Raw genomic sequence first — 53,118 nt, forward strand, 5'->3', positions numbered from 1 at the left:
GCGGAGGGCCCCCGTCGCCGTACACGGTGATGTTCTGGCGGGCATGGCCCCCGTAGGGGAAGAGCCGCCCGGACGGGGGCTCGGGGGCCGCCTCGGCGGCGGTACTGGACGACAGCAGCGCCCCGCAGAGGGCCAGCGTGAGCAACGTACGGCGCATGGGCCAGATGCTCCACCGCAGGCGCGTCCCGGACCCGCAGAAACGCCAAGGGCCACCGCACCGGGTGGTGCGGCGGCCCTCAGTTCGGGTCAGTCAGTGACGGCGCGGGACGTCAGTGGACGTCGCCCATCAGCTCCTTGACGCGCTTGCGGTACATGTACACCGAGACACCGGCGAGCACCGCGAGCGCGGCCTCCGCGGCCACGACGCCCGTCTTGTTCAGGTCGACGCCGTACGTGGAGAGCAGACCCGCGATCGCGTCACCCGCGGTAACGGCGAGGAACCAGACACCCATCATCTGGGAGCTGTACTTGGCCGGGGCCATCTTCGTCGTGACCGACAGGCCGACCGGGGAGATGCAGAGCTCACCGACGGTCTGGCAGAAGTAGATCAGGACGAGCCACCAGGGGCTGACCTTGCCGTCGCCCGCCGACGTCAGCGGCAGCAGGAAGACGAAGAAGGAGATGCCGGTCAGGACCAGACCGATGCCGAACTTGACGACGGTGTTCGGCTCGCTGCCCTTGCGGTTGAGGTACAGCCACAGCCAGGCGGCGACCGGAGCCAGCGCCATGACGAGGACCGGGTTGATCGACTGGAACCAGGAGACCGGGAACTCCCAGCCGAAGACGCTGGTGTCGGCGTGGTCCTTGGCGAAGAGCGCCACGGTCGACGCGCCCTGGTCGTAGATCATCCAGAAGACGGCGGCGGCGACGAAGAACCAGATGTACCCGGACATCTTGGACTGCTCGGTGGGCGTGAGCTCCTTGTCGCGCTTGATGCGGCCGAGCACGACGATCGGCACGATCAGGCCGATGAGCAGCAGCGGGACGGTGGCCCAGGTCAGCGTGTACTGGCCGGTGCCCACGACGATCGCGTAGAAGACCACCGCGATGAGCAGCCAGATCATGGCCTTCTTGAGCGTGGCGGCGCGCTCGGCGGCGGACAGCGGCTTCGGCACGATGTCGGACTTCTCCGACAGGTGGCGGCTGCCCAGCAGGAACTGGATCAGACCGAACGCCATGCCCAGCGCGGCGAGGCCGAAGCCCAGGTGCCAGTTGACGTTCTGGCCGACGGTGCCGATGGCCAGCGGTGCGAAGAAGGCGCCGAGGTTCACGCCGATGTAGAAGACGGTGAAACCGCCGTCACGGCGCGGGTCGGTCGGGCCGTCGTAGAGGTGGCCGACCATCGTGGAGATGTTGGCCTTCAGGAGGCCGGACCCGAGGGCGACGAAGAGCAGACCGAGGTAGAAGGTCGCATCCGCGGGCAGAGCCAGGATCACGTGGCCGAGCACGATGACGGAGGCCGCGATGGCCGTCGTCTTGCGCGGGCCCCAGACACGGTCGCCGAACCAGCCGCCGGGCAGGCAGAGCAGGTACACCGTCGACATGTAGACGGAGTAGATGGCGATCGCCGTGCCCGCGTCGAGGTTCAGCCCGCCGGGGGCGACCAGGTACAGCGGGAGGAGGGCGCGCATGCCGTAGTAGGAGAAACGCTCCCACATCTCGGTCATGAACAGAGTGGCCAGTCCGCGGGGGTGGCCGAAGAAGGTCTTCTCGGAGCCAGGGGTACTGGCGGAGTCCTTCGTCAGGCTGGACGCCATGGGTCGATCCTCGTGGGTTCGGGACGCGCGACAGGAGCGTGAGCGCGCCCGGTGGGGGGCGGTCGGCACCGTTGTCTACGCCCAACCCCACGCCCAGGGGAGGTTCACCCCCGCAGTAAGGGGGTGAGGGACGGCGACTCCGGGATCCACACCCTGGGCGCATCCTCGCGCGCAGGGCCCGACCACAGGTCATTCCTTTCAAGGCTGGCCGAAGCCGGCCCGCACATAAAAGAGACCTAAGGCGCGCACAGCGGGCCATAGGTCCTTGAGTAGTGCATCAGGCGTTGGGTCACCATACGACACGTCAGGGACACATATGGAAGGACTTGAGAGATGGATCACAGGTGTCGCTGCAACCAACAGCGCACAATCAAAGGTGTTTCTCAGAATCGCTTCCCATAGCCGCAGGCTCTGACCTCCACTGTGCGATCACCGCACGACCGTTGTCCACTGCGGACTACCATCACCTCATGACCCGTGTACTGCTCGCCGAGGACGACGCGTCCATCTCGGAGCCGCTGGCCCGCGCCCTGCGCAGGGAGGGTTACGAGGTCGAGGTGCGTGAGGACGGCCCCACCGCTCTCGACGCCGGACTGCAGGGCAGCGTCGACCTGGTCGTGCTCGACCTGGGGCTGCCCGGCATGGACGGCCTGGAGGTGGCCCGACGCCTGCGCGCCGACGGGCTCACGGTGCCGATCCTCATCCTGACCGCGCGTGCCGACGAGGTGGACACCGTCGTCGGCCTGGACGCGGGCGCCGACGACTACGTGACCAAGCCCTTCCGCCTGGCCGAACTGCTCGCCCGGGTCCGGGCCCTGCTGCGGCGCGGGGCCACGGAGCCGAAGGAGGCGCCGGCCACGCACGGCGTCCGGATCGACGTCGAGTCGCACCGCGCCTGGATGGGCGACGAGGAACTGCAGCTCACGGCCAAGGAGTTCGACCTCCTCAGGGTCCTGGTGCGCGACGCGGGCCGCGTCGTCACCCGCGACCAGCTGATGCGGGAGGTCTGGGACACGACGTGGTGGTCGTCGACCAAGACGCTCGACATGCACATCTCCTGGCTCCGCAAGAAGCTGGGCGACGACGCGGCGAACCCGCGGTACATCGCGACGGTGCGGGGCGTGGGGTTCAGGTTCGAGAAGAGCTGAGCGCCCCCCCAGGGGCGCGGGGAACCGCGCGACCAGCCACGACGAACCCGCACTCGCCGCCGAACCGCGGAGGGCGGACGCCAAGGCGCGAGACACTGGGTGAATGCGCCGTCGCCTGATCAACTCCACCCTCGCCGTCGTCCTCGTGGTCATCGCGGTCTTCGGCGTAAGCCTCGTGATCGTCGAGACGAGAACCATCAGCAGCAGCGCCCAGGAGCGCGTCGACTCCGAGGCGCTGCGGCTCGCCAGCATCGTGGACAGCCGGCTGATCAGCAAGGAGAAGATCAGCGGCGACATCCTGCGCGACCAGGTCGCCACCGACCGCTACGCCCGCATCGAGATCCCCGGCCGCAGGCCCATCGAGATCGGCACCCGGCCCACCGGCGACGTCATCAGCGCCACCCGCCCCGGCGAGCAGGGCGAGAAGGTCACCGTGGAGGAGCCGAGGGCCGCCGTCACCCGGGAGGTCGGCCGCACCCTCCTGATCATCGCGGCCGTGGCGCTGCTCGCCATCGTCGCGGCGGTGCTCCTCGCGGTGCGCCAGGCCAACCGCCTCGCGTCGCCGCTGACCGACCTCGCCGAGACCGCGGAGCGCCTCGGCTCGGGCGACCCCCGGCCCCGCCACAAGCGGTACGGAGTGCCGGAGCTGGACCGCGTGGCCGACGTACTGGACTCCTCGGCCGAGCGCATCGGACGCATGCTGACCGCCGAGCGGCGCCTGGCGGCCGACGCCTCGCACCAGCTGCGCACGCCGCTGACCGCGCTCTCCATGCGCCTGGAGGAGATCACCGTCACCGACGAGCTGGACACGGTGAAGGAGGAGGCGACGATCGCGCTGGCCCAGGTCGAGCGGCTCACCGACGTGGTGGAGCGGCTCCTGACCAACTCCCGCGACCCGCGCACGGGGTCCGCGGTCACCTTCGACCTGGACGAGGTCATCAAGCAGCAGCTGGAGGAGTGGCGCCCGGCCTACCGCAGCGCGGGCCGCGCCGTCGTCAGCTCCGGCAAGCGGCATCTGGAGGCGGTGGGCACGCCGGGCGCGGTGGCGCAGGTCCTCGCCGCGCTGATCGAGAACTCCCTGATGCACGGTGGCGGGACGGTCGCGCTGCGCACCCGCGTCGTCGGCAACCAGGCGGTCATCGAGGTCACGGACGAGGGCCCGGGGGTCCCGCCCGACCTCGGCGCGCGGATCTTCGAGCGGACGATCAGCGGCCGCAACTCGACGGGAATCGGCCTCGCGGTGGCCCGTGATCTGGCCGAGGCGGACGGCGGCCGCCTGGAGATGCTGCAGACGAAGCCGCCGGTCTTCGGGCTCTTCCTGTCGCGTACGCCCCCTTCGAAGGGCGAGGACGAGGCCGAGACCGTCAGATGAGGGCCGGGCGGTGAAATTCCGGGGGCGTCAGCCGGCCCGTCGCGCCACGGGCCGCTCGTCCGACTCCTCCAGGAACGATTCGGCATGGGCGACGGCCTCGCGGGCGGGCAGCGCCTTGAAGACCCAGGTGCGGTACGACCAGAAGCGGAAGAGCGTGGCGATGCCCATGCCGAGGAACTTGAAGAAGTTGGCCTGCAGCCTGCCGTCCCAGCCGAACCAGTACGTCGCGGCGTAGAGCACGCCGTTCTCGATCACCAGGCCGACCGCGCTGAACAGCAGGAAGAGCGTGAGCTCCTTGGTACGGCCGCTCTTGTCCCGGTCCCGGTACGTGAAGTAGCGGAACCCCACGTAATTGAAGACGATGGCGACGACCGTGGCGATCACGCTCGCGCGCACCACGTGCAGATCCGTGACGTGCCGCACGAGGTTGAAGACCCCGAAGTTCACCAGGGTTCCGACCGCCCCCACGGCCCCGAACTTGGCAACTTCGCGTGCGAGCCGATCCAGCCGCACCCGAAGTGCGCCCCGTTCCGTCATGGTGGTCGCCCCAGCCCCCGTCGATTCGTACCGGTCGTTTTGGTACCTGTCGTGTACGTGCCGACGGATTGGTGTTTCGGTCGTGTCGACCCAGCCATGCTAACCAGCGGGCTTCTCCGGCGCGCGTGGGCGCTCGGACACTGTGGCGCCGCTGTGACAGGAGGGGCCGGGAGCCGTTCGTTCCGGCCGTTCCCGGGTGGCCGATACCGGCCGATACCCTGGGGGCGTGACGTTCCCGGTAGTCGGCATGGTCGGCGGCGGTCAGCTCGCCCGCATGACCCACGAGGCGGGCATCCCCCTCGGCCTGAAATTCAAGCTCCTCAGTGACACCCCTCAGGATTCCGCGGCGCAGGTCGTCGGCGATGTCGTCATCGGCGACTATCGCGACCTGGACACGCTGCGCGACTTCGCGAGGGGCTGCGACGTGATCACTTTCGATCACGAACACGTACCCACCGAGCACCTCAGGGCCCTGGAGGCGGACGGCATTCCCGTCCGTCCGGGGCCCGACGCGTTGGTGCACGCCCAGGACAAGGGCGTGATGCGCGCGAAGCTCATGGAGATCGGTGTGCCGTGCCCGCGCCACCGGATCGTGAGGGACCCGGCCGACGTGGCCGCCTTCGCGGCCGAGGGGGATGGGTTCCCGGTCATTCTGAAGACGGTGCGCGGCGGCTATGACGGGAAGGGGGTGTGGTTCGTCCGTTCCGTCGAGGACGCCGAAGACCCCTTCCGGGCCGGCGTCCCGGTGCTCGCCGAGGAGAAGGTCGACTTCGTACGCGAACTGGCGGCGAACGTCGTCCGCTCGCCGCACGGCCAGGCCGTCTCGTATCCCGTCGTCGAGTCCCGTCAGGTCGACGGCGTCTGCGACACGGTGATCGCCCCCGCGCCCGACCTGGCCGAGGCCCTGGCGGGCGAGGCGCAGGAGCTGGCGCTGCGCGTCGCCAAGGAGCTCGGCGTGGTCGGCCACCTGGCGGTCGAGCTCTTCGAGACCCGCGACGGCCGCATCCTCGTCAACGAACTCGCGATGCGCCCGCACAACTCCGGCCACTGGACGCAGGACGGCGCGATCACCTCGCAGTTCGCCAACCACGTCCGCGCCGTGCTCGACCTGCCGCTCGGCGACCCGCGCCCGCGCGCCGAGTGGACCGTGATGGTCAACGTCCTCGGCGGCGACTACCCGGACATGTACAGCGCCTATCTGCACTGCATGGCCCGTGACCCGCAGCTCAAGATCCACATGTACGGAAAGGACGTGAAGCCCGGCCGCAAGGTCGGTCACGTCAACACCTACGGCGACGACCTGGACGACGTGCTCGAGCGCGCCCGTCACGCAGCCGGCTACCTCAGAGGAACGATCACCGAATGAGCAGCACCTCTCCCGTCGTCGGCATCGTCATGGGCTCCGACTCCGACTGGCCCGTCATGGAGGCCGCGGCGAAGGCCCTCGACGAGTTCGAGATCCGCTTCGAGGTCGACGTCGTCTCCGCGCACCGCATGCCGCACGAGATGATCGCGTACGGCGAGCAGGCGGCGGACCGCGGCCTCAAGGCGATCATCGCGGGCGCGGGCGGCGCGGCCCACCTGCCCGGCATGCTGGCGTCGGTGACCCCGCTCCCGGTGATCGGCGTGCCGGTCCCGCTGAAGTACCTCGACGGCATGGACAGCCTGCTCTCCATCGTGCAGATGCCGGCGGGCGTCCCGGTGGCGACGGTCTCGGTCGGCGGCGCGCGCAACGCGGGCCTGCTCGCGGCCCGCATCCTCGCGGCGCACGACGCCGAACTCCAGTCCCGTATGCGGGAGTTCCAGCAGGAGCTGAACGACCAGGCGACGGAGAAGGGCAAGCGGCTGCGCGCCAAGGTCGAGGGAGCGGGTTCCGGATTCGGCTTCGGCCCGGGGAAGTGACCGGCACAGTGACGGGTATGACGCATCCCGAGAAGCTGGAAGAAGCGCGTTCGCTGCTCGCCGAGTTCCCGGTGGTCGACGGCCACAACGACCTGCCGTGGGCGCTGCGCGAGAAGGCCGGTTACGACATCGACCGCCTCGACATCGCCGCCGACCAGACGGGCAACCTCCACACCGACATCGCCCGCCTGCGCGCGGGCGGCGTCGGCGCCCAGTTCTGGTCGGTGTACGTACGCACGGACCTGACCGGCGACGCCGCGGTCAGCGCCACGCTCGAACAGATCGACTGCGTCGGGCAGTTGCTGACGCGCTACCCCTCGGACCTGGTCCGCGCCCTGACGGCCGCGGACATGGCGAAGGCCCGTGGCGAGGGCCGCGTCGCGTCCCTGATGGGCGCCGAGGGCGGCCACTCCATCAACAACTCCCTGGCCACGCTGCGGGCGTTGCACACGCTCGGCGTCCGCTACATGACGCTCACGCACAACGACAACATCGCGTGGGCGGACTCGGCGACGGACGAGCCGGGCGTCGGCGGCCTCTCGCCGTTCGGCCACGAGGTCGTCCGCGAGATGAACCGCGTCGGCATGCTCGTGGACCTCTCCCACGTGGCGGCGACGACGATGCGGGCGGCCCTGGACACGTCCGTGGCGCCGGTGATCTTCTCCCACTCGTCCTCGCGCGCGGTGTGCGACCACCCGCGCAACATCCCGGACGACGTGCTGGAGCGGCTGCCGGGCAACGGCGGCGTGGCGATGGCGACCTTCGTGCCGAAGTTCGTCCTCCAGGCGGCGGTCGACTGGACCCTGGCCGCGGACGAGAACATGCGCGCCCACGGCTTCCACCACCTGGACACGACGCCTCAGGCCATGAAGGTCCACGCGGCCTTCGAGGAGCGGAACCCCCGCCCGATCGCGACGGCCGCCACGGTCGCCGACCACCTCGACCACATGCGCGAGGTGGCGGGCGTCGACCACATCGGCATCGGCGGCGACTACGACGGCACGGCGTTCACCCCGTCCGGCCTGGACGACGTGGCGGGCTACCCGAACCTGATCGCGGAGCTCCTGACCCGCGGCTGGTCGAAGCCGGACCTCGCCAAGCTGACGTGGCAGAACGCGGTACGGGTCCTCGGCGCGGCGGAGGACGTCTCCCGGGACATCCGCTCCCGTCGCGGTCCGTCGATCGCGACGCTGGCCCAACTGGACGGCTGAGTCAGGGCGCCCCGCAAGGGGCGCGGGGCTGTGTCGATATGCGGCTCCGCCGCGTGGGCGAGCTCAGCCACGACGGACTCGCGGCCGCGTCTGCCCACGGCGGTCGCCACGCGGGTGCGGCTTTGTTCTCGGTTGCTCGCGCAGTTCCCCGCGCCCCTTACGGGGCCACGAGACGGTGCCCTCCCCCTGAAGCCAGGGAGAGGGCACCGTCTCGTACCGCTGAAGCGCCGCAGGCTTACGGCAGGTTCCGCGCCATCACGATCCGCTGAACCTGGTTCGTGCCCTCGTAGATCTGCGTGATCTTCGCGTCGCGCATCATCCGCTCGACGGGGTAGTCACGGGTGTAGCCGTAGCCACCGAGGAGCTGGACGGCGTCCGTCGTGGCCTCCATGGCGACGTCGGAGGCGAAGCACTTCGCCGCCGCGCCCAGGTAGGTCAGGTCGGCGTCGCCGCGCTCGGAGGCCGCGGCGGCCTGGTAGGTCAGCGCGCGGGCGGCCGAGATCTTCATGGCCATGTCCGCGAGCATGAACTGGATGCCCTGGAAGTCGGCGATCGGCTTGCCGAACTGCTTGCGCTCCTTGACGTACCCCTTGGCGTAGTCGAGGGCGCCCTGCGCGATGCCGAGGGCCTGCGCCGCGATGGTGATGCGGGTGTGGTCCAGGGTCTTCATGGCGGTCGCGAAGCCCGTGCCCTCCTCGCCGATCATGCGGTCGGCGGGGATGCGGACGTTGTCGAGGTAGACCTCGCGGGTGGGGGAGCCCTTGATGCCGAGCTTCTTCTCCGGGGCGCCGAAGGAGACGCCCTCGTCGCCCTTCTCGACGACGAAGGCGCTGATGCCCTTGGAGCGCTTCTCGGGGTCGGTCACGGCCATGACCGTGTAGTACTCCGAGACGCCCGCGTTGGTGATCCAGCGCTTGACGCCGTTGAGCACCCAGGAGTCGCCGTCGCGCACGGCCCTGGTCTTCATGCCCGCCGCGTCCGAACCGGCGTCCGGCTCGGAGAGGCAGTACGAGAACATGCCCTCGCCCTTGGCCAGCGGCGTCATGTACTTCTTCTTCAGCTCCTCGGAGCCGGAGAGGATGACGGGCAGCGAGCCGAGCTTGTTCACGGCCGGGATCAGCGAGGAGCTGGCGCAGACGCGGGCCACTTCCTCGATGACGATGACGGTCGCGAGGGCGTCGGCGCCCGCGCCGCCGTAGCTCTCCGGCACGTGGACCGCGTGCAGGTCGTTCGCGACCAGCGCGTCGTGCGCCTCCTGCGGGAAGCGGGCCTCCTCGTCCACCGCGGCGGCGAACGGCGCGATCTTCGCCTCGGAGAGCGAGCGGATGGCGTCGCGGAGCATGTCGTGCTCCTCGGACGGGCGGTACAGGTCGAAATCAGCCGATCCGGCCAAGGTTTCTCACGCTCCCAGGAAGCTAACTACCGTTAAGTAACCCAAATTTTAGTGTCGCCTCCCGCACGAGGGATACGTGAGCTTGGCGACAGCGGAAATCGTGCCCCGTGAGAGGCCCCGCCACGCCGGACTATGCTCGGGCAGCGCACCGAAGACACCCCACCTCTGGAGCACCGCATGGCCCTCAAGATCACCGTGATCGGCACCGGCTATCTCGGCGCCACGCACGCCGCGGCCATGGCCGAGCTCGGCTTCGAGGTGCTCGGCCTGGACGTCGTGCCCGAGAAGGTCGAGATGCTCCAGCGGGGCGAGGTCCCGATGTACGAGCCAGGCCTGGAGGAGCTGCTGCGCAAGCACGTCGCGGGCATCGAGGGCTCCAGCGGACGGCTGCGCTTCACGATGGACCCGGCGGAGGTCGCGGAGTTCGGCGACATCCACTTCGTCTGCGTGAACACCCCGCAGAAGCACGGTGAGTACGCGTGCGACATGTCGTACGTCGACGCCGCGGTCGAGTCGCTCGCCCCGCACCTGACCCGGCCGTGCCTGGTGGTCGGCAAGTCCACCGTGCCGGTCGGCAGCGCGGACCGGCTCGCCGCGCGCCTCCTGGAGCTCGCCCCGGCGGGCGAGGAGGCCGAGCTGGCCTGGAACCCGGAGTTCCTGCGGGAGGGCTTCGCCGTGCAGGACACCCTGCACCCGGACCGGATCGTGGTCGGCGTACGCAGCGAGAGCGCGGAGAAGCTGCTGCGCGAGGTGTACGCGACCCCGATCGAGGAGGGCTCGCCCTTCGTCGTCACGGACTTCCCGACCGCCGAGCTGGTGAAGACCTCCGCGAACTCCTTCCTCGCCACGAAGATCTCCTTCATCAACGCGATGGCGGAGGTGTGCGAGGCGGCGGGCGGCGACGTCGTGAAGCTGGCGGAGGCGCTCGGGCACGACGACCGGATCGGGAAGAAGTTCCTGCGGGCCGGGATCGGCTTCGGCGGCGGCTGCCTGCCGAAGGACATCCGCGCCTTCATGGCGCGCGCGGGCGAACTCGGCGCCGACCAGGCCCTGACCTTCCTCCGCGAGATCGACTCCATCAACATGCGCCGGCGCGGCCAGATGGTCGAGATGGCGCGCGAGGCGCTGGGCGGCGGGTCCTTCCTGGGCAAGCGGGTCGCGGTCCTCGGCGCCACGTTCAAGCCGGACTCGGACGACGTCCGCGACTCCCCGGCGCTCAACGTCGCCGGGCAGATCCACCTCCAGGGCGGCCAGGTCACGGTCTACGACCCCAAGGGCATGGTGAACGCCCGCCGCCTCTTCCCCACCCTCGGGTACGCGGACTCGGCGGTCGAGGCGGTGCGCGGCGCGGACGTCGTCCTGCACCTCACGGAGTGGCGCGAGTTCCGCGACCTGGACCCGGTGGCGCTGGCCGCGGTGACGACGACGCCCGTCATCCTGGACGGCCGCAACGCCCTTGATCCGACGGCGTGGCGTGCCGCCGGGTGGACCTACCGTGCGATGGGCCGTCCGGCGGCTTAGCGGTTCGCTCCTCCGGGCCGCCTCGTTCTGTGGTGCGGAGTCTGCGGGTCGGATGTGGCTTGTCGCGCAGTTCCCCGCGCCCCTGAAGGGGCACGACCCAGGCTGCGAGGGCGCCCCGTCAGGGGCGTGGGGAACTGCGCGAGCAACCCCGACGAACCCGCACACGCCCCGGACCCCACCCCCAACGGCGCCCTACTTTCCAGCCCCGGGCGACGCGGCCTTGCGTGCCCGATAAGCCCGCATCTTCGCCCGCGCCCCGCACACCCCCATGTCGCACCACCGACTCCGCCCCGCCGGGCTGCGGTCGTAGTACGCCCAGTGGCAGTCCGACGCCTCGCAGGCCTTGAGGCGGAGCCACGTGCCCGCGGTGATCGCCTCGGCGATGGCCGAAGCGACCCGCGCGGTGAGCGGCGCCGCGTCCGCGGGAGCCAGTGACGCGGCACCGGATGCCGCGTCCACCGTCACCACCAGCGGCGCCGAGGCCAGGAGCCCGGTCAGGTCGGGGACCGCACGGTGCGGCGGATGCCCGGCGTGCGCGAGGCACGCCGCCCGCAACGACTCCCGCAGTTCGCGCGCCGCGTCCCCCTGGCCCGGCGCGATCCCGAACGCCCTCAGCCCTTCCTCCGTGGCCAGCGAGTCCACGCCCGTCTCCAGGTTCAGCGTGTTCACCAGCTCCTGGACCAGCGCGAGCCCTCCCGGCGCGGGCGCTCTGTCATTCATGGTTGCGACGTTACCCCTTCTGCGGGAGCATGAAGTAACCGTTACTGGTTGATGGACTCAGCCGGTAATCCTTCAGGAGGAGAGTCATGCCCTTCGCCAAGCTCCGCGTCGTCGCCCTGGACTGTCCCGACCCCTTCGCCCTCGCCGAGTTCTACGCCGCCGTCATCGGCGGCACCCCGACCCACGGGGACGTGGGCTGGGTCGACCTCGAAGGTCACGGCGGCACGCCCCTCGCGTTCCAGGAGTCCCCGGGCCACGTACCGCCGACGTGGCCGTCGCCCGACGGCTCGCAGCAGTTCCACCTGGACCTCACCGTGGAGGACATGGACGCCGCGGAGAAGCAGGTCCTCGCGCTCGGCGCCACCGTCCTCGACGCCGCCGACCGCGACCGCGGCTGGCGGGTTTACGCGGATCCCGCGGGGCACCCGTTCTGTCTGTGTGCCGAGTGAGCAGGAGAAAACCATGACTGACGCCGAGGACCCCACCACTTCCGCCACCCCCATCGCCCGCCTGCGCAACGTCGTCCTCGACTGCCCCCGGCCGCGCGAACTCGCCGAGTTCTACGCCGCCGTCATCGGCGGCACCATCGAGGACGACGGCGACTGGATCGACCTGGTGTCGGAAGGCCGCGTCAAGGTCTCCTTCCAGCGCGTGGAGGGCCTGCGTCCGCCCGAGTGGCCCCGCTCCGACGTCAACGCCCAGCAGATCCACCTGGACCTGGACGCGGGCCGCACCGACGAGGAGATCGACGCCGCCCAGGAGAAGGTGCTCGCCCTCGGCGCGCGCCCGCTCGACCTGGACGACGACGGCGGCAAGCGCGACTTCCGCGTGTACGCCGACCCCGCCGGGCACCCCTTCTGCCTCTGCAAGATCCCCTGACCCGAGGGGAGCTGACGCCGGTCGCGCCCGGTCAGCCGTCCAGTCGCTCTATCGTCGCCGTCGACGCGGCCCGCCGCTCCCGCGCCGCCCGTGCCGTGAAGTCCGCGCCACGCAGCGCCCGTTGGACGTTGCCCCAGGTCAGCAGCGCCAACTCGGCCTCGGACCAGTCGCGTTCGAGCAGCTCGGCGACCAGGAGCGGATAGCAGGACGCGTCGCCGAGGCCCTCCGGGTGGGGCTCGGCGGCGTCGTACGTGCCCGACAGGCCGACGCACTCGGGCCCGGCGACGCGGCGTACATGGTCGAGGTGGTCCGCCACGTCACGTACGGAAGGACCTGTCCGCTCGGCGGCGAGTGGCACCAGGCACAGACCCTTGGCGGCGCCGACCGCGGCGAGGAGGTCGTCGCCGAGGTTCGCCGGGTGCTCCCGCAGGGCGCGCGCCCCGGAGCGGGTGAAGATCACCGGGGCCTTGGAGACGGCGAGGACCCGCCGCGCCGTCGCCTCGGACGCGCCGGAGAGGTCCGCGAGGACCCCGAGCCGGTTCATCTCCCGCACGACCTCCTCGCCGAACGTCGTCAGACCGTCCGCGCCCGCCCACGACGTACCGCAGAGGGTGACCGCGCACAGGCCCAGGCTGTGCAGCGCCCGCAGCGTGCCCAGCGAGTCGCCGAGCGCGCCGCCCTGGGCGGGGCCGATCAGCGTGGCGATGCGCCCGCAGTTGCGCGCGTCGGCGGCCTCCGAGGCGTTGCGGGCGAGCCGCAGGCCCTCGGGGTGGGCGTCGACGACGTGCTTGACCAGGTCGATCTGTTCGAGGGTCGCGCCGACGGCCCGGTCCGGGTTCGTCCCCTCGGGCAGGTGCACGGACCAGAACTGCGCCCCGACCCGGCCCTCACGCAGCCGCGGGATGTCGCTCTCCAGGCCGCTGTCGCCCGTCTCGAAGTCGTACCAGGGCAGCTCGCGCAGTTTCCGCGGCAGCCCGCTGTACCCGTCGGCGACGGGGTGCGCGGTGAGCAGGGCGTGGGCCCGCGCGTACCGCGTCTCTGGCTGGGTGTCGGGCTCCCGCTCGGGAAGCGGCTCGGCAACGGGCTCGGGCGGGGCGGGGGGCTGGTCGAGCTCCCCGGCCTCGGCGGTGGTGTTGAGTTCCTCCTGCAGGTCTGCCATGGCAGGGCTCCGGACGTCGGCGGTGGCAGTTCGGACCACCGTGACACGGAGCCGCCGCGGCTACGCGGCGGGCGGACCGTTCGGGGGTACGCGTACCGCCAAAGGGCTCCGCGTACCGCCAAAGGGCTCCGCCGCCGCGCCGCGGGAGCGTCTCAGCTGCCCGAGACCGTCACCTTCTCGTCGTTGTTCAGCTCGTTCACCAGCTGCTTGACCTTGGCCTTGTCCCAGAGCAGGTTGCTGCCCACGGTGCCCGCGACCGGCATGTTCATGGAGGTGCCGTCGCCGCCGCTGATGCCCTTCATCGCCCAGAACATGGAGGCCACGTCGGTCAGGCCCATGTCCTTGTCGACGACCAGCGTGTCCAGGCCCGCGCCCATGGTGGGGTAGAGCTTGAACGGGTTCAGGACCGTGCCGGGCGTCGCCACCTGGTTGGCGAGGGCCGAGAGGAACTTCTGCTGGTTCTTCGTGCGCTCCAGGTCGCTGCCGAAGGCGTGCCGGGTGCGGACGAAGGCGAGCGCCTCCTGGCCGTTCAGGGTCTGTTTGCCCGCCTCGAAGTCGGCGCCCGACCACTTGTCCTTGAAGGCCTTCGGGATGTTCATCTCGACGCCGCCGACCGAGTCCACGATCTTGGCGAAGCCGCCGAAACCGATCTCCGCGTAATGGTCGATGCGCAGGCCGGTGTTGGCCTCGATGGTGCGCACGAGCAGCTCGGGACCGTCCTCCGCGTACGCCGCGTTGAGCTTCGTCTGGCGGCCGGTGTTCGGGTAGAGCTTGCCGGACTCGGCGCCCTTGAAGGACGGGATCGTCACGTTCGAGTCGCGGGGCAGCGAGATCATCGTGTTCCCGCCGTCGTCCGCGACGTGCAGGATCATCATCGAGTCCGTGCGCTTGCCCTCGGCCGAGCCCGTGTGGAGCTTCTTCTTCTCCTCGTCGGACATGCCCTTGCGGCTGTCGGAGCCCACGATCAGGTAGTTCGTGCCGGCGCCGCCCTCGGGCCGCTCGATGACCTTGGAGAGGTCGACCTCGCGCTTGAGCTTGCCGTCGGCCCAGAAGTACGTGGCGACGGACGTCACCAGGAGGACGCTCACCAGGGTGATCGACCCGATCTTGATCCGGCGCCGCCAGTTCGGCGCGGGGCGCGGGCCGCGCGGGGGGCGTCCGTCGCCGCCCCGGCCCGCGCCGTTGCCGCTGTTGGGCTGGCCGTAGACCTGGCCGGTGTTGTAGCCGCTGTCGTAGCCCTGGCTCTGCGCGTAGGGGTCCTGGCGCGGGGTCCGCGGCTCGAAGACGTCGTCGCGGGCGTCGCCGTAGGGCTGTCCGTTCCCGTACCGGTCGCCGTACTCGTCGTACTCCGGCTGCGAGGGGACCTGGCCGGGCGGTGGACCGGCCGGACGGGAGGGCTGGCCGCGCTGGATGTGCCGCATCACGCGGGCGCCCTCGGGCTGGGCGTTCCCGCTGCCGCGGCCGTGTCCTCGGCCGCCCGCCTGATCGTCTGGCCAATCGCTCATGTGGCTTAGTGTGCAGTGCCGGGCCGGGAGGCTTACAGGGCGGTCGGGATTTCGGGCCAGGGCTGTTGCAGAGCTGATGCAAAGCGGCCGAGGAGGGCTCGGACATACGTCCGGCTTAGGGTGGAGGGCATGACAGATCAGGCTCCCCGTCCAGAATCGGAGATTCCGGGCAAGCCGACCTCAGCGTCCCGCACCACCCTCAGCCACATCATGACCCACAACGACACCAACCTCCTCGGGACGGTGCACGGTGGCGTGATCATGAAACTGGTCGACGACGCGGCGGGAGCCGTCGCCGGACGCCACTCGGGCGGCCCCGCGGTCACCGCGTCCATGGACGAGATGGCCTTCCTGGAGCCGGTCCGCGTCGGCGACCTCGTCCATGTGAAGGCCCAGGTCAACTGGACCGGACGCAGCTCCATGGAGGTCGGCGTCCGGGTCCTCGCCGAGCGCTGGAACGAGTCGACGCCCGCGCAGCAGGTCGGCTCCGCGTACCTCGTCTTCGCCGCGGTCGACGCGGACGGCAAGCCGCGCACCGTCCCCCCGGTCATCCCCGAGACGGACCGCGACCGCCGCCGCTACCAGGAGGCCCAGATCCGCCGCACGCACCGCCTCGCGCGGCGCCGGGCCATCAAGGAACTGCGCGAGGCACGGGCCGCGGAGGGCTTCGACGACTGAGCCCGGCGCCCACCCCGGCAGCGCCCGGCGCCCACCCCGGCCCGGCCGCCGTTCAGGGGCAGACGACCTGGTCCCCGGTGACCGCGCCGAACTCGCCCTGATAGGCGTCCTCCGCCCGCACGGGACGCACCGCCTTGAAGTCGGCGCCCGCGATCACCTTCAGCGTCGCGCCCTGCCCCTTGACCTTCCGCATCTCGCAGCCCGGCAACGCCGTGGCCAGGGACTTCGCCGAGCGGTCCCAGCGCGGGTCGTACGCGACGACGGTCCGCTCGGCGGGCTTCCTGCTCGCCCCGGGGACGTTCCCCGGCACCCGCGTGGTCCGGAAGCCGGTCGCCCGCAGCGCCGCGTCGACCCGCTTGCCGAGGCCCGGCGCCCCCGTGCCGTTGTCCACCTGGACCCGGATCTGCTGGGGCGAGACGCCCACGAGGGCCGCCCTGGACCTGGAGCGGTGCGGGGCCAGCGGACGGTCCTCGCGCAACGCCTCGAACAGCCTCTTCGACTTCGTCTTGTGCCACTTCAGCGTCGAGCCGATGCCCGGGATGGACTTGCCCTTGGCGCTCAGCGGCACGGTCGTGAACTCCGACGACGACGGCGAGAAGTTCCGCATCGCACGGCCGAGGTCCAGCATCTCGCCCGTCCCGAAGCCCTTGTCCGCGCGGACCGAGCCCAGCAGGGTGCGCGTCACGTCGCGGAACTTGACCGGATTGAGCAGCACGCCGCTGCTCGTCGCCTTCGCGATGAGCGCCGCGAGGAAGCGCTGCTGGCGCTGCATGCGGCCCAGGTCGGAGGCCCCGTCGACGTACCGCGAGCGCACGTACTGGAGCGCCTCGCCGCCGTTCAGCTCGTGCGTGCCGACCGACAGGTCGAGCCCGGTGTGCGAGTCCTTGAGCGGCCGTGCCGTGCAGATCTCCACGCCGCCGAGCACGTCCACGGTCTTCATGAAGCTGGTGAAGTCGACCTCCAGATAGTGGTCGATCTTGACCTTCGTCATGTGCTCGACGGTGCGCACCGTGAGGTTCGGGCCGCCCTCCGCGTACGCCGCGTTGATCTTGTTGGCGTGCTCGTGGTGCTTCTCGCCGGTGGTCTGGTCGGTGTGCGCGGGCAGATCCGCGTACGAGTCCCTGGGCAGGCTCACGACGCTCGCGCGGTCCCTGTCCTCCGAGATGTGCACGATCATGATCGTGTCCGTGCAGTGGCAGGGCGCGCCGCCGAGGCGGTACTTCGCCTTCTCCTCGGGGCTGATCTTGTCGCGGCCGTCGGTGCCGACGAGCAGCACGTTCATGCCGTTGCCCGGCGCGGGCCTGTTCTTCATGTCCTTGAAGGCGTCGACCCGCTTGATCCCGGTGTCGAGGCTGGTGACGACGGAGTGCCCGATGCCGGCCGCGGCCAGGACCGTCACGGAGAAGGTGGTCGCCACCCGCATGGCCCAGCGGGGCCGCTTCCCCTTCCCGGCGGACTTCCGGGCGGGCTTGCGGGCCTGCGGGTTCGGGCGGCGCGGCGAGGGGGCGGGGGAGCGGGGCGGTGTGGGCACGTGGGGGACACCTCCGCGGAGACGGGTCCGGGCTGGGGGTGGGCGAAGATCCGGGAACCCGAGAAACGTAAGGCCATACGAAATGCGGCCCGGGGTAGCGACCCGGACGGCGCGCGCCCGTGTCCCCCGTTCGCGGTAACGTGACGCGTGATGAACGCGAAGTCTGAGGTGCAGCCTCCCGCCGTATCGGTGATCATGCCCGTCCTCAACGAGGAACGGCACCTGCGCGAGGCGGTGCACGCGATCCTGCAGCAGGAGTACGCGGGCGAGATGGAGGTCGTCGTCGCGCTCGGCCCCTCCACCGACCGCACGGACGAGATCGCCGCCGAGCTGGTCCGAGAAGACCCCCGGGTGCACACGGTCCCCAACCCGACGGGCCGCACGCCCGCGGCGCTGAACGCCGCCATCAAGGCGTCCCGTCACCCGATCGTGGTGCGTGTGGACGGCCACGCCGCGCTCTCGCCCGGGTACATCACCACCGCCGTGCGCCTCCTGGAGGAGACCGGCGCGATGAACGTCGGCGGCATCATGCACGCCCAGGGCACCAACGCCTGGGAGCAGGCCGTGGCCGCCGCCATGACCTCGAAGATCGGCGTGGGCAACGCCGCCTTCCACACCGGCGGCGACGCCCAGCAGGCCGAGACGGTCTACCTGGGCGTCTTCCGCCGCGAGGCCCTGGAGCAACAGGGCGGATACAACGAGGAGTTCATCCGCGCCCAGGACTGGGAGCTGAACTTCCGCATCCGCGAGGCCGGCGGCATGATCTGGTTCTCGCCCGAGCTGAAGGTCTCCTACCGCCCCCGCCCGAGCGTGAAGGCCCTGGCCAAGCAGTACAAGGACTACGGCCGCTGGCGCCACGTCGTCGCCCGCTACCACGAGGGCTCCATCAACCTGCGCTACCTCGCGCCGCCGACCGCGGTGTGCGCCATCGCGGCGGGCGTCGTGGTGGGCGCGGCCCTCACGCCGTGGGGCTTCGTGATCCCCGGTGGCTACCTCGCGGCGATCGTCGCCGGGTCCGTCCCCGCGGGCAAGGGCCTGCCGCTCAAGGCGCGCCTGCAGATCCCGGTGGCGCTCGCGATCATGCACATGTCGTGGGGCTTCGGCTTCCTCACCAGCCCGCGCTCGCTGGCCAAGAAGGTCATCGCCTCGCGCCGCCCGGCCGTGATGGGGGAGACCCAGCAGGTCTGAGCGGCCCAACGGGCGTACGCGGTACGGAACGTCGGGGCAAGTGACGCATCGTCACTTGCCCCGGAGCCGTTCACCAGGTGAAGTTCGGGTCCACCTTCATGCACGCCTTCTTGTCGGAGCCGCTGAGCGCGTCCGCGGAATCCGGCGTGCTGTCGTCCTTCTTCTTCGGCTTGGGCGGCACGTCGCCCTCGCGCCAGTCGGCGCCGACGACCAGCGTGACCCCGGAGACGTCCGTCGACTTCTTCACCGAACTCAGCGGAAGGCCCAGGGACTTGGCGACCCGCTGGGCGTCGCCCTCCAGGTCGACGCTGGGATAGCGGATGACGGTCCGCTCCTCGCTGAGCGCCGTCGCCGTGTCCGGCGCGGCCTTCGTGAAGCCCTTGCCCGCCAGGAGCTGCGCCACCGCGCCCGCCCGTCCGCCGGCCGGGGGCTCGGTCGCGCTGCGCGTGCCGTTCTGCACCTGGACGGCGATCTTGTCGTCCGCGGCCGCCGGGTCGTCCGACAGCTTCTCCTTCGGAGGCTTCTTCCTGCCCTTGCCGTCCAGGGCGACGTCGTCACGGACCAGGCGGAAGAGCTGCTCCGCGTCGCCGGGCTTCGGGATGACGCGCGCGCCGACGTACTCGAACGGCATGGTCGTCATCGTCGTGCGCTCCGGCGAGACCTTCTTGAGCTCGTTGCCCAGGTCGTACAGCTTCTTGGGGGAGCCGAGGCCGTTGTCGACCGTCAGCGCGTTCGTCGCCTCCTCGGCGAGCTTGCGCAGCTGGTTGGGGCTGGTCAGGCCGGTGTTCTCGCGGAGCTTGCGGACCAGCGCGTTCATGTACATGTGCTGGGCCTTGGCGCGGCTGATGTCGGTGCCGCCCTCGAAGCCGTAGCGGGTGCGCAGCCACTGCAGGGCCTGCTCGCCCTTGATCTCCGTGGTGCCCTTCTTCAGCTTGAGGCCCGACCCCTTGCCCTCGCGGGTGCGCGAGTGGATGTTCTTGTCCACGCAGACGGGTACGCCGCCGATGGCGTCCGCCATGGAGACCACACCCGAGAAGTCGACCATCATGAAGTGGTCGATGTGGATGTTGGTGAGCTTCTCCCAGGTGGCGACGGTGCAGCCGGGGCCGCCGCGGCCGAGCGACTCGTTCGTCATGTAGCGCGGGCCGGTCTCCGGATAGACCTTTCCGTCGTCCGGGTCGGTGCACTTGGGGATCTGCAGCAGCGTGTCGCGCGGCATGCTGACGACCGACATGTTGGTGCGGTCCGCCGAGAGGTGCAGCAGCATCTGCACGTCGGCGAGCGGCGGCGAGCCGAAGGTGTCCTTGGCCCCGCCGAGCTTCTGGTTCTCCTTGGAGTCCCGCGCGTCGGAGCCGATGAGCAGGATGTTCAGCGGCGTCTGGCCCGCGGCGTTGGGCGTCGGCTCCGGAGCCCGGTGCTCGCCCAGGTTCAGGTCGTCGGTCTCCAGGTTGCCTTTGAGGTGCTGGTAGTAGAGGTAACCGGCGCCGGCCGTGCCGAGTATCAGTACCGAGAGGACCGTTGCCGACCAGCGAAGGACCCGGCGCCTGCGGCGCGGCGGACGCTCGCCGCCGCCCGGCCGCCTGCGGTGCCGATGCCTTCCGCCACCGTCCGCGGCATCCTCCGGAGGCTCACCGCCCCCGTCCGAAGGCTCCACGGACCGTTTGGTCCTTTCCCTCCGCGCGCTGTCCTGCCTCATCCCCAGCCCCTCCCGCCCCTGTCCTGAACTGCGGCCGCTCCGCGTCGACTTGGCGCCGGTACGACAACCCCCCGGTGTCGTACGCCTTGGCGCATTGTTAGATGCAGAACGACCGCTTCAGGTCACTTGGCACACACAGTCTTGTCCGCTTCGACTTTCTGGATCCCCTCCGGCGCCTTCGACGGAGCGGCGACGGGCACCCCCGCGCCCTTGAAGTCGCCGCCGAGCGTCAGCTTCATGGCCGGGAGGCCCTGTGCGTTCTTCTCGCTCTTGCCCGGCTTCAGGGCGGTGGCGGGCAGGCCCATGATGTCGGCGAGCCGACGGGCCTGGTCAGCCTGGTCCGGTGCGTACTCGAGCGTCGTCTTCTTGATGTCCGAGGGCGCGTTCCCCAGTTGGCTGGACTTGAGCACGCCCTCATTGTTCTGCAGCCATGTGAGAGTTGTCTGAGCGGCGCCGGTCTTCCCGCTGCCGTTGTAGATGTCGACGCGGACCTCGGAGGCGTCGGCCTTGGGGCCCTTGAGGCGGGCGGCCACCGCGGCCTTCTCCTTCTTCTGCTTCTTCTTCACCTCGGTCAGCGACTCGTCGGCGCGCATCATCGCGAACAGCGGGTCGGCCTTGGGCGGGTCGACGACGACCGTGACGGGGACCTTCTCCGCGGGGTTGTCCTTGACCGGCAGCGTGGCGAAGCTCAGGTTCTTCATGTCGAGCTTGCCGAGCTCCATGCCGAGGTCCTTGAGCTTCATTATGTCGGCGATCTTGGAGTCGACCGTGAGGGCCTTGGTGCCGGCCTCCGCGAGGTCGATCATCTTCGTCGGGTCGGTGAGCGTGTCGCTCGACTTCAGCTTGCGCATCAGCGAGCTGAGGAACTGCTGCTGCAGCTCGATCCGGCTCAAGTCGCCCCCGTTGCCCACGGTGTGCCGGGTGCGCACGAAGGCGAGCGCCTCCTCGCCCTCGATCGTGTGCTTGCCCTTGGGCAGCTTCAGATGCGACTTGGGGTCGTCGATGTCCTTGGCGAGACAGACGTCCACGCCGCCGACCGCGCTGGAGAGCGTCTTGACCGCGTTGAAGTCGGCCACCATGAAGTGGTCGAGCTTTATCCCCGTGATCTTCGTGACCGTGCGCATGGTGCAGCTCGGCGTGCGGTCGTACTGCCCGAGGCTCTCGTTGAAGCGGACGTTCTGCGAGCCCGGGATGGTCTTCTTGGTCCCGTCCTCCATCGTCGTCGGACAGTCCGGGATGTCGGTGATCATGTCGCGCGGGATGCTCAACGCGGTCGCGTTCGTCCGGTCCTTGGAGACGTGCAGGAGGATCGTCGTGTCCGCGTGACCGACGCTGCCCTCGTCGCCGTATCCCTTGTTGCCGCTGCCGCTGCGCTTGTCGGTGCCCATCACCAGGATGTTGATGGCCCGGTCCTTGCTGAAGCCGCCGGTGCCCGCGCCGTCATCGTCTATCGACGTGATGTTGTCGTTGAGGTGCTGGTAGTAGAGGTAGCCGCCGGTGCAGCCCGCCACGAGCAGGAAGGCGAGCGTGCCGCCCGTCCAGATCATGACCTTCTTGCCCTTGGACTTCCGCTGCTTCTGCTTGCGCCTGCCGCCCGATGCCGCCTCCGGCTCCTTGACGCGGCGCCTGCGCTGGCCGGGCACCTCGCGGCGCTCGTCGCGCTCGTCCCTGCGCTCGTCCTGGCGGGGCCGCTCACGGCCCGGCGCGGGGCGGCCGCGGCCACCCTGACGGGAGGGGGTCCTACGGGGTCCAGGCACCGCCGACTGCCCTGCGGAGGGGCTCAGTCGCAGTTCGTAGTCGCCGGTGTTCGGGTTGAGCACCCACTGGTCTGCGGGGTCGATGTTCTCCGCCCGCCCACGGCCTTGCGCGTCCACGGTTGTTTGCGTCCTCCGTCGGGGCCACGCGGCGCCTTTCCCCCCTCAAGAAGGCGCTCGGTCAGTCGTTCCAGCGATGCGCGGCCGATTGGCCCGGCGCACCGGATCGCTCACACTATCCGCCCAGTTCAGCGCCGAACGACGCCGGTGACAAATTCCACTCCCCTACAACTGGGCAATCCGCCCTATTTCTTAGTCGGGCGCGGCCTTCCCTTGGGGATCGCTTTACTCGCAGGTGGACTCGGCCGCCGTGTTGCCCCGGAATGTCGGTGCGGGAGACGGCGTATGCGAAGGGTCGTCCGGCTTCTCGTCGCTCCAGTACTCGCCGGAGTCCTCGTACCCCTCTTCGTACCCCTCTCCGTACTCCTCTTCGTACGAGGACTCGGGCGAGTACTCCTCTTCGTAGGAGGCCTCCTGCTGCTGGGACTCGGGCTCCCGCGGGGCCACTTCGACCGGGGTGTCCGTGCGGAGCCGCGTGAAGAGCTGCCCCGCCGCCGGCTCCACGAGTTCGTCGCGGTTCGCGTCGTAGGCGTACGACCTGCGGGGAACAGTGAGGAACTGCACCCGTTCTGTGGGGATATTGCGCATCCCGCGCACCAGTTCGTACAAACCCCGCAGACTCGCGAGTCCGGGGTCGGTGGTCAGCGAAGAAGTCGCCGCGTCGAGAACGGGATAGAGCTTCGTCGGATTCAAGAGGACGTCATTGCTCTGCACCTTGTTGACGAGCGCGCCGAGGAACTCCTGCTGGCGGTCCATCCGGTCGGTGTCGCTGCCGTTGCCGAGGCTCTTGCGGGCGCGCACGTAACCCAGCGCCTGCTCGCCGTTCAGGGTCCGCAGGCCCGCGGCGAGCTTCACATGGGCGTCGGCGTCGTCGATCGGGGTCCTCACGCAGACCTGGACGCCGTCGACGGCGTCGACCATGTCCTTGAAGCCGGTGAAGTCCACGACCATGTGGTGGTCGACGCGGATCTTGGTGAGCTTCTCGACGGTACGGATCGTGCAGGCCGTCCCGCCGAACTCGAACGCCCAATTGAACTGGGCGAATTGGGCCTGTGTGCGGGAACCGTCCGGCCTGCGGCAGGCGGGAATGTCCACCATCAGGTCGCGCGGGATCGACACGGCGGTCGCGCTCTGCCGGTCGGCGGCCAGGTGCAGCAGGATCGTGGTGTCCGAGCGCTGGGTGCCGGGGTCCCTGCCGTACTTGCGGTTGCCCTTGCCCGCGCGGGTGTCGGAGCCGAGCAGCAGGATGTTCTGCGCGTCGTGCACCAGCGGCGTCGGGCGCTCCTTCTCGTAACGCGCCAGCTCGGCGGCCGCGTCGGTGTCCTCGGTGATGTTGCCGTCGAGCTTCTCGTACGCCGCCCATCCCGCGCCGCCCACGCCGAGCACCAGGACGGCGGCGCCGATCGCGGTGTGGCGCAGCCAGCGGCGCCTGCGGCGGACGGCACCCACGCCGGTGGGGCTCGCCCCGGCCCCGGGCCCGTACGTGGCCTCCGGCGCGGGCGGGCTGCCTTCGGTGTCGGTCACGTGTGCGTCCACCCCTCATGGCTGCGTCGGTGCGTGGTGCGTCCTCTACGACCATGGACCGACGCGGGGTGGGGGGCCTCTGGGCCAGGGGCCTGAGTGCGCCGAACGGGGGAGCTTCAGTTCACCGTGACCGTGACCCGCTCGTCCTCGACCCGCTTCTCCAGGCCACCCTCGGCCAGCTGATCGAGGTGTCGGCACAGCACCACGGACCCGCCGGAGGCCAGCGCCCCGTACAGCCCGGCGCTGAGCCCGTCCCAGGTGGCGTACGGCAGACCGGACAGCACGCGGGAGCCGGGCCCGATGCCCAGCCGCCCCGCGTCGGCACGGGCCCGCTCCACGACCTCCGCACCCGTCAGCCCGGTCCCGCCGACGACGAGGGCGACCTCGTCGGGGTCGACCGGCGCGTACGGAGCGAACTGGTCCCCTTGCCCGGGAACCTCGACCGCGTAGTCGGCGAAGCCGTCCGGGGTCTGCGGGAACCGCCCGCCGAGCGGGCGCAACGCGAGCGCCACCCGCTCCCCGGAGCAGGCGCGCGCCGCCTCCAGCGCGTCGGGGCCGCTGACGACGAGGTCGGCGGAGGCCGGGTCGCCGCCCACGTCCGCGACCACGCCCACCGACGAGCAGGCGAGCAGCCACACCGCCGTCTGCCAGTGCGCGGGCAGCAGCAGCACGGCCCGGTCGCCGGGCTCGGCGGCGAGGTCGCCCTGGAGCAGGTTGGCGGTCTTGGCCACCCAATTGGCGAAGGTGGCCACGGACAATTCCACGCGCTCGCCGGTGGCGTCGTCGTAGAAGGTGACAAGAGGGCGGCCCGGGTCCGAGGCGAGCGCGGATCGCAGCAGGTCGGCAGGGGTGCGGTCGTTGGCGTTCACGGGCGCAAGCGTACGCGGGCCCCCTCGCGCCCCTCGGCGTGGCGGGGGAGTGCGGGCGACCGGAACGGCCGCTCCTGGCCGACGGTCCGTCAGTTCCCCAATGGACAGATATGTTCCGTTATGCCAACGATCAGATGTATGCGTGGATTTCTTGCTTCCTCGATCGGCGTCACGTGCGCGGCCGCCCTGGCCCTGCCCCTCACCCTGCCGTCGTCCGGCGCCCGAGCCGCGACGCCCGCCGCCCCGGCCACCGGGTCCGCCGCGGAGGCGGTCCCCGGCAGCACTCAGTCCCTCCCGCTCGCCCCGCTCGGCTCCGACCGCTCCCTCGGCTCGGCCGCCGCGCGCGAACAGGGCCTGGCCCAGCGTGACGTCCGGCCCTTCTCCCTGGTCGGCGTCGTCTGGGACAACCCCGAAGCCGAACTGCGCGGCACCGTCCAGGTCCGCACCCGCACGACCGGCACCACGACCTGGTCCGACTGGCAGGACGTGGAGACGCACAACCACGAGCACGCCGCCGACCCGGACACCCCCGAGCGCGGCACCGGCGCCGTCCGCGGCTCGACCGCGCCGCTGTGGGTCGGCGACTCGGACGGCGTCGAGATCCGCGTACGCGCGGACGCTGAGGCGGAGCGGGAAGGAGGAGCCGAAGGGGAGGCGAAGGCCGACGCGCACGCGAACCGGGCAGCGGCCGAAGGCCCGCTCCCCAAGGGCCTGCGCCTTGAGCTGGTCGACCCGGGCGAGGATCCCCCGCCCCAGGGCGGCCAGGCCGAGGCGCCGCGCGCCACCGCCCTGACCGTCGAGTCCGCCGCCACCTCGGCCGTGAACGCGGACCTCGCCCCGCTCGGCGCCACCGTGATCCCGGAGCTGACCAAGCAGCAGACGGAGGACGACCTGATCGCCGTCCGCGGCGGCCCGGAGGCGGTCGGCAAGGCCCGGCCCTACGTCGGACCGCGCCCGCGCATCATCACGCGCAAGGGCTGGGGCGCCGACGAGAAGCTCCGCGAGAAGGACTTCGCGTACACCAAGACCGTGAAGGCCGCCTTCGTGCACCACAGCGCGTCCGGCAACAACTACCGCTGCTCACAGGCGGGAACCGTGCTGCGCAGCATCTACCGCTACCACGTCAAGAGCAGCGGCTGGCGTGACTTCGGCTACAACTTCGCCGTCGACCGGTGCGGAAACATCTACGAAGGACGTGCCGGAGGTGTGGCCAAGCCGGTCCTGGGGGCCCACACTCTCGGTTTCAACGCGAACAGCATGGGCATCGCCGTCCTCGGCACGTACAGCAGCTCCAACCCGCCGAAGGCGGCCGTGAACGCCGTCGCCCGGCTGACCGCGTGGAAGCTCGGCCTGTACGGCGCCAATCCGCGCGGAACGACATACCTGAAGTCCGGCGGTGGCAACCTGTACAAGAAAGGCGAGAACGTCCGCCTCCGGGTGATCTCCGGGCATCGGGACGGATTCGCCACCGAGTGCCCCGGTAGCCGCCTGTACAAGAAGCTCGGCAAGGCCCGGACCACCTCGGCCCGCTTCCAGGGCCGCTGAGGCCCGGTCGCACCGCACGAACTGCACGGCCTGCACATCCGTCTGCATACACTGGCCGGCCGAAACTCAAGTTCGGCCGGCCCCAGCAGGAAGCAGAGACGACAGGTGACAGAAGCGATCCTCCTGGTCGGCGGCAAGGGAACCCGGCTGCGACCGCTCACGGTCCACACTCCCAAGCCGATGGTCCCGGCGGCCGGCGTCCCGTTCCTCACCCACCAGCTGGCGCGGGCCCGCGCGGCGGGCGTGGAACACATCGTCCTCGCCACCTCCTACCTCGCCGAGGTCTTCGAGCCGTACTTCGGCGACGGCTCGGCGCTCGGCCTCCACATCGAGTACGTCACGGAGACCGAACCCCTCGGCACGGGCGGCGCCATCCGCAACGTGGCATCGCGCCTGCACTCGGCCCCCGACGAGCCGGTCCTGATCTTCAACGGCGACATCCTCACGGGCCTGGACATCCGCGCCCTGGTCGACACCCACGAGGCGGCGGGCGCGGACGTCTCCCTGCACCTCACGAAGGTCGACGACCCGCGCGCCTACGGCCTGGTCCCCACCGACGCGACCGGCAGGGTCACGGCGTTCCTGGAGAAGCCGCAGACCCCCGAGGAGATCGTCACCGACCAGATCAACGCGGGCGCGTACGTCTTCCGGCGCTCGGTCATCGACACGATCCCCGCGGGCCGCCCGGTCTCCGTCGAGCGCGAGACGTTCCCCGGCCTGCTCGCCTCCGGCGCCCACCTCCAGGGCATGGTCGACTCCACGTACTGGCTGGACCTGGGCACGCCCCAGGCCTTCGTGCGCGGCTCGGCGGACCTGGTCCTCGGCCGTGCCCCGTCCCCGGCGGTCCCCGGCCGCTGCGGCGACCGCCTGGTGCTGCCCAGCGCCTCCGTGGCCGCCGACGCCAAGCTCACCGGCGGCACGGTGGTCGGCGAGAACGCGCGCGTCGGCGAGGGCGCGCGGATCTCCGGCAGCACGATCCTGTCCGGCGCGGTCATCGAGCCGGGCACGGTGATCACGGACTCCCTGATCGGCGCGGGCGCGCGGATCGGCGCCCGCTCGGCGCTCTCGGGAGCGGTGGTCGGCGACGGCGCGACCGTGGGCCCCGACAACGAACTGCGCGAGGGCGTACGCGTCTGGTGCGAGGCCACGCTGCCCGCGGGCGCGGTCCGGTTCTCCTCCGACCAGTAGGCACCCCGCAGGGGACGCGCGTCCCCTACTCTCGTACGAATGTCGTCCCGTTTCGCCCCGCGCCCCACCCGCACCACCGTGCGCGGCGGCGAAGCGGCCGTACCCGCGGGCGTCCCGCGCCCCTCGACGGCCGCGCACACCCGCAGCTGGCGGCCGCCTTACCCCGTGGACCTGGGCCTCACCCTCGGCCCGCTGCGCCGCGGCCCCGCGGACCCCACCTTCCGCACGACACCCGACGGCTCGGTCTGGCGCGCGAGCCGCACGCCGGACGGGCCCGGCACGCTTCGGGTCGCCCTGCGCGCGGGCACGGTCGAGGCCGAGGCGTGGGGCCGGGGCGGACCCTGGCTCCTGGACCAACTCCCGGCCCTCTTGGGCGAGTCGGACGATCCCGGGGCCTTCTCGCCCCGCCACCGCCTGGTCGCCGCGACCGAGCGCCGCCGCCGGGGCCTGCGTCTGACGCGCACGTCGCTGGTCCTGGAGTCGCTGATCCCGTCGATCCTGGAACAGAAGGTCACGACGGACGAGGCGTACCGCGCCTGGCGCCTCCTGGTTCGCGCGTACGGCGAACCGGCCCCGGGCCCGACCCCCGCCGAGGCCCGCATGCACGTCATGCCGGACCCCCGCGCCTGGTCCCTCATCCCCTCCTGGGAGTGGCACAAGGCGGGCGTGGACGACAAGCGGGCGTCCACGATCCTGCGGGCGGTGGCGCGGGCCTCCCGGATGGAGGAAGCGGCGTCGATGGAGCCGCTCCAGGCCCAGGCCCGCCTGGAGCTGATCCCGGGCATCGGCCCCTGGACCTCGGCGGAAACGGTCCAGCGCAGCAACGGCGCCCCCGACGCGGTGACGGTCGGCGACCTCCACCTGCCGGGCATCGTCGGCTACGCCCTCGCGGACAACCGCCGAGCGGACGACACGGAAATGCTGCGCCTGCTGACCCCCTACGAGGGCCAACGCCACAGAGCGGCCCGCCTGATCCTCCTGAGCGGCAGAACACCCCCACGCAGGGAACCGCGCATGCCGAGGGGGAACATCGGGGCGTTGTGAGCGCCCCGAAGGGGCGCGGGGCCGTGGCATATGCGGCTCTGCCGCGTGGGCGCGACCACCCGCCCCTTTCAGGGGCGCGGGGAGCTGCGCGACAAGCCCCCACAACCCGCACGCGAGGAACGACCTTTCAAGGGGCGCGGGGAACTGCGCAAAATCCCCGCCCCCCGAAGGGCTACCGCACGGCGACAAAGTCCTCCACGGACCGCTCACCCCGAGCGGGAGGCTCACCCGCCGGATGCCCCACGGCCACCGCCCCCATCGGATCCCAGGACTCCGGCAGCCCCAGAACCTCCCGCACGACATCCCGGCAGAACATCGTCGAAGAAACCCAGGCGGACCCGAGCCGCTCCCCGGCCAACGCCACCAGGAAGTTCTGCACCCCCGCCCCGGCCGCCACCACGAACATCTCCCGCTCGGCCGCATCCCGCCGGGCATCCCCGTACGTGTGCGAGCCGTCCATGACCAGGCACGGCACCACCAGATAGGGCGCCTTGCGCAGCACGTCCCCGCGCCGCACCCGCTTGGCGATGGACTCCTGCGACTTCCCGTCCCGCCGGAGGTCGGCGACCCACGCGTCCCGCATGGCGTCGAGCAGCTCGACCCGCGAGGCCTCGGACTCCAGGAGCACGAACCGCCACGGCGTCGTGTGGTGCGGCGCGGGCGCCGTGACGGCCGCGGCCACGGCCCGCCGCACGGCCCCGGGGTCGACCTCCCCGTCGGTGAACTCCCGCACGGTCCGCCGCTGCGTCACCGCTTCCCGCACCGCTTCGGACGTCCCGAGCCGGAACATGTCGTCGCGCGCGCCGCGCACCATCGCCCGCGCCCCTTCGTCGGGCCCCGCCCCCACGACGTGAGGCAGCCCGCGGACCACCGCGACGGGCAGCCCCGCGGCCTTCCCCTTCACGAGGTCCCCCGCGGCGGCGAGTTCGTCCGCGGTGGCGACGACGGTCGCGCTCAGCGGATTCCCGTACGCGTCCACGCCGCCCCGCAGGTCGTCGAGGACCCGCACCCCGGCCGCCCCGATGGCGACGTCGGTGAGCCCGGAGCGCCAGGGCCGCCCGAAGGTGTCGGTGACGACGACGCCGACGTCCACGCCCAGCGCCTCCCGCACCCCCTCCCGTACGGCACGGGCCGAGGCGTCAGGGTCCTCGGGCAGCAACAGCACGGTCCCGGAAGGCGTGTTGGAGGCGTCGACACCGGCGGCGGCCATCACGAGCCCCTGCCGGTTCTCCACGATGCGCAGGGTCCCGCGCCGCGCCACGACCCGCACGGTCTCGGCGTCGATGGCGGCCTCGCGGTCGTCGGCCCGCACGACACGCCCCTCCGCCTTGCTGACGATCTTGGACGTGACGAGGAGTACGTCGCCGTCGGCGAGGCCCGGCTCGGCGGCCGCGATCAGCTTGGCGAGGTCGTCGCCCTCCCGGACCTCGGGCAGCCCGGGGACGGCCCACGCCGTGAAGGAGGGGGCGGTCATGCCCGTACCTCCGAGGCGAGCGCGAGCGCCTCGCGCGCCATCTCGGCGGTGGCGTCGACGTCGGTCATCATCAGCGGCACGGCCCGGCACCGGATCCCGGCGCTCTCGACCCGCTCCACCACGCCCGCGTCGACGCTGTCGACGAGCCAGCCGTCGAGGAGCCCGCTGCCGTAGTGCTCGGCGACGGCGGCGGCGCTGGTCTCGACGCCGACGGCGGCGAGCACCTTGTCGGCCATGCCGCGCACGGGGGAGTCCCCGACGATGGGGGAGAGCCCGACCACCGGCACGCCGGCCTCGGCGATGGCCTCGCGGATGCCGGGCACGGCGAGGATGGTGCCGACGCTCACGACGGGGTTGGACGGCGGGAAGAGCACGACGTCGGCATCGGCGATGGCTTCCAGGACGCCGGGCGCGGGCTTGGCCTGCTCGGCGCCGACGGGCACGACGGCGTGGGCGTCCACGGAGGCGCGCAGCCGCACCCAGTACTCCTGGAAGTGCACGGCCTTCTGCTCGCCGTCGATCGTGACGGCGACGTGCGTCTCGACGCGGTCGTCGGACATGGGGATGAGCCGCACCCCGGGCTGCCACCGCTCGCACAGCGCCTGCGTGACGGCGCTGAGCGGATATCCGGCGCCGAGCATCTGCGTCCGCACGATGTGCGTGGCGAAGTCCCGGTCGCCGAGCCCGAACCACTCGGGTCCGACGCCGTACGCCGCGAGCTCTTCCTTGACCTTGAACGTCTCGTCCGTACGTCCCCAGCCCTGCTCTTCGTTGATGCCGCCGCCCAGCGTGTACATCACGGTGTCCAGGTCGGGACAGACCTTCAACCCGAACAAGTGAATGTCGTCACCGGTGTTGCCGATGACCGTGATGTCCGCGTCGGGCGCGGCCTTCTTGAGTCCACGGAGGAAACGGGCGCCGCCGATGCCGCCGGCCAGAACCACAATGCGCATGTCCCCAGCATGTCAGGCGGGTACGACAGCGTGTCAGGCGGTTACGACATCCTCCGCGGCGCCTTCGGCGGCGACGGTGGCGCACTGGGCGGAGCGCATCGGCATCTCGGTCAGGCCCGGGTAGTAGATGTGCAGGCTGACGGCCGGTTCGAGGGAGTCGTTGACGACGTCGTGGGCGTACCCGGAGGCGAAGACGCGCTGCGCGCCCGCTCCGAGCGCCCGCGCGCCGCGCTCCGTGCGCTCGGTCAACTCGCCCTCCAGGACGGTGAGTACGCCGGAGGAGGGTCCGTGGTCGTGCAGCCCGCTGCCCTGTCCGGGCACCCAGGAGAGCAGCCAGACCTCGTACCCGGGGCCTGTTGTGAGGCGGTGGTACCAGCGGCTGGTGGCGTCGTACTGGACGAGGTGTTCCCACTGGGAGCGGTCGGCGGCGATGGAGCGGGCGAGGCCGACGAACTCGGCCACGGTGGCGGGGTGCTCGCGGGCGGGCTGCAGGAGGTGGGTGACCTCGAGGATGTCGCCGGCGATCTGGAGGTCGCTGTCGCTGTTCATCGTGCGGTGGTTCCTCAACGTAAGAGTGCTGGGGTGTCGCGAAGGATGGGTGGAGCGCGGTGAAGAGGGTGGAGCGAGGGAAGCGGCTCGGGGAGCCGGCTCAACAGCTGGAGGAACTCAACAGCTGGAGCAGGAACAGCAACAGCGCGCGTGGGCAGCACCGATGGACCCGCTGGTGCGGGTCATCGAAAGAGCCAGGTTCGCGAGCATGCCCACCAGGACACCGGCTCACACCTCTGGTGTCAACTTGATGTCCACAATGTGGGATATGTTTCACCTCATCCGGTTGTTCTCTCAGGCGAAAGGTTTGTGCACTCGCCGCACCGGACACATGGCGCAGCAACCGGCACTCAAACATCGACGTCCTTGCTTGTGAGGCCTCTTCGAGACCGCGTCGAGACCTCACAAGAAGGGGTGGTGCCGGACGGCCCCTCGCGAGTGTCACGGTTTATGCCGATTTGAACACTTTCCGCATAGCCTTGGTTCCGCAGAGTGAATAAGGGGCCCAATAGCAGATCTCGGCTTGACTGGCCCGGATCGGCACACTTGTAATTTCACTCGTGTCGTTCAGCCGAAATCGGTAACGGCAAGCACGACGGGGACGCACAGACAGACGAGGGGCGCACATGACCGAGCTGGTTCAGGAACTGCTGGTCGAGGACGCGGACGAGGAACTCGGCTGGCAGGAGCGCGCGCTGTGCGCCCAGACCGACCCCGAGTCCTTCTTCCCCGAGAAGGGCGGCTCCACGCGCGAGGCCAAGAAGGTCTGCCTCGCCTGCGAGGTCCGCTCGGAATGCCTTGAGTACGCACTGGCGAACGACGAACGCTTCGGCATCTGGGGCGGTCTGTCGGAGCGTGAACGACGGCGACTGAAGAAGGCGGCGGTCTGATCCCGACCGCCACGCGCACGCACCACGCGTGCGTGTAGGTACGAGAACGCGCGTGCGTGAAGCGGCACGCGGCAGCCGACCCCGACGGTGTGCGCCGCCCGACCAATTCGGCACACACCTCCCTCAAACAATGCGCAACCAACGGCCCGTCGCCCATGGGTTATCCACAGGCGGCGGGCCGTACTGGTGCCAGCCGTTAGTGTGGGGCCCCGTCCGAGACGCCCCCGTGCCCCCGCAGGGCGCAGGCGTCCACCGCAGTCCATCGAACCGGGGCCCGTACCTCGATGTCCGTGCACAGCCATTCGGCAGCCAGCCACCACGACGCTGCCGCCGCCGGGTTCGACCCGACCCGCCCGCCCGAGTTTCCGCGGCACGTCGTGACCGCCGTCCTCGTCTCCCACGACGGCGCCCGCTGGCTGCCCGACGCCCTGGCGGGGCTGCTCGGCCAGGAGCGGCCCGTGCAGAACGCCGTGGCCGCGGACACCGGCAGCGCGGACGACTCCGCCCGCCTGGTCACCGAGGCCCTCGGTCCCGACCGCGTGCTGCACCTCGCCCGGCGCTCCGGCTTCGGCACCGCCGTCGACGAGGCCGTCCGCACCGCCGGCGTGCTGACCCCCGAAGAGCTGCCGTACCTCAAGCGTCCCAGCGGCTGGGACCCGGTGAGCCGGACCTGGCGCGACGACGCGTACGACATGCCGGACCTGCCGCACGGCGAACCCGTGCAGTGGCTCTGGCTGTTGCACGACGACTGCGCGCCCGACCCCGACGCCCTCGCCGAACTCCTGCGCGTCGTCGAGAACGAACGCGAGCTCGGCAAGGACGTCGCCGTCGTGGGGCCCAAGCTCCGCGGCTGGTACGACCGCAGGCAGCTCCTCGAAGTCGGCGTCTCCATCGCCAACAGCGGCCGCCGCTGGACCGGCCTCGACCGGCGCGAGCAGGACCAGGGCCAGCACGACCACGTACGGCCCGTGCTCTCCGTGTCCACCGCGGGCATGCTGATCCGGCGCGACGTCTACGAACAGCTGGGCGGCTTCGACCGCCGGCTGCCGCTGATGCGCGACGACGTCGACCTGTGCTGGCGCGCGCACGCCGCGGGGCACCGCGTCCTCGTCGCCCCCGACGCCGTCGTGCGGCACGCCGAGGCCTCCTCGCGCGAGCGCCGCACCGTCGACTGCGTCGGCCGCACCTCGACCTCGCCGCACCGCGTCGACAAGGCGGGCGCCACCTACACCCTGCTCGTCAACGCCCGTACGGCCGTGCTGCCCTGGGTGTTCTTCCGGGTGGTCGTCGGCACGCTCCTGCGCACCGTCGCCTATCTCGTCGGCAAGGCGCCCGGCCAGGCCCTCGACGAGATCGCCGGTCTCCTGGCGACGCTGCTGCGCCCCGGGCGGATCCTCGGTGCCCGCAAGACGCGCGGCAAGCCGGCCATAGACGCGGGTGAGATGCGGCCGCTCTTCCCGCCGCCCGGCGCCACCGTGCGCGCCACCGTCGAGCAGGCGGCGGGCAGCCTCGTCGGCCGCTCCGACGCCGAGGCCCCCGCGGGCGCGGGACGCCACGGCGCCGTCGAGTCGGGACCCGGCGGCGACGACGCGGACTTCCTGGAGATCGAGCAGTTCGCCCGGCTCAAGCGCATCGCCCGCAAGCCGGGACCGATGCTCTTCGTAGTGCTGCTCTTCGCCGCGCTCATCGCCTGCCGCGCGCTGCTCGGCACCGGTGCGCTCGCGGGCGGCGCGCTGCTGCCCGCACCGGCCGACTCCTCGGAGCTGTGGTCCCGCTACCTGGACGGCTGGCATCCCGTCGGCACCGGCGGCACGCAGTCCGCGCCGCCCTACCTCGCGCTCGTCGCGGGTCTGTCCTCGCTGTTCTTCGGCTCCACCGGGCTCGCGGTCACCGTGCTGCTCGTCGGCTCCGTGCCGCTGGCGGGATTCGCCGCGTACTTCGCCTCCCGGCCGCTGGTCCCCTCGCGCCTGCTGCGCGCGTGGGCGTCGGTCGCGTACGCCTTCCTGCCCGCCGCCACGGGCGCGCTCGCGGGCGGCCGCATCGGCACCGCGGTCCTCGCGGTCCTGCTGCCGCTCATCGCGCGCGCGGGTATCGCGGCGAGCGGCCTCGCCGCTCCGGAGGGCACCCGCGGGACATGGCGCGCGACATGGGCGTACGCCCTGCTGCTGACCCTCGCCACGGCCTTCACGCCGATCGTCTGGCCGATCGCCCTGGTGCTCGGCCTCGCCCTCCTCGTGGTGCGCCGCGGTGACATCACGGCCTACGCCCTTCGCTTCCTCGCCGCCCTCGGCACACCGCTGCTCGTCCTCGCGCCGTGGTCCCTGACGCTGCTGCCCTTCGGCTTCTTCAAGGAAGCGGGCCTGGAGTTCGGCTCGGGCTCGGCGACCGCGCTCGACCTGCTCGGCGCGAGCCCCGGCGGCCCCGGCACCGTGCACGGTCTGCTGCTCATCGGCATCGTGCTCGCCGCCCTCGGCGCCCTGCTGCGCGGCGAGCGGCAGGCGGCGATCCGCACCGCCTGGGCCGCGGCCCTGGTCTCGCTGGTCTTCGCGGTCCTGTCGAACGGCTCGGCATGGGCCGGACCCGCCACCCTCGGCTACGGCCTCGCGCTCCTCGCCGCCGCCACGCTCGGCGCCGACGGGGCACGCGCGCGTGTCGCCGAGCAGAGCTTCGGCTGGCGCCAGCCGGTGGCCGCGCTCATCGCGTTCGCCGCGGCGGCCGGGCCGCTCCTCGTGGCCGCCGGGTGGATGATCGGCGGCGCCGACGGACCTCTGGAGCGGCGCGATCCGGTGCAGGTGCCCGCGTTCGTCGCGGAGGAGAGCGGCACCGAGGACCAGGCCCGCACCCTCGTCCTCGCCGGCGATTCGGCGGCCAAGGTCTCCTACACGCTCGTACGGGGCTCGGGCGGCAGGCTCGGCGACGCGGAACTCGCGTCGGCGGCCGGTACGGACGAGCGGCTCGACAACATCGTCGCCAGGCTCGTCGCGGGCTCCGGCGCCGACCAGGCCGACCAGCTCGGCGGCTACGCGGTGCGCTACGTCCTCGTACGCGACGGGGCGCCCCGCCAGATGAGCCGCACCCTGGACGCCACCCCCGGCCTGACCCGGCTCAGCCAGGAGGACGGCAGCGCCCTGTGGCGCGTGGACCGCCAGGTGGCGCGCGCCGCGGTCGTCCCGAAGACCGGCGACCCCGAGCCCGTCGCGGCAGGACCCGTCGAGCTGCACACGAAGATCGAATCCGGCGACGAGGGTCGCGTGCTGCGGCTCGCCGACTCGGCCGACCCGGGCTGGACGGCTACCCTCGACGGCCGCCCGCTGACCCGCACCACGGTCGACGGCTGGGCGCAGGGCTTCGAACTGCCCACCGCGGGCGGCCACCTGGACGTCACCTTCGACGCACCGGTGGGCCACAAGGCCTGGCTGTGGGCGCAGGGCGCGCTCGCCGTCGTCCTCGTGGTGCTCGCCCTGCCGGGACGGCGCCGCGACGTCGACGACGACCTCCCCGAGGAGCCCGTCATCCCCGCCCAGGCGGTCGAGGGCGAGGGCCGCAGGGCGCGCAGGCTGCGGGCCCAGAGCGAGCAGGCCGCGCAGGAGGCGGGCCAGGACGTCCCGCCTCCTCCTTCGGAGGAGGGCCTTGCCGCGGTGCCGCAGCAGGCGCAGTCCTACGAGCAGTGGGAGGAGCCGGCCCACGCGGGCGCCGAGCACGGCGCGTACGGCGGCGAACAGCAGCACCAGGGCGGCGCCTATCCGTCCGGGGCCTACGAGCAGCAGCCGTACCAGGCGGACGCCTACCAGGGCGGCCAGTACGACCCGTACGCCTCCTACGGAGGAGCGGGCGGTGCCTACGGAGAGCAGCAGTACGGCCGGCCCTACGACACCTCGTACGACCAACAGCAGCCCCCGATGCCGCCGTTGCCCCCGCAGCCGCCCCACGGCACCGACAGTGAGCGCCCCGACGGGAGCCAGCAGTGAACCGCACCACCCAGTCCCTGATCGCCGTGGTCGTCGCGCTCGGCGCCGTCACCGGGTTCGCCGCGTTCAGCGGCCCGGACGGCACCGGTGACGACGGGGCGAAGGCCGCGGCGCGGCTGCCCGTCGAGCGCACCAGCCTGCTCTGCCCGGTGCCCAGCTCCTCCGACCTCGCCGAGACCTCGTACACCGCCTTCACGCCCAAGTCGGGCGGCGCCGGGACCAAGGGCAAGGCGGAACTGCTCCCCGTGAGCCGGGCGTTGACGGACGCGGCCAAGGAGGAGCACAAGAAGAACGCCAAGCCCTTCCTGACACAGAAGGCGCCGGGCGAGCCGGTGGCCGGCGAGGAGTCGGGCGCCGAGTCGCCCGCGCTCATCGGCACGGCCGACGGCCGGTTCGCCCCCGGCTGGACCGTGCAGCAGACCACGACGTACGCGGCGGGCAGCGGGCGCGGCGTCCAGGGCACCAACTGCACCGCGCCCGACACGGACTTCTGGTTCCCGGGCGCGAGCACCGCCAAGGACCGCAGCGACTACATCCATCTGACGAACCCGGACGACTCCGCGGCCGTCGTCGACGTGGAGCTCTTCGGCCCCGACGGCGAGGTCACGTCCGCGGTGGGCGACTCGATCCAGGTGCAGCCGCACTCCAGCGTCCCGGTGCTGCTGTCCACGCTCGCGGAGAAGCAGGCCGAGAACCTCACGATGCACGTGATCGTGCGCAGCGGTCGCGTCTCGGCCGCCGTGCAGTCCTCCGACGAGAAGCTGGGCGGCGACTGGCTGCCCGCGTCCACGGACCCCGACAGCAGCCTGGTCCTGCCCGGCATCCCCAAGGACGCCACCTCGGTGCGCCTGGTCGCCTTCGCGCCCGGCTCCGACGACGCGGACCTGAAGATCCAGCTGGCCTCGGCGACCGGCACGATCGTCCCGGCCGGGCACGAGAGCCTGCACGTGAAGTCGGGCATGACCGCCGCCGCCGACCTCGGCGACGTCACCAAGGGCGAGGCGGGATCGCTGCTCCTGACGCCGACGGACAAGTCGGTGCCGGTGGTGGCCGCGCTGCGCGTCACCCGCGGCGAGGGCAGCAAGCAGGAGACGGCGTTCATCCCGGCGACGAGCGCGGTGGGCACGCGCGCGACGGCCGCCGACAACCGCGCCAAGGGCTCCACGCTCTCCCTGGTCGCCCCGGGCAAGTCGGCGAAGGTGAAGGTCACGGCGTCGGCCGGCACCGAGGGCGGCTCACCGGCCTCGAAGACGTACACCGTCAAGGGCGGTACGACGCTGGCGATCACGGACCCGCCGGTGCCCGACGGACTCAAGGGCGCGTACGCACTCACGGTGGAGCCGGTGTCCGGCGGCGCCGTGTACGGCTCGCGGATGCTGTCCCTGCCGGAGGAGGGCATCCCCATGTTCACGATCCAGTCGCTGCCCGACGACGGGGGGACGGTCGCGGTGCCGGAGGCGGAGCGGGATCTGACGGTGCTGCAGAAGTAGGGCAGACCTCTTGGTGGGCTTTGGTGGGCTTTGGTGGGCTCAGTCCTCGTCCCCGTAGCGCGGGTCGACCGACTCCGGGGACAGGCCGAGCAGTTCGGCGACCTGCTCGACGACCACCTCGTGCACCAGCGCCGCGCGCTCGTCGCGCCCCTTGGTGCGGATCTCCACCGGGCGGCGGTAGATGACGACGCGGGCGGGCCGCCCCTCGGACGCCGTGATCGTGCCGCCGAGCGGCACCACCTCGTCGCGCCACTCCCCGTCGGGCCCGCCTGGACCGCCCAGGGGCGGCACCTCGAGGACCAGGAACTCGATCTCCGTGAGCTGCGGCCAGCGCCGCTCAAGGCGCTCCACCGAGTCCTGCACGAGGTCCGTGAAGGCCTCGGCACGGCTCGCGGAGAGCGGGACCTGGGGCGGCGCCACGGGGCCACGCATGCCTCGGCCGTGGCGGTCGCGGCGGCGGGGCCTCGGGTCTGCGGAGCGGGGCTGTACGGGGTCGTCCATCACTGACGAAGCGTAGTCCCCGAGATCGCCCTTTCCGCACGGTGCGCGGCATGTCGCTTCCTGACCATTCCGGCCAAGCTTGGACTCGATTCCGTATCTCTCCCAGACCGTCGATCTCGCGCCAAATGACGTGATTCGCGCCATGTGGTGACCGGATTCAACACCGCCCGTCCCTCTGGTCACCGGCGTCTGTGCAGGTCAACGCCTTGCCCTGACGGCGCGTCCGCGCGCGGAACACGGCACGACACGGTGGGGTGAGCTCGTGGAGAGTCGTCGCGGCCCGCTCAAGAGTGCGGTACCGTCCAACGTCGTGAGCCCTGTACGTCGCTGTTCGCGCACCGCTTGCGGCCGTCCCGCCGTCGCGACGCTGACGTACGTCTACGCCGACTCGACCGCGGTCCTCGGCCCCCTCGCCACCTACGCCGAACCCCACTGCTACGACCTGTGCGCCGAGCACTCCGAGCGCCTCACCGCCCCGCGCGGCTGGGAGGTCGTCCGGCTCGCCGACGCCTCGGGTCCCGCCCGGCCCTCCGGCGACGACCTCGAAGCGCTCGCCAACGCCGTGCGCGAGGCGGCCCGTCCGCAGGAGCGCGCCGCAGAGGCCGGCGGAGGCGGTGCCCGTGCGGCGGACCCGATGGAGGTCGCCCGCCGCGGCCACCTCCGGGTGCTGCGGTCGCCGGAGTCCTGAACGGCTTCTCTCCGTAGAACCCTGTCGTTCACTGCTGAACAGCTGAACAGCAGTTGCCTCACGCCCCATTGACGTGCGCTTGTTGCGGACACGACCATTCCCCCACTCGTGAGAGATCACTTTCCGCATCACGGAAACCGGGGAGCCGCCTGTGTTCACGCAGCAACTGGAGCCCGTGGCCGACTCGCTCGGCCTGTCCGCACTCGTCGCGACCCTGCCCCTCCTGACCGTCCTCGTCCTCCTCGGTGCCGTCCGCATGAAGGCGCACAGGGCGGGCCTCATCGGCCTCGCGGTCGCCGTCCTCGTCGCCTGGCTCGCGTACGGCATGCCGCTCGGCCAGACCGTCTCCAGCGCCGCGCAAGGGGCTCTCTTCGGGCTCTTCCCCATCCTGTGGATCGTCGTCAACGCCCTGTGGGTGTACCGCATGACGGTCCGCACCCGGCACTTCGACATCCTGCGCCGCTCCTTCGGACGGCTCTCCGACGACCCCCGCATCCAGGCGCTCGTCGTGGCCTTCTGCTTCGGAGCGCTCCTGGAGGCGCTCGCCGGGTTCGGGGCGCCCGTCGCGATCAGCGCGGTCATGCTCGTCGCCCTCGGCTTCGACCCCGTCCGTGCCGCCGTCGTCGCCCTGGTCGCCAACACCGCGCCCGTCGCCTTCGGGGCCATGGGCACACCGGTGGTGACGCTGGCTCAGGTGACGGGCCTTCCGCTGGACACCGTCGCCACGGTCGTCGGCCGCCAGACGCCGCTGCTCGCCCTGGTCGTGCCGCTGCTCCTGGTGGCCCTCGTGGACGGGCGGCGCGGGCTGCGCGAGACCTGGGTGCCCGCGCTCGTGTGCGGACTCGCCTTCGCCGTCGCGCAGTTCGCGGCCTCCAACTACGTCTCCGCCCAACTCGCCGACATCGGGGCGGCCCTGGCGGGCGCGGGTGCGCTGATGGCCGTGCCGCACGCGCGCAGGCCGGCCGCCGAGCCCGTCCGCGTCGCCGTGCTCACCGGTGCGCGCAGCGAGGACCTCGACCGCGACGACCCGCGCCCCGAAGTGCTGCGCGCCTACGCCCCGTACGCCCTCATCGTCGCCGTCTTCTCGCTCGCCCAGATCCCCGCCGTCAAGGACCTCCTCGCGAAGGCGACGCGCACCTTCGACTGGCCCTTCCTGAACGTCGGCGACCCCTCGGGGGACCCGGTCGGCGGCAACGTCTTCTCGCTTCCGCTGCTCGGCACCGGCGGAACCCTCGTCCTGCTCGCCGGAGCGGGCACGGCGGCGGTCATCGGGGTGCACGCGCGCGTAGCGGTGCGCGAATGGGCCGCCACGGTCCACGAGTTGCGCTTCGCGATCCTCACCGTGACCTCCGTGCTGGCTCTCGCGTACGTCATGAACCTCTCCGGACAGGCCGCCACGATCGGACACTACGTAGCCGCCGCCGGGGCCGGGCTCGCCTTCCTGTCGCCCGTGCTCGGCTGGTTCGGCGTGGCGGTGACGGGCTCCGACACCTCTGCCAACGCGCTTTTCGGCGCCCTGCAGGTGACGGCGGCTCAGCAGTCGGGGCTCTCGCCGGAACTCCTCGCGGCCGCCAACAGTTCGGGCGGCGTCCTCGGCAAGATGATCTCCCCGCAGAACCTGACGATCGCGTGCGCGGCCGTCGGGCTCGCGGGCAAGGAGGGCGATCTGCTGCGCAAGGTCCTGCCGTGGAGCCTCGGCCTGCTCCTGGTGATGTGCCTGATCGTCGTGGGGCAGAGCACGGCGGTCCTCGGCTGGATGCTGCCGTGAGACGACGGGATGCCGCCGCCGTGAGACGTCGGCATGCCGCCGACGCGGGCGTCGGGATGCCGCCGTGAGACGTCTGCCGCCGGAGCCCGGCCCGCTGTCGGCGCCAGCGGGTAGCTTTGTGGTGACCGCGGAGAGCTCTCCGTACTCGCTGAACTAGCAGAACCTGCAGAGAGGGTTGGCCGTGACTGCTGATCTGTCCCAGATCGTGAAGGCGTACGACGTCCGTGGGGTGGTCCCGGATCAGTGGGACGAGTCACTCGCCGAGCTCTTCGGGGCGGCCTTCGCGCAGATCACGTCCGCCGACGCGATCGTGGTCGGGCACGACATGCGCCCCTCGTCGCCGGGCCTCTCGCGGGCCTTCGCGCGCGGTGCCGCGGCCCGCGGCGTGGACGTGACGGAGATCGGCCTGTGCTCGACGGACCAGCTGTACTACGCCTCGGGCGCGCTGAACCTGCCGGGCGCGATGTTCACGGCCTCGCACAACCCCGCCCAGTACAACGGCATCAAGATGTGCCGCGCGGGCGCCGCCCCGGTCGGCCAGGACACCGGCCTCGCGGAGATCCGCGCCCTGGTCGAGGGCTGGAGCGCGACCGGCGCCCCCGAGCCCGCGGCCACCGCCGGCACCCTCACCCGGCGCGAGACCCTCGGTGACTACGCCGCCCACCTGCGCGGCCTGGTCGACCTCACGAAGATCCGCCCCCTGAAGGTCGTCGTCGACGCGGGCAACGGCATGGGCGGGCACACCGTCCCCACCGTCTTCGAAGGCCTGCCCCTGGACGTCGTCCCGATGTACTTCGAGCTGGACGGCACCTTCCCCAACCACGAGGCCAACCCCCTGGACCCGGCCAACATCGTGGACCTGCAGAAGCGCGTGCGCGAGGAGGGCGCCGACCTCGGCATCGCCTTCGACGGCGACGCGGACCGCTGCTTCGTCGTCGACGAGAACGGCGCCCCGGTCTCCCCGTCGGCCATCACGGCCCTGGTCGCCTCCCGCGAACTGGCCAAGCACGGCGGCAAGGGCACGGTCATCCACAACCTCATCACCTCCTGGTCGGTCCCGGAGGTCGTGAAGGAGAACGGCGGCACGCCGGTACGCACGCGCGTGGGCCACTCCTTCATCAAGGAGGAGATGGCCAAGACCGGCGCGATCTTCGGCGGCGAGCACTCCGCGCACTACTACTTCAAGGACTTCTGGAACGCGGACACGGGCATGCTCGCCGCGCTGCACGTCCTCGCGGCCCTCGGCGGCCAGGACGGCCCGCTGTCCGCGCTCGTCGCCCAGTACGACCGCTATGCCGGCTCCGGCGAGATCAACTCCACGGTCGACGACCAGAGCGCCCGCCTCGCCGCGATCAGGGCCGCCCACGAGGGCAAGGACGGCGTGACCCTGGACGAGCTCGACGGCCTGACCGTGACCACCGCCGACTGGTGGTTCAACGTACGCGCGTCGAACACGGAGCCCCTGCTGCGCCTGAACGTCGAGGCGCGGGACGAGGCCACCATGGCCCGGGTCCGCGACGAGGCCCTGGCGATCATCCGAGGCTGACGCGGCGCCCGCGGGGAGGGCCGGCCACGACCCTCCCCGCACCCCCACGCCGCGCCCCGCGCGGAGGTAGGCTGACCAGGCCGCATCCTGCGCGGTGGCGGCGCGGTTCCCCGGCGGACACCGCCCGCGATCGCCGCACCGAAGCAGCGCGCACCCCACCCGATCCGTTCGAAGGGACCCACCCCATGCCGCTCGAAGCCGGCCTCCTGGAGATCCTCGCCTGCCCGGCCTGTCACGCCCCTCTCAAGGAGACGGACACCGAGCTGGTCTGCACGGCGGACGCCAAGGAGTGCGGCCTCGCCTACCCGGTCCGCGACGGCATCCCCGTCCTCCTGGTGGACGAGGCCCGCCGCCCCGCCTGAGGGACCCCAGCAGGAAGCCGCGCACCGCGATCGGAGGCCTGACACCCATGCTCGACGAGTCGCTGCTCGACGCCCCCGAGGCGCTCGCCCGCGCAGACCGCCGCGGACTGCTGCGGGGCGCGGCAGAGGCGGGTGCCCGCGTCCGCACCGCGGTCCGGCACGCCACCGAGGCCGGGCTCACGGACCTCAAGCCCGACGGCCGCCCCCGCGCCATCCTGATCGCCGGACCCGGTACCGCGGCCGTCTGCGTGGCCGACCTCCTCGACGGCCTCGCGGGCACCGGCTGCCCCGTCGTCCGGCTGACCCCGACCGGCGTCGCACCCGCCGGGGGAGCCCTGCGCTGGGCGCTGCCCGGCTGGGTGGGCCCCGTCGACCTGCTGCTCATCGCCACCCCGGACGGCACCGAACCGGGCCTCTCGCTCCTCGCCGAGCAGGCGTACCGCCGCGGCTGCACGGTCGTCGCGGTCGCCCCCGCGCGCACCCCCATCGCCGAGAGCGTCGAGGGCAGCCACGGCCTCACGGTCCCCATGGCCACCTCGCCCTACGGCGCGTACGAAGGCCCGCACGACGAGACCACCCGCGGCTCCGCGTCGTACGAGGCACGCCGCGTCGAGGACGAAGCCGCCCCCGGCGCCCCCGGCACCCTGTGGGCCCTCCTCGTCCCGCTGCTCGTGCTCCTCGACCGCACCGGCCTGATCGCCGCCCCCGTCGACGCCCTGCAGAAGGTCGCCGACCGCCTCGACACCGTCGCGGAACGCTGCGGACCGGCCATCGCGACGTACAGCAACCCCGCCAAGACGCTCGCCGCCGAGCTCGCCGACGCGCTCCCGCTGATCTGGACCGAGGGGCAGGCCGCGGGGGCCACGGGACGCCGCTTCGCCGCCACCCTCGCCGAGCTCGCCGGACACCCCGCGCTCGCCGCCGAACTGCCCGAGGCGCTGCCCGCGCACGGCGCCCTCCTCGCCGGCGGCCTGGCGGGCGGCGGCGGTGACACCGACGACTTCTTCCGCGACCGCGTCGACGACCCGGCGGCACTTCGCGCGCGCGTGGTGCTGCTCCGCGACCGTCCCGTCGACGCGGGCGGCCTCAGCGCCGCGCCCGCCGCCCGTGAGCTCGCGAACGGCCACGACGTCGCGCTCAGCGAGCTCGAACCGGAGAGCGGCGACGAGCTGGAGGCGCTCGCGGAGCTGATCGCCGTCACGGATTTCGCCGCCGTTTACCTGGCGCTCGCCTCGGGGGACGGATCATGACCACCGGACCGGTCACCGCCGCAGTCCGGCATTCGCGTACGTAGCAAGGGAGAGCCCCTCCGTGGACCGCCTCACCAACACCATCCGCCCCTACGCCTGGGGTTCCACCACCGCCATCGCGGAGCTCCTCGGCGTGGCACCGAGCGGTGAGCCGCAGGCCGAGATGTGGATGGGCGCCCACCCGGGCGCGCCCTCGCGCACCGAGCGCGGCGCGCTGAACGCGGTCATCGAGGCGGACCCGGAGCGCGAGCTCGGCAAGGAAGCGGTCGCCAAGTTCGGCCCGCGCCTGCCTTTCCTCTTCAAGATCCTCGCCGCGGGGGCCCCACTCTCCCTCCAGGTGCACCCGAACCTCGCGCAGGCGAAGGAGGGGTACGCGGACGAGGAGCGCCGCGGCGTCCCGATCGACGCCCCCCACCGCAACTACAAGGACGCCAACCACAAGCCCGAACTCATCTGCGCCCTCACGCCGTTCGACGGTCTGTGCGGCTTCCGCGACCCCGCCGAGACCGCGGACCTCCTGGAGTCCCTGGGCGTCGACTCCCTCAAGCCGTACGTCGACCTGCTGCGCGCCCACCCCGAAGAGGCCGCCCTGCGCGAGGTCCTGACGGCCGTCCTGAGCGCCGACCGCGAGCAGATGGCCGAGACGGTCACCGAGGTCACGGCCGCCGCCCAGCGTCTCGGCGGTGCTTACACGCCGTACGCGGGCATCGCCCACCACTACCCCGGCGACCCGGGCGTGATCGCGGCGATGCTCCTCAACCACGTCCAACTGCAGCCCGGCGAGGCCCTGTTCCTCGGCGCCGGCGTCCCGCACGCCTACCTCGACGGCCTCGGCGTCGAGATCATGGCCAACTCCGACAACGTCCTGCGCTGCGGCCTGACCCCCAAGCACGTCGACGTGCCCGAACTCCTGCGCATCGTCCGCTTCGAGTCGACCGACCCCGGCGTCCTGCGCCCCGAGGCCTCACCCGACGGCGAAGAGGTCTACGAGACCCCGATCGACGAGTTCCGCCTCTCCCGCTTCGTGCTGCCCGAGGGCGCGGCCGCGCACGACCTCACCGCCGCGACCCCGCAGATCCTGCTCTGCACGGCGGGCTCGGTCCGCGCGGGCGAACTGACCCTGACGCCCGGCCAGTCCGCGTTCGTCCCCGCGGGCGAAAAGGCCGAAGTGTCCGGGGTGGGCACGGTTTTCCGGGCCACTGTGGTGGCCTGACACACCAACGCCCTCCCGTGCTGCAACAATGACCCACCGCAAAGGCCGGGCAAAGCACGCCCGGCGCCGTGGTCGGTACGTACGAAGGCGAAGGGACACCCCGCACTCATGAGCGCGTCAGGCGGAACAAAGGCGATTGTCGCGGCACTTGCCGCGAACCTCGCGATCGCGGTGGCGAAGTTCGTCGCGTTCATCTTCAGTGGCTCGTCCTCGATGCTCGCCGAGAGCGTCCACTCCCTCGCCGACTCGGGCAACCAGGGACTGCTGCTCCTCGGCGGCAAGAAGGCCCAGCGCGAGGCGACCCCGCAGCACCCGTTCGGCTACGGCCGCGAGCGCTACATCTACGCCTTCCTGGTCTCGATCGTCCTCTTCTCGGTCGGCGGCATGTTCGCGATCTACGAGGGCTACGAGAAGATCAAGCACCCGCATGAGCTGGAGCACTGGTACTGGCCCGTCGGGGTCCTGGTGTTCGCGATCATCGCGGAGAGCTTCTCCTTCCGTACGGCCATCAAGGAGTCCAACCACCTGCGCGGCAACCTCTCCTGGAAGGAGTTCGTGCGCCGCGCCAAGGCCCCCGAGCTGCCCGTCGTCCTCCTGGAGGACCTCGGCGCGCTCGTCGGTCTGATCCTCGCCCTCGGCGGCGTCGGCCTCGCCCTGGCCACGGGCGACGGCGTCTGGGACGGCATCGGCACGCTCTGCATCGGTGTCCTGCTCATCCTGATCGCGATCGTCCTCGCGGCGGAGACCAAGTCCCTGCTGCTCGGCGAGTCCGCGGGCACCGAAGAGGTCGCCAAGATCGAGAAGGCCCTGGTCGACGGCGACACGGTCACCAAGGTCATCCACATGCGCACGCTGCACCTCGGCCCCGAGGAGCTCCTCGTCGCCGCCAAGGTCGCCGTCCAGCACGACGACACGGCCGCCGAGGTCGCCGCCGCGATCAACGCCGCGGAGGAGCGCATCCGCGCGGAGGTCCCGATCGCCCGCGTGATCTATCTGGAGCCGGACATCTACAGCGAGTCGGCGGCAGCGGCGGGCGAGAACCCGGCGAAGTCGCCCGGCGGCCACTGAGCCCGCCTTGCTCATACGTGGATGGGGCCCCGCACCTTCTCGGTGCGGGGCCCCATCCACGTATCCGGGAGGTCCTGTCCCGCGACTACTGGACCTCACGCAGCACGTCGAGGATCGCGGCGTCATCCGGTGCCGCCTCGAGCCGCTCCCGGAAGCCGGTGTCCATCAACTTCCGCGAAAGCAGGGCGAGGATCCGCAGGTGCTCGTCCCCGGCGGCGGCCTCCGGCACGGAGATCATGAAGATCAGCTTGGCCTTCGTGCCGTCGAGCGCGCCCCACTCGATGCCCTCCGCCGACCGCGCGAACCCGACGATCGGAGAGTCCACGGCGTCGGTCTTGGCGTGCGGGATGGCGATCTCCTCGCCGAGCCCGGTGGTGCCCTGCGCCTCGCGCCGCAGCGCTGTGCGCACCAGCTCCTCCACGTCGTTGACCTTGCCGGTGGTGGCGAGCAGCTCGGCCATCTCGCGAATCGCCGCCTCCTTCTCGCCCGCCGCCAGCTCGACCTTCACGGTCTGCTCGGTGAGATAGCCGGAGAGGACCTCGTCCGGCTGCTCCGGTGCGGGGGCGGCGGCAGTGGGAGCCGCCGGTTCCTTCTGCGCGGAAGCCGCATGCTCCTTCTGCAGGGACCCCGCGGCGACGGCCGCGCCACCCGCGGTCGCGCCCACCCCGGCGAGCACCGGCTCGGGCCCGCCCGGCACGTCGACCAGGGGAGCCCCGCGCCGCTTGCGCTCGCTGAGGTCGACCAGCGCCACGGTCGTGAGCGCGGTGACGACCGAACCGATGGCGATGGCCACGAAGAACATCGGCACGCCGCCCACGGCGCCGAGCACCGCCACGATCGGCCCGCCGTGCGGCACCGCGTCCTTCACGCTCGCCATGCCGGCGACGGCACCGGCGACGGCGCCGCCGAGCATGTTGGCGGGGATGACCTGCGCGGGCCGCGCGGCGGCGAACGGAATGGCGCCTTCCGAGATGCCGAACAAGCCCATGAACAGCGAGGCCATGCCGGTCTCGCGTTCCTGCTGCGAGTAGAGGCGGCGGCGGATCAGCGTCGCGAGCCCCTGCCCGAGCGGCATGACCGGAATCGCCGCGGCGCACATGCCCATGACGGTCTGGTTGCCGGTCGCGATGAGGCCCGCACCGAACAGGAACGCCGTCTTGTTGACCGGTCCGCCCATGTCGAACGCGATCATCAGGCCGAGAATCGCGCCGAGCAGGATCGCGCTGGTCCCGGTCATGCCGCTGAGCCAGTCGGTCAGATGCTCGAAGACCCAGGAGATCGGTTTGCCGATGACGTAGATGAAGAAGAGGCCGAGTGCGCTCGTCGCGACGATCGGGATCACGATGATCGGCATGATCGGCTGGACGAACTTCGGGACCTTGACCTTCTTGATCCACAGCACCAGATAGCCGGCCAGGAAGCCGGTGACGATGGCCCCGATGAAGCCCGCGCCCGCCTTGGAGTCGTACAGGTCACCGGTGTTGGCGATCCACCCGCCGATCATGCCCGGCACCAGCGCGGGCCGGTCCCCGATGGCGTACGCGATGTATCCCGAGAGGATCGGCACCATCAGCGTGAACCCGATGACACCGATCGCGTTGACGTGCGCCCAGAAGGTGCCTCCCGGAATGACGTAGCCCTTGGACGTGGCGTCACCGCCCAGGGCCAGCGAGATCGCGATCAGCAGCCCCCCGACCACGACGAACGGAATCATGTACGAGACGCCGTTCATCAGCGCCTTGTACGCGACGCTGCGCTCCTTGCCGCCCCCGCCGCTGGAGACCGGCTCGGCGGAACCGCCGCCCCCGCCTCCGCCGTGCACGGGCGCGCTCTGCACCTGCTCGATCAGCCGCTCCGGGTGGCTGATGCCTTCGGAGACGCCGACGGAGAGCACCCGCTTCCCCACGAAGCGGCTGCGGTCGACGTCCTTGTCGGCTGCGATGATGATGCCGTCGGCGTCCCTGACATCGTTGTCAGACAGGACGTTCTCGGCCCCGATGGAGCCCTGCGTCTCCACCTTCATGTCGATGCCGAGGCTCTCCGCGGCCTGCGAGAGCTTCTCGGCCGCCATGTACGTGTGGGCGATGCCGGTCGGACAGGCGGTCACCGCGAGCAGCTTCAGCCTCTTCTGCCCGCTGCTGGCCCCGCCTATGGGGGGCTCGGCCGGACTGGTCACGTGGATCTCCTTACGCCTTTGCCAAACAAGATCGCGCAAATGTTCCCGATCTCAAGGCATCCTGCAACACGTAAGCGCAGGATCAAAAGCGCAAAGGTCCCATATCGTCCGGGTCTGACGGCCTATCCGCCAGTCAGGACGTGCCCGGAGGCGGGCTGGGGGTTGCTGGGCCAATCGGTGTAGCTTTGAGACCGAGCCAGACGTCGCTGCTGATGGCGGTCGGGCGGTCCACGCACGGATCGTCCGAGGGAGAGAGGGCCTCCGACGGACTGCGCTGCGCGCGTCGGTGCACTCGTGTACCCCAACGCCGCAGGTCAGCCATGTCCACCCTCGATCGATCCACGAGGAGCAGCTCACTCATGACTCTCATCAACGGCAAGGACTTCAAGGTCGCCGACCTCTCCCTCGCCGAGTTCGGCCGCAAGGAGATCACCCTCGCCGAGCACGAGATGCCCGGCCTGATGTCGATCCGCAAGGAGTTCGCGGCCTCCCAGCCGCTGGCCGGCGCCCGCATCATGGGCTCCCTGCACATGACCGTGCAGACCGCCGTCCTCATCGAGACCCTGGTCGCCCTCGGCGCCGAGGTCCGCTGGGTCTCCTGCAACATCTTCTCCACCCAGGACCACGCCGCCGCGGCCATCGCCGTCGGTCCGAACGGCACCCCGGACAACCCGCAGGGCGTCCCGGTCTTCGCCTGGAAGGGCGAGACCCTGGAGGAGTACTGGTGGTGCACGGAGCAGGCGCTGACCTGGCCGAACACCCCCACCGGCGGCCCGAACATGATCCTGGACGACGGCGGCGACGCCACCCTCCTCGTCCACAAGGGCGTCGAGTACGAGAAGGCCGGCAAGGTCCCCTCGGTCGACACCGCCGAGAACGACGAGCACCGCGTCATCCTGCAGCTCCTCAACCGCACCATCACCGAGGGCTCGCAGAAGTGGACCCAGCTCGCCTCGGAGATCCGCGGCGTGACCGAGGAGACCACGACCGGCGTCCACCGTCTCTACGAGATGCAGCGTGACGGCCAGCTCCTCTTCCCGGCGATCAACGTCAACGACGCCGTGACGAAGTCGAAGTTCGACAACAAGTACGGCTGCCGCCACTCCCTGATCGACGGCATCAACCGCGCCACGGACGTCCTCATCGGCGGCAAGACCGCGGTCGTCCTCGGCTATGGCGACGTGGGCAAGGGCTGCGCGGAGTCCCTGCGCGGCCAGGGCGCCCGAGTGATCGTCACCGAGATCGACCCGATCTGCGCGCTGCAGGCGGCGATGGACGGCTACCAGGTCACCACGCTCGACGAGGTCGTCGACAAGGCCGACATCTTCATCACCACGACCGGCAACAAGGACATCATCATGGCCTCGGACATGGCCAAGATGAAGCACCAGGCGATCGTGGGCAACATCGGCCACTTCGACAACGAGATCGACATGGCCGGCCTCGCGAAGATCGAGGGCATCGTCAAGGACGAGGTCAAGCCGCAGGTCCACACCTGGACGTTCCCCGACGGCAAGGTCCTGATCGTGCTGTCCGAGGGCCGCCTGCTGAACCTGGGCAACGCGACCGGCCACCCGTCCTTCGTGATGTCCAACTCGTTCGCGGACCAGACGCTGGCCCAGATCGAGCTGTTCACCAAGCAGGAGGAGTACCCGACCGACGTCTACGTCCTCCCCAAGCACCTGGACGAGAAGGTCGCCCGCCTCCACCTCGACTCGCTCGGCGTGAAGCTCACGACGCTCCGCCCCGAGCAGGCCTCGTACATCGGCGTCGAGGTCGAGGGCCCGTACAAGCCCGACCACTACCGCTACTGACGGCCGACCGGCCACCGGTCAGCACCACTTCAGCAGGCCCTCGCCCCAGCGGCGGGGGCCTGCCCCTTTGCGCCGACGCGACACACGCCACGACGCACGCCGAGACTCACGCCAGGAACAGGACCGAGGACCGAGACCCATGCCCCGCGGCCGATATTCGCTCCATGATCCGCACGATCACACCCCCCTCGGTGAAGAACACTTCCACTGCGCGCCCGGCCCCTCCGGCTGGCGCTACGTGTCCCAACGAACCACCCCCTCAGGCACCCCCGCGGGCTCGGTCGACCTCGCACTCGACGACCGCGGCCGCCCCATCCGCCTCGAACTCCACGCGGGCGACTGGCAGGTCCGCGCCGGCGCCCTCAACGGCGTCACCTGGGTCCGCACCGACCCCACCGGCGCCCACGCCACCGAAGACAACGCCCCCGCCCACGCCTTCACCGGCACTTCCCCCGCCTTCCTCGTCGCGACGGCCCGACTGCTGGGTCTGACCACCGCTTCCCCCGCGACCCGCATCCGCCTGGTCGCCTTCACGGACCCGGTCCTCGCCCCCCGCACCCTCGACCAGTCCTGGGCCCTGCTGAAAAGCGAAGCACACGCCACTGACAACGGCCCGCTGGTCGTGGACGAATACCAGGTCACAGCCCTGGACACCGGCGAACAGCACACAGTGCACATCACCGGCGACGTCGTCCTCGCGGCCCCCGGCATCGAGCTCGAACACCTCGAAACCCCGCCGTCCACCTTCACCTAGGCGGGCGGCACGAACCCCGTGGCCGGAGGCGTGGATTCGGCACTCTGCTCGACAGGCGCCGCGTAACGCCCGGGCGCCGAGCCGGAGTTGCCCACCACAGGCACGTCGGCCGAAGGCGCGCGGACCGGCGCCGGCCCGGCACCGGGGCGCCCCGCAGAACCGACAGGACTCCCGGCAGCGCCCGCACCACCAACCGCACCTCCAAAGGCCCGCCGCGCATCCCGCGCCTGCCGCTCGTGCACAACAGCAGCCAAGTACGCGGCCGGTGGAACACCCTGCGGCGCCGGAGCCCCGGTCCGCTCCGCCAGATCACCGGCAAGCCGCTCGGCCATCGCCCAGCCCACCTGCGGATCCAACTGCCCCATCCGCGTGAGGTACTGCCGAATCGCCAGCCACAGCCCCTCGGGAACCCCGGACAGATCGAGCCCGGAGAACCGCCCGACCAGCCAGGGCGGCGGCGGAGGCACGAACGCGGCCTGCTCCGCGGGCACCCGCTCACGTACGACCAGCGTCCCCGCGAACACATCCCCGAGCCGCCGCCCACGCGCCGACACCAGAGACGCGATGCACGCGACGACCCCGAACGTCATCAGGATCTCGACGACCCCGACGGCCCCTCGCACCAGCGCATGCCGGAACCGAATCGGCCCTCCGTCGTCCCGCACCACCCGCAGCCCGCACGTCAGCTTCCCCAACGACCGCCCACGACTGAGCGTCTCCACCGCGATGGGACCACCGACCAGCACGAGTACGAAGCTGGCGACCGCGACCGCGGCAGCCGCGGCATCGTCCAACGAGGACGTCGACGCGATGATGCCGATGGTGACCGCGAGATAGACCGCCCACGCCACGACCAAGTCGATCAGCACGGCCAGCGCCCGGCTCGGCAGCTTCGCGGGACGCAGCTCCAGCGCCACCGCCTCGCCCGTCACAAGCTCACTCACGCCCGCCGCCCTTCCCTGCCCTGCCGTAGGACTGGCCAGTCTGCCAAGCTGAACAGTCACGCGCCGCAGTACGAGGAGCAGCCACCTGATGGACCTCGACGTCTTCGTGTCCGCCCACCGAGCCGAGTGGGACCGACTGGACGCCTTGCTGCGCCGCCAGCGCCGCCTCTCCGGAGCCGAGGCCGACGAGCTCGTCACCCTCTACCAACGCACCGCCACCCACCTCTCCCTGATCCAGTCCAGCGCACCGGACCCCCAGCTCATCGGACGCCTCACGCACCTGGTGGCACGCGCGCGTAGTGCCGTGACGGGCACACGCCGCGCCTCCTGGAGAGACGTGACCCGCTTCCTGACACACGGCTTCCCCGCGGCGGTCTACCGATCCCGCCGCTGGTGGGTCCCCACGGCCCTGCTCTCCACACTCCTGGCAGCGGTGATCGGCTGGTGGATCGGCACCCACCCCGAGGTCCAGGCCTCGATCGCGGCCCCCGACGAACTCCGCGCGATGACCCGCCCCGGCGGCGAGTACGAGACCTACTACTCCAGCCACCCCGCGGCGTCCTTCGCCGCCCAGGTCTGGACGAACAACGCCCAAGCCGCCGCGATGTGCCTCGTCCTGGGCGCCTTCCTGTGCTTCCCCGTCATCTGGATCCTCTTCCAGAACATGCTCAACCTCGGTGTCGGCATCGGCCTGATGTCCTCGGCCGACCGCCTGGACACCTTCCTCGGCCTGGTCCTGCCCCACGGCCTCCTGGAACTGACCGCGGTCTTCGTGGCCGCCGGCACAGGCCTCCGCCTCGGCTGGACCCTCATCGACCCGGGCCCACGAACACGGCGTACGGCTCTGGCAGAGGAGGGCCGCTCGGCCCTGGGCATGGCCATCGGCCTGGCCCTGGTCCTCTTCGTGTCGGGCGCCATCGAAGGCTTCGTCACCCCATCGGGCCTGCCGACCTGGGCCCGCATCGCGATCGGCATCGCCGCTGAACTGGCATTCCTCGCGTACGTCTATGTGCTGGGCGGTAGAGCGGCCCGCGAGGGCGAGACAGGGGACCTGGCCCAGGCCGAACGCAGCGCTTCGGTCCCCCTCGCAGCGTGATGTGCGTACGGCCCCTCTGACCTGTTAGTCTCCTCCTCGCCCCAAGAAAACCGTTGACACGGAAGGACTGGGGAGGTAGATTCGAACAGTTGCCTAGAGCTGGACAAGTCCAGCGACAGCGGCTAACATCTCCCTGCTTCTTGAATTTCATTAATCAAGAAGCCACCCCGATCAATCGGAAAACTTGAGCCGGTAAGTCCGGCCGAAAACTTCTGATAAAGTCGGATCAGCCGAAAGGCAAAGGCCCTCCAACGGCCACCGGAAATGAAATCCGAACTGGGAACGGAACGGAAAACGGATCTGGTAAGGTTGGAAACACGAAATACCGAAGGGAAGCGCCCGGAGGAAAGCCCGAGAGGGTGAGTACAAAGGA

At 71.2% G+C, this 53,118-nt stretch carries 44 protein-coding genes (1 of these 44 only partly in view); 26 read left to right on the plus strand and 18 right to left on the minus strand.

The window, feature by feature from the left end:
* Nucleotides 1-157: the start of an alpha/beta hydrolase fold domain-containing protein gene (locus ACZ4D5_RS32285; protein ID WP_467775988.1), read on the minus strand. Its footprint begins 656 nt before the window's first position; the window shows 157 of its 813 coding nt (coding positions 1-157); it begins with the start codon at nt 155-157; the stop codon falls past the left edge of the window.
* Between the two features lie 112 nt (nt 158-269).
* Complete coding sequence (locus ACZ4D5_RS32290; RefSeq protein ID WP_467775989.1) at nt 270-1,757, minus strand: peptide MFS transporter; 1,488 nt, start codon at nt 1,755-1,757, stop codon at nt 270-272.
* 470 nt (nt 1,758-2,227) lie between these two features.
* Here ACZ4D5_RS32290 and ACZ4D5_RS32295 point away from each other — a divergent pair, with 470 nt between their 5' ends.
* On the plus strand, nt 2,228-2,905 hold the full coding sequence (locus ACZ4D5_RS32295) for a response regulator transcription factor (RefSeq protein WP_055544110.1): 678 nt from the start codon (nt 2,228-2,230) through the stop codon (nt 2,903-2,905).
* A 103-nt stretch (nt 2,906-3,008) separates the two neighbouring features.
* Nucleotides 3,009-4,277 carry an ATP-binding protein gene (locus ACZ4D5_RS32300; protein ID WP_467775990.1) on the plus strand — a complete coding sequence of 423 codons (1,269 nt, stop codon included), beginning with the start codon at nt 3,009-3,011 and terminating at the stop codon, nt 4,275-4,277.
* 27 nt (nt 4,278-4,304) lie between these two features.
* On the opposite strand, the gene ACZ4D5_RS32305 is transcribed toward ACZ4D5_RS32300, so the two are convergent.
* Complete coding sequence (locus tag ACZ4D5_RS32305; protein WP_467775991.1) at nt 4,305-4,814, minus strand: GtrA family protein; 510 nt, start codon at nt 4,812-4,814, stop codon at nt 4,305-4,307.
* Nucleotides 4,815-5,040: 226 nt separating this feature from the next.
* Here ACZ4D5_RS32305 and ACZ4D5_RS32310 point away from each other — a divergent pair, with 226 nt between their 5' ends.
* From ACZ4D5_RS32310 to ACZ4D5_RS32320, 3 genes are read left to right on the plus strand one after another with little or no spacing between them, the layout of a single operon-like run.
* Complete coding sequence (locus tag ACZ4D5_RS32310; RefSeq protein WP_467775992.1) at nt 5,041-6,180, plus strand: 5-(carboxyamino)imidazole ribonucleotide synthase; 1,140 nt, start codon at nt 5,041-5,043, stop codon at nt 6,178-6,180.
* The gene (purE, locus tag ACZ4D5_RS32315) at nt 6,177-6,716 is read left to right on the plus strand and encodes a 5-(carboxyamino)imidazole ribonucleotide mutase (RefSeq protein ID WP_467775993.1); all 540 of its coding nucleotides are present in this window, start codon (nt 6,177-6,179) and stop codon (nt 6,714-6,716) included. Before ACZ4D5_RS32310 ends, purE begins: the two co-directional genes overlap by 4 nt.
* Nucleotides 6,717-6,733: 17 nt before the next feature.
* Nucleotides 6,734-7,927, plus strand: coding sequence for a dipeptidase (locus ACZ4D5_RS32320; RefSeq protein WP_467775994.1), 1,194 nt, complete (start codon nt 6,734-6,736; stop codon nt 7,925-7,927).
* Nucleotides 7,928-8,162: 235 nt separating this feature from the next.
* Here the strand turns inward: ACZ4D5_RS32320 and ACZ4D5_RS32325 are convergent, their stop codons facing one another.
* Nucleotides 8,163-9,320, minus strand: coding sequence for an acyl-CoA dehydrogenase family protein (locus tag ACZ4D5_RS32325; protein WP_467775995.1), 1,158 nt, complete (start codon nt 9,318-9,320; stop codon nt 8,163-8,165).
* A 177-nt stretch (nt 9,321-9,497) separates the two neighbouring features.
* Between ACZ4D5_RS32325 and ACZ4D5_RS32330 the strand changes: the two genes are divergently transcribed.
* On the plus strand, nt 9,498-10,841 hold the full coding sequence (locus tag ACZ4D5_RS32330) for a UDP-glucose dehydrogenase family protein (RefSeq protein WP_467775996.1): 1,344 nt from the start codon (nt 9,498-9,500) through the stop codon (nt 10,839-10,841).
* A gap of 192 nt (nt 10,842-11,033) precedes the next feature.
* Here the strand turns inward: ACZ4D5_RS32330 and ACZ4D5_RS32335 are convergent, their stop codons facing one another.
* Nucleotides 11,034-11,561 carry a CGNR zinc finger domain-containing protein gene (locus tag ACZ4D5_RS32335; RefSeq protein WP_467775997.1) on the minus strand — a complete coding sequence of 176 codons (528 nt, stop codon included), beginning with the start codon at nt 11,559-11,561 and terminating at the stop codon, nt 11,034-11,036.
* 86 nt (nt 11,562-11,647) lie between these two features.
* On the opposite strand from ACZ4D5_RS32335, the gene ACZ4D5_RS32340 reads away from it, so the two are divergent.
* A complete protein-coding gene (locus tag ACZ4D5_RS32340; protein ID WP_467775998.1) occupies nt 11,648-12,010 on the plus strand; it encodes a VOC family protein in 363 nt (120 codons plus the stop codon).
* A gap of 13 nt (nt 12,011-12,023) precedes the next feature.
* Complete coding sequence (locus ACZ4D5_RS32345) at nt 12,024-12,440, plus strand: VOC family protein (RefSeq protein ID WP_467775999.1); 417 nt, start codon at nt 12,024-12,026, stop codon at nt 12,438-12,440.
* Between the two features lie 31 nt (nt 12,441-12,471).
* On the opposite strand, the gene ACZ4D5_RS32350 is transcribed toward ACZ4D5_RS32345, so the two are convergent.
* Together ACZ4D5_RS32350 and ACZ4D5_RS32355 are read right to left on the minus strand one after the other, a co-directional pair.
* Nucleotides 12,472-13,599, minus strand: coding sequence for a dipeptidase (locus ACZ4D5_RS32350; protein WP_467776000.1), 1,128 nt, complete (start codon nt 13,597-13,599; stop codon nt 12,472-12,474).
* A 152-nt stretch (nt 13,600-13,751) separates the two neighbouring features.
* Nucleotides 13,752-15,104, minus strand: a complete 1,353-nt coding sequence (locus tag ACZ4D5_RS32355) for an LCP family protein (protein WP_467776001.1) — start codon at nt 15,102-15,104, stop codon at nt 13,752-13,754.
* A gap of 129 nt (nt 15,105-15,233) precedes the next feature.
* On the opposite strand from ACZ4D5_RS32355, the gene ACZ4D5_RS32360 reads away from it, so the two are divergent.
* Nucleotides 15,234-15,782: an acyl-CoA thioesterase gene (locus tag ACZ4D5_RS32360; protein WP_467776002.1), complete on the plus strand. Its 549-nt coding sequence runs from the start codon at nt 15,234-15,236 to the stop codon at nt 15,780-15,782.
* 52 nt (nt 15,783-15,834) lie between these two features.
* Here ACZ4D5_RS32360 and ACZ4D5_RS32365 read toward each other — a convergent pair whose 3' ends face one another.
* Nucleotides 15,835-17,313, minus strand: a complete 1,479-nt coding sequence (locus ACZ4D5_RS32365) for an LCP family protein (protein ID WP_467776003.1) — start codon at nt 17,311-17,313, stop codon at nt 15,835-15,837.
* 150 nt (nt 17,314-17,463) lie between these two features.
* Here ACZ4D5_RS32365 and ACZ4D5_RS32370 point away from each other — a divergent pair, with 150 nt between their 5' ends.
* The gene (locus tag ACZ4D5_RS32370) at nt 17,464-18,501 is read left to right on the plus strand and encodes a glycosyltransferase family 2 protein (RefSeq protein WP_467776004.1); all 1,038 of its coding nucleotides are present in this window, start codon (nt 17,464-17,466) and stop codon (nt 18,499-18,501) included.
* 70 nt (nt 18,502-18,571) lie between these two features.
* Here the strand turns inward: ACZ4D5_RS32370 and ACZ4D5_RS32375 are convergent, their stop codons facing one another.
* From ACZ4D5_RS32375 to ACZ4D5_RS32390, 4 genes are all read right to left on the minus strand, one after another.
* Nucleotides 18,572-20,197: an LCP family protein gene (locus ACZ4D5_RS32375; RefSeq protein WP_467776005.1), complete on the minus strand. Its 1,626-nt coding sequence runs from the start codon at nt 20,195-20,197 to the stop codon at nt 18,572-18,574.
* 122 nt (nt 20,198-20,319) lie between these two features.
* Nucleotides 20,320-22,071 (minus strand): LCP family protein, encoded by a 1,752-nt coding sequence (locus ACZ4D5_RS32380; protein ID WP_467776006.1) that lies wholly within the window; start codon nt 22,069-22,071, stop codon nt 20,320-20,322.
* Nucleotides 22,072-22,296: 225 nt separating this feature from the next.
* The gene (locus ACZ4D5_RS32385; RefSeq protein WP_467776007.1) at nt 22,297-23,595 is read right to left on the minus strand and encodes an LCP family protein; all 1,299 of its coding nucleotides are present in this window, start codon (nt 23,593-23,595) and stop codon (nt 22,297-22,299) included.
* 116 nt (nt 23,596-23,711) lie between these two features.
* Nucleotides 23,712-24,464, minus strand: a complete 753-nt coding sequence (locus ACZ4D5_RS32390) for a TIGR03089 family protein (protein WP_467776008.1) — start codon at nt 24,462-24,464, stop codon at nt 23,712-23,714.
* Nucleotides 24,465-24,584: 120 nt separating this feature from the next.
* Between ACZ4D5_RS32390 and ACZ4D5_RS32395 the strand changes: the two genes are divergently transcribed.
* From ACZ4D5_RS32395 to ACZ4D5_RS32405, 3 genes are all read left to right on the plus strand, one after another.
* Nucleotides 24,585-26,009, plus strand: coding sequence for a peptidoglycan recognition protein family protein (locus ACZ4D5_RS32395; RefSeq protein ID WP_467776009.1), 1,425 nt, complete (start codon nt 24,585-24,587; stop codon nt 26,007-26,009).
* A gap of 105 nt (nt 26,010-26,114) precedes the next feature.
* Nucleotides 26,115-27,197, plus strand: coding sequence for a mannose-1-phosphate guanylyltransferase (gene manB, locus ACZ4D5_RS32400; protein WP_467776010.1), 1,083 nt, complete (start codon nt 26,115-26,117; stop codon nt 27,195-27,197).
* A gap of 39 nt (nt 27,198-27,236) precedes the next feature.
* Entirely contained in the window at nt 27,237-28,241 is a 1,005-nt protein-coding gene (locus tag ACZ4D5_RS32405) for a DNA-3-methyladenine glycosylase family protein (protein WP_467776011.1), read from the plus strand.
* A 172-nt stretch (nt 28,242-28,413) separates the two neighbouring features.
* On the opposite strand, the gene ACZ4D5_RS32410 is transcribed toward ACZ4D5_RS32405, so the two are convergent.
* The 3 genes from ACZ4D5_RS32410 to ACZ4D5_RS32420 are packed head-to-tail and all read right to left on the minus strand — an operon-like array spanning nt 28,414 to nt 31,217.
* Complete coding sequence (locus ACZ4D5_RS32410; protein ID WP_467776012.1) at nt 28,414-29,715, minus strand: coenzyme F420-0:L-glutamate ligase; 1,302 nt, start codon at nt 29,713-29,715, stop codon at nt 28,414-28,416.
* Nucleotides 29,712-30,668, minus strand: a complete 957-nt coding sequence (gene cofD, locus ACZ4D5_RS32415; RefSeq protein WP_467776013.1) for a 2-phospho-L-lactate transferase — start codon at nt 30,666-30,668, stop codon at nt 29,712-29,714. The genes ACZ4D5_RS32410 and cofD overlap by 4 nt, the downstream gene beginning before the upstream one ends.
* Nucleotides 30,669-30,701: 33 nt before the next feature.
* Complete coding sequence (locus ACZ4D5_RS32420; RefSeq protein WP_467776014.1) at nt 30,702-31,217, minus strand: cysteine dioxygenase; 516 nt, start codon at nt 31,215-31,217, stop codon at nt 30,702-30,704.
* Between the two features lie 626 nt (nt 31,218-31,843).
* Between ACZ4D5_RS32420 and ACZ4D5_RS32425 the strand changes: the two genes are divergently transcribed.
* The 3 genes from ACZ4D5_RS32425 to ACZ4D5_RS32435 all read left to right on the plus strand — a co-directional run bounded on the left by ACZ4D5_RS32425 (nt 31,844) and on the right by ACZ4D5_RS32435 (nt 37,565).
* The gene (locus tag ACZ4D5_RS32425) at nt 31,844-32,107 is read left to right on the plus strand and encodes a WhiB family transcriptional regulator (RefSeq protein ID WP_016642094.1); all 264 of its coding nucleotides are present in this window, start codon (nt 31,844-31,846) and stop codon (nt 32,105-32,107) included.
* Between the two features lie 284 nt (nt 32,108-32,391).
* Nucleotides 32,392-36,075 carry a glycosyltransferase family 2 protein gene (locus ACZ4D5_RS32430; RefSeq protein ID WP_467776015.1) on the plus strand — a complete coding sequence of 1,228 codons (3,684 nt, stop codon included), beginning with the start codon at nt 32,392-32,394 and terminating at the stop codon, nt 36,073-36,075.
* Nucleotides 36,072-37,565 carry a DUF5719 family protein gene (locus ACZ4D5_RS32435; protein WP_467776016.1) on the plus strand — a complete coding sequence of 498 codons (1,494 nt, stop codon included), beginning with the start codon at nt 36,072-36,074 and terminating at the stop codon, nt 37,563-37,565. The genes ACZ4D5_RS32430 and ACZ4D5_RS32435 overlap by 4 nt, the downstream gene beginning before the upstream one ends.
* 39 nt (nt 37,566-37,604) lie before the next feature.
* Here the strand turns inward: ACZ4D5_RS32435 and ACZ4D5_RS32440 are convergent, their stop codons facing one another.
* The gene (locus ACZ4D5_RS32440) at nt 37,605-38,066 is read right to left on the minus strand and encodes a metallopeptidase family protein (RefSeq protein WP_362340431.1); all 462 of its coding nucleotides are present in this window, start codon (nt 38,064-38,066) and stop codon (nt 37,605-37,607) included.
* A 262-nt stretch (nt 38,067-38,328) separates the two neighbouring features.
* Here ACZ4D5_RS32440 and ACZ4D5_RS32445 point away from each other — a divergent pair, with 262 nt between their 5' ends.
* The 7 genes from ACZ4D5_RS32445 to ACZ4D5_RS32475 all read left to right on the plus strand — a co-directional run bounded on the left by ACZ4D5_RS32445 (nt 38,329) and on the right by ACZ4D5_RS32475 (nt 45,961).
* Nucleotides 38,329-38,754, plus strand: a complete 426-nt coding sequence (locus ACZ4D5_RS32445; RefSeq protein ID WP_467776017.1) for a DUF3499 domain-containing protein — start codon at nt 38,329-38,331, stop codon at nt 38,752-38,754.
* Nucleotides 38,755-38,905: 151 nt separating this feature from the next.
* A complete protein-coding gene (locus ACZ4D5_RS32450; protein WP_467776018.1) occupies nt 38,906-40,522 on the plus strand; it encodes an L-lactate permease in 1,617 nt (538 codons plus the stop codon).
* A 181-nt stretch (nt 40,523-40,703) separates the two neighbouring features.
* Nucleotides 40,704-42,068 (plus strand): phosphomannomutase/phosphoglucomutase, encoded by a 1,365-nt coding sequence (locus tag ACZ4D5_RS32455; RefSeq protein WP_467776019.1) that lies wholly within the window; start codon nt 40,704-40,706, stop codon nt 42,066-42,068.
* A 185-nt stretch (nt 42,069-42,253) separates the two neighbouring features.
* Nucleotides 42,254-42,430, plus strand: a complete 177-nt coding sequence (locus tag ACZ4D5_RS32460; protein WP_362340425.1) for a Trm112 family protein — start codon at nt 42,254-42,256, stop codon at nt 42,428-42,430.
* Between the two features lie 47 nt (nt 42,431-42,477).
* Entirely contained in the window at nt 42,478-43,680 is a 1,203-nt protein-coding gene (locus ACZ4D5_RS32465; protein WP_467776020.1) for an SIS domain-containing protein, read from the plus strand.
* Between the two features lie 61 nt (nt 43,681-43,741).
* On the plus strand, nt 43,742-44,893 hold the full coding sequence (gene manA / locus ACZ4D5_RS32470) for a mannose-6-phosphate isomerase, class I (RefSeq protein WP_467776021.1): 1,152 nt from the start codon (nt 43,742-43,744) through the stop codon (nt 44,891-44,893).
* Nucleotides 44,894-45,001: 108 nt separating this feature from the next.
* On the plus strand, nt 45,002-45,961 hold the full coding sequence (locus ACZ4D5_RS32475; RefSeq protein WP_467776022.1) for a cation diffusion facilitator family transporter: 960 nt from the start codon (nt 45,002-45,004) through the stop codon (nt 45,959-45,961).
* Nucleotides 45,962-46,046: 85 nt separating this feature from the next.
* Here ACZ4D5_RS32475 and ACZ4D5_RS32480 read toward each other — a convergent pair whose 3' ends face one another.
* Nucleotides 46,047-48,137, minus strand: a complete 2,091-nt coding sequence (locus tag ACZ4D5_RS32480; protein WP_467776023.1) for a fructose-specific PTS transporter subunit EIIC — start codon at nt 48,135-48,137, stop codon at nt 46,047-46,049.
* A 359-nt stretch (nt 48,138-48,496) separates the two neighbouring features.
* Between ACZ4D5_RS32480 and ahcY the strand changes: the two genes are divergently transcribed.
* Together ahcY and ACZ4D5_RS32490 are read left to right on the plus strand one after the other, a co-directional pair.
* Nucleotides 48,497-49,951, plus strand: coding sequence for an adenosylhomocysteinase (gene ahcY / locus ACZ4D5_RS32485; RefSeq protein WP_467776024.1), 1,455 nt, complete (start codon nt 48,497-48,499; stop codon nt 49,949-49,951).
* Between the two features lie 139 nt (nt 49,952-50,090).
* Nucleotides 50,091-50,705: a hypothetical protein gene (locus ACZ4D5_RS32490; RefSeq protein WP_467776025.1), complete on the plus strand. Its 615-nt coding sequence runs from the start codon at nt 50,091-50,093 to the stop codon at nt 50,703-50,705.
* Here the strand turns inward: ACZ4D5_RS32490 and ACZ4D5_RS32495 are convergent.
* On the minus strand, nt 50,702-51,649 hold the full coding sequence (locus ACZ4D5_RS32495; protein ID WP_467776026.1) for an RDD family protein: 948 nt from the start codon (nt 51,647-51,649) through the stop codon (nt 50,702-50,704). The genes ACZ4D5_RS32490 and ACZ4D5_RS32495 overlap by 4 nt on opposite strands.
* An 88-nt stretch (nt 51,650-51,737) precedes the next feature.
* Between ACZ4D5_RS32495 and ACZ4D5_RS32500 the strand changes: the two genes are divergently transcribed.
* Nucleotides 51,738-52,745 carry a stage II sporulation protein M gene (locus ACZ4D5_RS32500; protein ID WP_467776027.1) on the plus strand — a complete coding sequence of 336 codons (1,008 nt, stop codon included), beginning with the start codon at nt 51,738-51,740 and terminating at the stop codon, nt 52,743-52,745.
* The last annotated feature ends 373 nt before the right edge of the window (nt 52,746-53,118 follow it).

The organism is Streptomyces sp. NPDC025651 (assembly GCF_055558735.1).

What these genes read in the sequence shown, in the direction of transcription:
- ACZ4D5_RS32430 (WP_467776015.1), top strand. Translation starts at nt 32,392, where the DNA reads ATGTCCGTGCACAGCCATTCGGCAGCCAGCCACCACGACGCTGCCGCC.
- ACZ4D5_RS32295 (WP_055544110.1), top strand. Translation starts at nt 2,228, where the DNA reads ATGACCCGTGTACTGCTCGCCGAGGACGACGCGTCCATCTCGGAGCCG.
- ACZ4D5_RS32355 (WP_467776001.1), bottom strand. Translation starts at nt 15,104, where the DNA reads ATGAGCGATTGGCCAGACGATCAGGCGGGCGGCCGAGGACACGGCCGC.
- ahcY (WP_467776024.1), top strand. Translation starts at nt 48,497, where the DNA reads ATGACTCTCATCAACGGCAAGGACTTCAAGGTCGCCGACCTCTCCCTC.
- cofD (WP_467776013.1), bottom strand. Translation starts at nt 30,668, where the DNA reads ATGCGCATTGTGGTTCTGGCCGGCGGCATCGGCGGCGCCCGTTTCCTC.
- ACZ4D5_RS32460 (WP_362340425.1), top strand. Translation starts at nt 42,254, where the DNA reads ATGCCGCTCGAAGCCGGCCTCCTGGAGATCCTCGCCTGCCCGGCCTGT.
- purE (WP_467775993.1), top strand. Translation starts at nt 6,177, where the DNA reads ATGAGCAGCACCTCTCCCGTCGTCGGCATCGTCATGGGCTCCGACTCC.
- ACZ4D5_RS32475 (WP_467776022.1), top strand. Translation starts at nt 45,002, where the DNA reads ATGAGCGCGTCAGGCGGAACAAAGGCGATTGTCGCGGCACTTGCCGCG.
- ACZ4D5_RS32330 (WP_467775996.1), top strand. Translation starts at nt 9,498, where the DNA reads ATGGCCCTCAAGATCACCGTGATCGGCACCGGCTATCTCGGCGCCACG.
- ACZ4D5_RS32350 (WP_467776000.1), bottom strand. Translation starts at nt 13,599, where the DNA reads ATGGCAGACCTGCAGGAGGAACTCAACACCACCGCCGAGGCCGGGGAG.
- ACZ4D5_RS32345 (WP_467775999.1), top strand. Translation starts at nt 12,024, where the DNA reads ATGACTGACGCCGAGGACCCCACCACTTCCGCCACCCCCATCGCCCGC.
- ACZ4D5_RS32440 (WP_362340431.1), bottom strand. Translation starts at nt 38,066, where the DNA reads ATGGACGACCCCGTACAGCCCCGCTCCGCAGACCCGAGGCCCCGCCGC.
- ACZ4D5_RS32420 (WP_467776014.1), bottom strand. Translation starts at nt 31,217, where the DNA reads ATGAACAGCGACAGCGACCTCCAGATCGCCGGCGACATCCTCGAGGTC.
- ACZ4D5_RS32410 (WP_467776012.1), bottom strand. Translation starts at nt 29,715, where the DNA reads ATGACCGCCCCCTCCTTCACGGCGTGGGCCGTCCCCGGGCTGCCCGAG.
- ACZ4D5_RS32360 (WP_467776002.1), top strand. Translation starts at nt 15,234, where the DNA reads ATGACAGATCAGGCTCCCCGTCCAGAATCGGAGATTCCGGGCAAGCCG.
- ACZ4D5_RS32300 (WP_467775990.1), top strand. Translation starts at nt 3,009, where the DNA reads ATGCGCCGTCGCCTGATCAACTCCACCCTCGCCGTCGTCCTCGTGGTC.
- ACZ4D5_RS32405 (WP_467776011.1), top strand. Translation starts at nt 27,237, where the DNA reads ATGTCGTCCCGTTTCGCCCCGCGCCCCACCCGCACCACCGTGCGCGGC.
- ACZ4D5_RS32395 (WP_467776009.1), top strand. Translation starts at nt 24,585, where the DNA reads ATGCCAACGATCAGATGTATGCGTGGATTTCTTGCTTCCTCGATCGGC.
- ACZ4D5_RS32335 (WP_467775997.1), bottom strand. Translation starts at nt 11,561, where the DNA reads ATGAATGACAGAGCGCCCGCGCCGGGAGGGCTCGCGCTGGTCCAGGAG.
- ACZ4D5_RS32375 (WP_467776005.1), bottom strand. Translation starts at nt 20,197, where the DNA reads ATGAGGCAGGACAGCGCGCGGAGGGAAAGGACCAAACGGTCCGTGGAG.
- ACZ4D5_RS32370 (WP_467776004.1), top strand. Translation starts at nt 17,464, where the DNA reads ATGAACGCGAAGTCTGAGGTGCAGCCTCCCGCCGTATCGGTGATCATG.
- ACZ4D5_RS32290 (WP_467775989.1), bottom strand. Translation starts at nt 1,757, where the DNA reads ATGGCGTCCAGCCTGACGAAGGACTCCGCCAGTACCCCTGGCTCCGAG.
- ACZ4D5_RS32340 (WP_467775998.1), top strand. Translation starts at nt 11,648, where the DNA reads ATGCCCTTCGCCAAGCTCCGCGTCGTCGCCCTGGACTGTCCCGACCCC.
- ACZ4D5_RS32320 (WP_467775994.1), top strand. Translation starts at nt 6,734, where the DNA reads ATGACGCATCCCGAGAAGCTGGAAGAAGCGCGTTCGCTGCTCGCCGAG.
- ACZ4D5_RS32425 (WP_016642094.1), top strand. Translation starts at nt 31,844, where the DNA reads ATGACCGAGCTGGTTCAGGAACTGCTGGTCGAGGACGCGGACGAGGAA.
- ACZ4D5_RS32465 (WP_467776020.1), top strand. Translation starts at nt 42,478, where the DNA reads ATGCTCGACGAGTCGCTGCTCGACGCCCCCGAGGCGCTCGCCCGCGCA.
- ACZ4D5_RS32305 (WP_467775991.1), bottom strand. Translation starts at nt 4,814, where the DNA reads ATGACGGAACGGGGCGCACTTCGGGTGCGGCTGGATCGGCTCGCACGC.
- ACZ4D5_RS32500 (WP_467776027.1), top strand. Translation starts at nt 51,738, where the DNA reads ATGGACCTCGACGTCTTCGTGTCCGCCCACCGAGCCGAGTGGGACCGA.
- ACZ4D5_RS32490 (WP_467776025.1), top strand. Translation starts at nt 50,091, where the DNA reads ATGCCCCGCGGCCGATATTCGCTCCATGATCCGCACGATCACACCCCC.